The sequence below is a fragment of the Planobispora rosea genome (genome assembly GCF_014648175.1).
Lineage (GTDB): Bacteria > Actinomycetota > Actinomycetes > Streptosporangiales > Streptosporangiaceae > Planobispora > Planobispora rosea.
Genome location: NZ_BMQP01000001.1, coordinates 1 through 56,972 on the forward strand (window position 1 = coordinate 1; position 56,972 = coordinate 56,972).

At 73.0% G+C, this 56,972-nt stretch carries 48 protein-coding genes (1 of these 48 running past the window's edge); 22 read left to right on the forward strand and 26 right to left on the reverse strand.

Features of this window, described 5'->3' with window-relative positions; translation table 11 throughout:
• Positions 1-55: 55 nt before the first annotated feature.
• Entirely contained in the window at positions 56-268 is a 213-nt protein-coding gene (locus tag IEZ08_RS00005) for a hypothetical protein (RefSeq protein ID WP_068928466.1), read from the reverse strand.
• Between the two features lie 212 nt (positions 269-480).
• Positions 481-1,833 (reverse strand): 4-aminobutyrate--2-oxoglutarate transaminase, encoded by a 1,353-nt coding sequence (gene gabT / locus IEZ08_RS00010; RefSeq protein WP_068921851.1) that lies wholly within the window; start codon positions 1,831-1,833, stop codon positions 481-483.
• Between the two features lie 91 nt (positions 1,834-1,924).
• Here gabT and IEZ08_RS00015 point away from each other — a divergent pair, with 91 nt between their 5' ends.
• On the forward strand, positions 1,925-3,397 hold the full coding sequence (locus tag IEZ08_RS00015; protein ID WP_307815293.1) for a PucR family transcriptional regulator: 1,473 nt from the start codon (positions 1,925-1,927) through the stop codon (positions 3,395-3,397).
• 13 nt (positions 3,398-3,410) lie between these two features.
• Here IEZ08_RS00015 and IEZ08_RS00020 read toward each other — a convergent pair whose 3' ends face one another.
• Positions 3,411-4,082: a TetR/AcrR family transcriptional regulator gene (locus tag IEZ08_RS00020; protein WP_068921853.1), complete on the reverse strand. Its 672-nt coding sequence runs from the start codon at positions 4,080-4,082 to the stop codon at positions 3,411-3,413.
• Between the two features lie 216 nt (positions 4,083-4,298).
• Here IEZ08_RS00020 and IEZ08_RS00025 point away from each other — a divergent pair, with 216 nt between their 5' ends.
• A complete protein-coding gene (locus IEZ08_RS00025) occupies positions 4,299-5,726 on the forward strand; it encodes an aldehyde dehydrogenase family protein (protein ID WP_068921854.1) in 1,428 nt (475 codons plus the stop codon).
• 123 nt (positions 5,727-5,849) lie between these two features.
• Here IEZ08_RS00025 and IEZ08_RS00030 read toward each other — a convergent pair whose 3' ends face one another.
• Both IEZ08_RS00030 and IEZ08_RS00035 read right to left on the reverse strand, forming a co-directional pair.
• Positions 5,850-6,164: a hypothetical protein gene (locus IEZ08_RS00030; RefSeq protein ID WP_068921855.1), complete on the reverse strand. Its 315-nt coding sequence runs from the start codon at positions 6,162-6,164 to the stop codon at positions 5,850-5,852.
• Between the two features lie 103 nt (positions 6,165-6,267).
• Entirely contained in the window at positions 6,268-7,731 is a 1,464-nt protein-coding gene (locus IEZ08_RS00035; RefSeq protein WP_203863217.1) for a SulP family inorganic anion transporter, read from the reverse strand.
• Between the two features lie 384 nt (positions 7,732-8,115).
• On the opposite strand from IEZ08_RS00035, the gene IEZ08_RS00040 reads away from it, so the two are divergent.
• Positions 8,116-8,517: a MerR family transcriptional regulator gene (locus tag IEZ08_RS00040; protein WP_068928467.1), complete on the forward strand. Its 402-nt coding sequence runs from the start codon at positions 8,116-8,118 to the stop codon at positions 8,515-8,517.
• A gap of 152 nt (positions 8,518-8,669) precedes the next feature.
• On the opposite strand, the gene IEZ08_RS00045 is transcribed toward IEZ08_RS00040, so the two are convergent.
• Both IEZ08_RS00045 and IEZ08_RS00050 read right to left on the reverse strand, forming a co-directional pair.
• Positions 8,670-9,716, reverse strand: coding sequence for a trypsin-like serine peptidase (locus IEZ08_RS00045; protein WP_068921857.1), 1,047 nt, complete (start codon positions 9,714-9,716; stop codon positions 8,670-8,672).
• Between the two features lie 53 nt (positions 9,717-9,769).
• A complete protein-coding gene (locus tag IEZ08_RS00050; RefSeq protein ID WP_068921858.1) occupies positions 9,770-10,810 on the reverse strand; it encodes a trypsin-like serine peptidase in 1,041 nt (346 codons plus the stop codon).
• Between the two features lie 142 nt (positions 10,811-10,952).
• Between IEZ08_RS00050 and dxr the strand changes: the two genes are divergently transcribed.
• The 4 genes from dxr (at position 10,953) to IEZ08_RS00070 (ending at position 16,090) form a co-directional block, all read left to right on the forward strand.
• Complete coding sequence (dxr, locus tag IEZ08_RS00055) at positions 10,953-12,179, forward strand: 1-deoxy-D-xylulose-5-phosphate reductoisomerase (protein ID WP_068921859.1); 1,227 nt, start codon at positions 10,953-10,955, stop codon at positions 12,177-12,179.
• A 36-nt stretch (positions 12,180-12,215) separates the two neighbouring features.
• Positions 12,216-13,382 carry a flavodoxin-dependent (E)-4-hydroxy-3-methylbut-2-enyl-diphosphate synthase gene (gene ispG / locus IEZ08_RS00060; RefSeq protein ID WP_068921860.1) on the forward strand — a complete coding sequence of 389 codons (1,167 nt, stop codon included), beginning with the start codon at positions 12,216-12,218 and terminating at the stop codon, positions 13,380-13,382.
• A 157-nt stretch (positions 13,383-13,539) separates the two neighbouring features.
• Positions 13,540-15,141, forward strand: a complete 1,602-nt coding sequence (locus tag IEZ08_RS00065) for an alpha/beta hydrolase (RefSeq protein WP_068921861.1) — start codon at positions 13,540-13,542, stop codon at positions 15,139-15,141.
• Between the two features lie 106 nt (positions 15,142-15,247).
• On the forward strand, positions 15,248-16,090 hold the full coding sequence (locus IEZ08_RS00070; protein WP_068921862.1) for a GNAT family N-acetyltransferase: 843 nt from the start codon (positions 15,248-15,250) through the stop codon (positions 16,088-16,090).
• A 61-nt stretch (positions 16,091-16,151) separates the two neighbouring features.
• Here IEZ08_RS00070 and IEZ08_RS00075 read toward each other — a convergent pair whose 3' ends face one another.
• Genes IEZ08_RS00075 through IEZ08_RS00090 form a run of 4 tightly spaced genes read right to left on the reverse strand, consistent with a single transcriptional unit; the run spans position 16,152 to position 18,359 of the window.
• The gene (locus IEZ08_RS00075) at positions 16,152-16,529 is read right to left on the reverse strand and encodes a DUF3037 domain-containing protein (protein WP_084779649.1); all 378 of its coding nucleotides are present in this window, start codon (positions 16,527-16,529) and stop codon (positions 16,152-16,154) included.
• Positions 16,526-17,335, reverse strand: coding sequence for a HipA family kinase (locus tag IEZ08_RS00080; protein ID WP_189241408.1), 810 nt, complete (start codon positions 17,333-17,335; stop codon positions 16,526-16,528). Before IEZ08_RS00080 ends, IEZ08_RS00075 begins: the two co-directional genes overlap by 4 nt.
• 9 nt (positions 17,336-17,344) lie before the next feature.
• Positions 17,345-17,959: a hypothetical protein gene (locus tag IEZ08_RS00085; RefSeq protein ID WP_189241409.1), complete on the reverse strand. Its 615-nt coding sequence runs from the start codon at positions 17,957-17,959 to the stop codon at positions 17,345-17,347.
• A complete protein-coding gene (locus IEZ08_RS00090; RefSeq protein ID WP_189241410.1) occupies positions 17,943-18,359 on the reverse strand; it encodes an SRPBCC family protein in 417 nt (138 codons plus the stop codon). Before IEZ08_RS00090 ends, IEZ08_RS00085 begins: the two co-directional genes overlap by 17 nt.
• A gap of 274 nt (positions 18,360-18,633) precedes the next feature.
• On the opposite strand from IEZ08_RS00090, the gene IEZ08_RS00095 reads away from it, so the two are divergent.
• Complete coding sequence (locus IEZ08_RS00095) at positions 18,634-19,518, forward strand: alpha/beta fold hydrolase (protein ID WP_068921866.1); 885 nt, start codon at positions 18,634-18,636, stop codon at positions 19,516-19,518.
• Between the two features lie 81 nt (positions 19,519-19,599).
• Positions 19,600-20,145 (forward strand): TetR/AcrR family transcriptional regulator, encoded by a 546-nt coding sequence (locus tag IEZ08_RS00100; RefSeq protein WP_068921867.1) that lies wholly within the window; start codon positions 19,600-19,602, stop codon positions 20,143-20,145.
• Positions 20,146-20,209: 64 nt separating this feature from the next.
• On the opposite strand, the gene IEZ08_RS00105 is transcribed toward IEZ08_RS00100, so the two are convergent.
• The 3 genes from IEZ08_RS00105 to IEZ08_RS00115 are packed head-to-tail and all read right to left on the reverse strand — an operon-like array spanning position 20,210 to position 23,149.
• Complete coding sequence (locus IEZ08_RS00105) at positions 20,210-21,094, reverse strand: TIGR03619 family F420-dependent LLM class oxidoreductase (RefSeq protein WP_068921868.1); 885 nt, start codon at positions 21,092-21,094, stop codon at positions 20,210-20,212.
• Positions 21,095-21,107: 13 nt separating this feature from the next.
• A complete protein-coding gene (locus IEZ08_RS00110; RefSeq protein ID WP_068921869.1) occupies positions 21,108-22,358 on the reverse strand; it encodes an LLM class flavin-dependent oxidoreductase in 1,251 nt (416 codons plus the stop codon).
• Positions 22,355-23,149: an alpha/beta fold hydrolase gene (locus IEZ08_RS00115; RefSeq protein ID WP_189241411.1), complete on the reverse strand. Its 795-nt coding sequence runs from the start codon at positions 23,147-23,149 to the stop codon at positions 22,355-22,357. The genes IEZ08_RS00110 and IEZ08_RS00115 overlap by 4 nt, the downstream gene beginning before the upstream one ends.
• Positions 23,150-23,343: 194 nt before the next feature.
• Between IEZ08_RS00115 and IEZ08_RS00120 the strand changes: the two genes are divergently transcribed.
• From IEZ08_RS00120 to IEZ08_RS40140, 3 genes are all read left to right on the forward strand, one after another.
• The gene (locus IEZ08_RS00120) at positions 23,344-24,201 is read left to right on the forward strand and encodes an LLM class F420-dependent oxidoreductase (protein WP_229802816.1); all 858 of its coding nucleotides are present in this window, start codon (positions 23,344-23,346) and stop codon (positions 24,199-24,201) included.
• Between the two features lie 9 nt (positions 24,202-24,210).
• Complete coding sequence (locus IEZ08_RS00125; protein WP_189241412.1) at positions 24,211-25,668, forward strand: serine/threonine-protein kinase; 1,458 nt, start codon at positions 24,211-24,213, stop codon at positions 25,666-25,668.
• 107 nt (positions 25,669-25,775) lie between these two features.
• On the forward strand, positions 25,776-27,926 hold the full coding sequence (locus tag IEZ08_RS40140) for a serine/threonine-protein kinase (protein ID WP_189241413.1): 2,151 nt from the start codon (positions 25,776-25,778) through the stop codon (positions 27,924-27,926).
• 116 nt (positions 27,927-28,042) lie between these two features.
• On the opposite strand, the gene IEZ08_RS00135 is transcribed toward IEZ08_RS40140, so the two are convergent.
• Positions 28,043-28,597: a TetR/AcrR family transcriptional regulator gene (locus IEZ08_RS00135; RefSeq protein ID WP_068921873.1), complete on the reverse strand. Its 555-nt coding sequence runs from the start codon at positions 28,595-28,597 to the stop codon at positions 28,043-28,045.
• Positions 28,598-28,777: 180 nt separating this feature from the next.
• Between IEZ08_RS00135 and IEZ08_RS00140 the strand changes: the two genes are divergently transcribed.
• The gene (locus IEZ08_RS00140) at positions 28,778-30,961 is read left to right on the forward strand and encodes an MMPL family transporter (RefSeq protein WP_229802817.1); all 2,184 of its coding nucleotides are present in this window, start codon (positions 28,778-28,780) and stop codon (positions 30,959-30,961) included.
• A 42-nt stretch (positions 30,962-31,003) separates the two neighbouring features.
• On the opposite strand, the gene IEZ08_RS00145 is transcribed toward IEZ08_RS00140, so the two are convergent.
• Positions 31,004-32,107, reverse strand: coding sequence for an alcohol dehydrogenase catalytic domain-containing protein (locus tag IEZ08_RS00145; RefSeq protein ID WP_189241415.1), 1,104 nt, complete (start codon positions 32,105-32,107; stop codon positions 31,004-31,006).
• A 278-nt stretch (positions 32,108-32,385) separates the two neighbouring features.
• Here IEZ08_RS00145 and IEZ08_RS00150 point away from each other — a divergent pair, with 278 nt between their 5' ends.
• From IEZ08_RS00150 to IEZ08_RS00160, 3 genes are all read left to right on the forward strand, one after another.
• A complete protein-coding gene (locus tag IEZ08_RS00150) occupies positions 32,386-33,663 on the forward strand; it encodes an ABC transporter substrate-binding protein (RefSeq protein ID WP_068921876.1) in 1,278 nt (425 codons plus the stop codon).
• Between the two features lie 130 nt (positions 33,664-33,793).
• Positions 33,794-36,559: an ABC transporter permease subunit gene (locus IEZ08_RS00155; RefSeq protein ID WP_189241416.1), complete on the forward strand. Its 2,766-nt coding sequence runs from the start codon at positions 33,794-33,796 to the stop codon at positions 36,557-36,559.
• A gap of 2 nt (positions 36,560-36,561) precedes the next feature.
• Positions 36,562-37,401, forward strand: coding sequence for an ABC transporter ATP-binding protein (locus IEZ08_RS00160; protein ID WP_084779652.1), 840 nt, complete (start codon positions 36,562-36,564; stop codon positions 37,399-37,401).
• On the opposite strand, the gene IEZ08_RS00165 is transcribed toward IEZ08_RS00160, so the two are convergent.
• Complete coding sequence (locus tag IEZ08_RS00165) at positions 37,402-38,175, reverse strand: SDR family oxidoreductase (protein WP_068921878.1); 774 nt, start codon at positions 38,173-38,175, stop codon at positions 37,402-37,404.
• Positions 38,176-38,273: 98 nt separating this feature from the next.
• Between IEZ08_RS00165 and IEZ08_RS00170 the strand changes: the two genes are divergently transcribed.
• A complete protein-coding gene (locus tag IEZ08_RS00170; protein WP_068921879.1) occupies positions 38,274-39,098 on the forward strand; it encodes a TIGR03619 family F420-dependent LLM class oxidoreductase in 825 nt (274 codons plus the stop codon).
• A 23-nt stretch (positions 39,099-39,121) separates the two neighbouring features.
• On the opposite strand, the gene IEZ08_RS39230 is transcribed toward IEZ08_RS00170, so the two are convergent.
• On the reverse strand, positions 39,122-40,921 hold the full coding sequence (locus IEZ08_RS39230) for a CHAP domain-containing protein (protein ID WP_229802818.1): 1,800 nt from the start codon (positions 40,919-40,921) through the stop codon (positions 39,122-39,124).
• 392 nt (positions 40,922-41,313) lie between these two features.
• Here IEZ08_RS39230 and IEZ08_RS00180 point away from each other — a divergent pair, with 392 nt between their 5' ends.
• Positions 41,314-41,946, forward strand: coding sequence for a PaaI family thioesterase (locus IEZ08_RS00180; RefSeq protein WP_068928471.1), 633 nt, complete (start codon positions 41,314-41,316; stop codon positions 41,944-41,946).
• Positions 41,947-41,980: 34 nt separating this feature from the next.
• Here IEZ08_RS00180 and IEZ08_RS00185 read toward each other — a convergent pair whose 3' ends face one another.
• From IEZ08_RS00185 to IEZ08_RS00215, 7 genes are all read right to left on the reverse strand, one after another.
• Positions 41,981-43,750, reverse strand: coding sequence for an alpha/beta fold hydrolase (locus IEZ08_RS00185; protein WP_189241417.1), 1,770 nt, complete (start codon positions 43,748-43,750; stop codon positions 41,981-41,983).
• Positions 43,751-43,822: 72 nt separating this feature from the next.
• Positions 43,823-44,572 carry a glucose 1-dehydrogenase gene (locus IEZ08_RS00190; RefSeq protein ID WP_068921882.1) on the reverse strand — a complete coding sequence of 250 codons (750 nt, stop codon included), beginning with the start codon at positions 44,570-44,572 and terminating at the stop codon, positions 43,823-43,825.
• Positions 44,573-44,600: 28 nt separating this feature from the next.
• Positions 44,601-46,901, reverse strand: coding sequence for an acetate--CoA ligase family protein (locus tag IEZ08_RS00195; protein ID WP_229802819.1), 2,301 nt, complete (start codon positions 46,899-46,901; stop codon positions 44,601-44,603).
• A 9-nt stretch (positions 46,902-46,910) separates the two neighbouring features.
• On the reverse strand, positions 46,911-48,479 hold the full coding sequence (locus IEZ08_RS00200) for a class I adenylate-forming enzyme family protein (protein WP_068921883.1): 1,569 nt from the start codon (positions 48,477-48,479) through the stop codon (positions 46,911-46,913).
• Between the two features lie 91 nt (positions 48,480-48,570).
• Positions 48,571-48,918, reverse strand: a complete 348-nt coding sequence (locus IEZ08_RS00205; protein WP_189241418.1) for a VOC family protein — start codon at positions 48,916-48,918, stop codon at positions 48,571-48,573.
• Positions 48,915-49,277, reverse strand: coding sequence for a Zn-ribbon domain-containing OB-fold protein (locus IEZ08_RS00210; protein WP_068921885.1), 363 nt, complete (start codon positions 49,275-49,277; stop codon positions 48,915-48,917). The genes IEZ08_RS00205 and IEZ08_RS00210 overlap by 4 nt, the downstream gene beginning before the upstream one ends.
• A 103-nt stretch (positions 49,278-49,380) precedes the next feature.
• Positions 49,381-51,231, reverse strand: coding sequence for a serine/threonine-protein kinase (locus tag IEZ08_RS00215; protein WP_189241419.1), 1,851 nt, complete (start codon positions 51,229-51,231; stop codon positions 49,381-49,383).
• Between the two features lie 285 nt (positions 51,232-51,516).
• Between IEZ08_RS00215 and IEZ08_RS00220 the strand changes: the two genes are divergently transcribed.
• On the forward strand, positions 51,517-52,149 hold the full coding sequence (locus tag IEZ08_RS00220; protein WP_068921887.1) for an isochorismatase family protein: 633 nt from the start codon (positions 51,517-51,519) through the stop codon (positions 52,147-52,149).
• Positions 52,137-52,874, forward strand: coding sequence for an SDR family NAD(P)-dependent oxidoreductase (locus IEZ08_RS00225; protein WP_189241420.1), 738 nt, complete (start codon positions 52,137-52,139; stop codon positions 52,872-52,874). The genes IEZ08_RS00220 and IEZ08_RS00225 overlap by 13 nt, the downstream gene beginning before the upstream one ends.
• A 119-nt stretch (positions 52,875-52,993) precedes the next feature.
• On the opposite strand, the gene IEZ08_RS00230 is transcribed toward IEZ08_RS00225, so the two are convergent.
• A complete protein-coding gene (locus IEZ08_RS00230) occupies positions 52,994-54,397 on the reverse strand; it encodes a serine hydrolase domain-containing protein (protein WP_189241421.1) in 1,404 nt (467 codons plus the stop codon).
• 28 nt (positions 54,398-54,425) lie between these two features.
• On the opposite strand from IEZ08_RS00230, the gene IEZ08_RS00235 reads away from it, so the two are divergent.
• Both IEZ08_RS00235 and IEZ08_RS00240 read left to right on the forward strand, forming a co-directional pair.
• Entirely contained in the window at positions 54,426-55,349 is a 924-nt protein-coding gene (locus tag IEZ08_RS00235) for a cyclase family protein (RefSeq protein ID WP_068921889.1), read from the forward strand.
• Positions 55,350-55,757: 408 nt separating this feature from the next.
• A protein-coding gene (locus tag IEZ08_RS00240; RefSeq protein ID WP_176728411.1) for an EAL domain-containing protein crosses the window boundary here: on the forward strand, positions 55,758-56,972 show its 5' portion. 90 nt of this gene lie beyond the right edge of the window; the window shows 1,215 of its 1,305 coding nt (coding positions 1-1,215); it begins with the start codon at positions 55,758-55,760; its stop codon lies off the right edge, out of view.

A 56,972-nucleotide genomic window follows, 5' to 3' on the forward strand; every position in this document is an offset into this window, starting at 1 on the left:
CCGCGGTCACGCTGGCGGCGTTGTTGATGTGGTTATGACACTTTGACGACACGCCCTAGGAGAAGGCGACCCCGCCCAGGAGCGGATAGACGTTCCCCACCGGCTCCGGAGCCAGCGCGTCGGCGCACTCCGGGCAGGCGAACAGGAGGGCGCCGCTGGGCAGGCGGCCGATCCTGGCCCGCGGACGGGGCCATTTCTTGTGGCAGGCCACGCAGGCGTCACCGTCGCATTGGGCGGGGGTCAGGCCTTCGGGATCGAACGTCATCATGGTCCGTACCGTTCTGGTCGGCCTCCAGTCCACCACGCCTCCTGCCCTTACTGCTCGGCCACCCGTCGCAACCGTTATAACGCCATCACCTTCGGTGATCGCTTTGCTGGGTGCCAAGCGAGGGTTAAATCGCCCCCAGAGTGCGATTCGCGCAACGACAAAAGGGGCACCAGGCATCAAGCCGGGTGCCCCCTGTCATGGGGATCAAACCATCAGATCTCGCTGATGACCTTCTCCAGGATCGCCAAGCCCTCCTCCAGGAGGTGGTCAGGCATGACCAGCGGCGGCAGGAAGCGCAGGACGTTGCCGTAGGTGCCGGCGGTCAGCACCAGCAGGCCCTCGGCGTGGCACCGCTTCGCGATCTCACCCGCGGCCGTGGGGTGCGGCTCCTTGGTCCCGGGAACGACCAGCTCGATGGCGATCATCGCGCCGCGGCCGCGCACGTCGCCCACGATCGGGGTCTTCTCCGCGATGGCGCGCAGGCGCGGGAGCATGACCTCGCCGATGCGGCGCGCCCTGCCGACCAGGTCGTCGGCCTCGATGGTCTCCAGCACGCCGAGCGCGGCCTCGCAGGCGAGCGGGTTGCCGCCGTAGGTGCCGCCCAGGCCGCCGACGTGGACCCTGTCGAGGATCTCGGCGCGGCCGGTGACGGCCGCCAGCGGCAGGCCGCCGGCGATGCCCTTGGCGGTGACGATGATGTCGGGGACGACGCCCTCGTCCTCGCAGGCGAACAGGTGACCGGTGCGGGCGAAGCCGGTCTGCACCTCGTCGGCGATGAAGACGATGCCGTTGGTCTTGCAGAACTCGGCGATCCTCGGCAGGAAGCCCTTGGCCGGCTCGATGAAGCCGCCCTCACCGGCGATCGGCTCGATCAGGACCGCCGCCACGTTCTCGGCGCCGATCTGCTTGTTGATCTGGTCGATCGCCTGGGCGGCGGCCTCCTCGGCGCAGTTCTCCGGACCCGACGGCCAGCGGAACGGGTAGGCCAGCGGCACCCGGTAGACCTCGGGGGCGAACGGGCCGAACCCCTGCTTGTACGGCATGTTCTTGGCCGTCAGCGACATCGTCAGCAGGGTGCGGCCGTGGTAGCCGTGGTCGAACACGACGACGGCCTGGCGGCCGGTGGCGTGCCGGGCGACCTTGACCGCGTTCTCCACGGCCTCGGCGCCGCTGTTGAGCAGGAAGGTGCGCTTGTCGTGGTCGCCGGGGGTGAGCTCGTTGAGCTTCTCGGCGACCCGCACGTACGACTCGTACGGCGTGATCATGAAGCAGGTGTGCGTGAAGTTCGCCACCTGCCGCTGGACCCGCTCGACCACGCGCGGCGCGGCGTTGCCCGCGTTGGTCACCGCGATGCCCGAACCGAAGTCGATCAGGGAGTTGCCGTCGGCGTCGACGACGACACCGCCACCGGCGTGCGTCACGAAGACCGGCAGCGTGGTGCCGATGCCCGGCGGGACGGCGGCCTGCTTGCGGGCGAACATCTCGCGGGACTTCGGGCCGGGGATCTCGGTGACGACGCGGCGCTCCTGCGGGAGGGACGGGCCGCCCTGGGTGACGGTGCTCATGCTGCGACGGTATGTCGGGTATGCCGTGATGCCGATGATGCACTATGGCAAAATCACAGGGAGCGCTCTGGCCGTAACGTACAAACCGGGGGTGGTTGTGGCGCCCACGCTCCGCACGGTCGTACGGCGGCTGCCGCTCGGGCTCACCGTCCTGGCCGGACAGGAGGCGCTCGACCGGCCGGTGCGCTGGGTCGCGGTCAGCGAGCTGGAGGACCCCACCCCGTTCCTGGAGGGCGGCGAGCTGGTCCTCACCACGGGCATGCGCCTGGACGGCGCGAACGCCGCGCCGTACGTCGAACGCCTGGTCGCCCGCGAGGTCACCGGTCTGGGGTTCGGCGTCGGCCTGGGCCACGAGGCGATCCCCGGCGAACTGCTGGCCGCCGCCGCCCAGGCCGGGCTCCCGCTCCTGGAGGTGCCGCGCGAGACCCCGTTCGTGGCGATCGGCAAGGCGGTCAGCGACCTGCTCGCCGCCGAGCAGTACGAGGAGATCACCCGGGCCTTCGCCGCGCAGGGCCGTCTCACCCGCGCGGCGCTCCTCCCCGAGGGGGCACGGGCGGTGATCGACCGCCTCGCCCGGGAGCTCGGCGGCTGGGCGGCCCTGCTCGACGAGGCGGGAGCCGTACGGCACGCGGCGGGCCGGGGAGCGGGCGCCGTCGCCGGCGTCCTGCCCGAACTCGACCGGCTCCGCGGCCGTTCCCCGGGCGGTACCCCCGCCAGTCTCGCCCTCTCCACTCCCGGGGAGCACGTCGTCGTCCAGCCCCTCGGCGCCGCCAGGGTCAGGGGCTTCTTCGCGGTCGGGCTCGGCAAGGCCTTCACCCCGGTCGAGCACACCGTGGTCAACGCGGCGGGGTCCCTGCTCACCCTGGTCCTGGAGCACGGCCGGGAGAACCTCGCCGCCGAGCGCAGGGTGCGTTCGGCGGTGCTGCGGCTGCTGCTCGCCGGGGAGGCGGAGGCGGGGCGGCAGGTGCTGGAGCGGCTGGGGGAGCGGCTCGCGGACGGCCCGCTGACGGTGCTCGCCGCCGGTGGCGAGCCCGAGGCGGTGCTGGAGGCCGCGGGGGAGGAGTTCGCCGCGGTGTCCGACGGCCGGGTGGTCGCCGTCGTGCCCGCGGCGCGGGCGGAGGCCGTCGCGGCGGCGCTCGCCGGGCACGGCCCGGTCGGCGTCGGCGCCCCGGTGGCCCCGGAGAACCTGGGGACGGGGCTCGACCAGGCCGACCGCGCGCTCGCCGCGGCCCGCCGCGGAGCCGAGCCGGTCATGCGCTTCACCGACCTCGCGGGTCAGAGCCTGCTCTCCCTGCTGGACCCCGAGGCGGCCGGCGCGTTCTCGGCGGCGCTGCTCGCCCCCCTGAGGGAGTACGGCTCCCGCGCGGACCTGCTGGAGTCGCTCCGCGCCTACCTGGAGTGCAACGGGCACTGGGACGCCGCGGCCCAGCGGCTCGGGGTGCACCGGCACACCCTGCGGTACCGCATGCGCCGCGTCGCCGAGATCCTCGGCCGCGACCTCGACGATCCGGCGGCCCGCGCCGAACTGTGGGTGGCGCTGAACGTGGCGGACGGGCCCGGATAGGGCGCGCCGCGGCTCACCGCCGGGGGGCGGGCAGCAGCCCGAGGCGGGAGGACGCGAGCACGCCCTCTTCCGTCAGGTAGGGATAGACGACGGAGTGGGTGACGCTGTCGTAGGTGCGCCCGTCACGCAGGTGCCCGGCACGTTCCAGGCTGATCGCCCCCTGGGCCGCGGCCCACAGGGCATCGGCGATCTTCCTGGGCTGTGTCGGGATGAGGTATCCCGCCGAGATGCAGTCGGAGATCACCCGGTCGAAGATGTTGAGCGCCGCCCGGGCCAGCGTCCTGGCCCGCTCGCTGGGCAGGAAGCCGGGCATCGCCTTCTCGAACATCAGCGCGTAGTAACCGGGCTCGGCCAGCGCGGCCTCCCGGTAGGCGGGACCGAGGGCGATGAGGTGCTCCAGGGCGTTCTTCCGCGGGGGCACGGCGTTCAGCCTGCGCCGGAACCGCTCGAAACCCTCCAGGTAGAGCGCCTCGGCCAGGCCTTCCTTGCTGCCGAACATGGTGTAGATGACGGTCGTCGAGCATCCCGCCTCGGTCGCGATGCGCCGCATGGACAGGCTCTCCGGCCCGACGGTGATCAGGAGCTGGCTGGCCACGTCGAGAAGCCTGGCACGGAGCTCGTCGTGACCGGCCCGATCGCTGAGCAGGTGGGAGCCCTGCAGCCCGAGCGGCACCGAGGAGGTCAAGGGGACACTCCTTTCCGCTGGGGGGACGGCCACCCGGGAGACGTAGCCAGGGTGAAGATCCTTCAAACCGTCATACGCATAAATATCCTTAAAAGACCCTTCTTTCGTTACATAAGCATGTCGAAGCATCTTTTATGCGTATCGGCGAGTGCGAGACGCGGTCTTGTGCGGACTGGAGTAAGGCCGGGTCCGGACGGGTGACATACGGTCGGAGGTATGGACGTGCGCCCCTTCTGGCTCGCCGGCCGTCCCGCGACCGGGGATGCCGAGCTCACCGTGACCAACTCCCATGACGGCCGTGTCGTCGGCGTCTGCTCCGTTCCCACTCCCGGCCAGGTCGAGGAGGCCGTGGCCGCGGCGGAGGCCGTACGGAAGGAAGCCGCCGCGCTCCCGATCCACGTGCGGGCCGAGGCCCTCGCCCACGTCTCGCGCAGGCTGGCCGAGCGCGCCGACGAGATCGCCCGCCTCATCATGGAGGAGAACGGCAAGCCCCTCTTCTGGGCCCGCGGCGAGGTCGGCCGCGCGATCTCCACCTTCCGGTTCGCCGCCGAGGAGACCCGCCGCCTCAGCGGCGAGGCGCTGCGCCTGGACACCGAACCCGCCGCGACCGGCCGCCTCGCCTACGTCTCGCGGGTCCCGTACGGCCCGATCCTGGCGATCACGCCGTTCAACTTCCCGCTCAACCTGGTCGCCCACAAGGTCGCCCCGGCCATCGCCGTCGGCGCGCCGGTCATCGTCAAGCCCGCCCCCGCGACCCCGATCTCCGCCCTGGTCCTGGGCGAGATCCTCGCCGAGACGGACCTGCCCGCCGGCATGTTCTCCGTCCTCCCGGTGCCCAACGACCGCGCCGCCACGCTCGTCACCGACCCCCGCCTGCCGGTGGTCTCCTTCACCGGCTCCGGCCCGGTCGGCTACGCCATCATGGACCAGGTGCCGCGCAAGCACGTCACCCTGGAACTCGGCGGCAACGCCGCCGCCGTCGTCCTCGCCGACGCCGACCTCGACTGGGCCGCCTCCCGGGTGGCGCTGTTCTCCAACTACCAGGCGGGCCAGAGCTGCATCGCGGTCCAGCGGGTCATCGTCGAGGAGTCCGTGCGCGAGGACTTCCTGGCCAGGCTCGTCCCGGCCGTCGAGGCCCTGGTGACCGGCGACCCCGCCGACGAGAAGACCCAGGTCGGCCCGCTCGTCTCGGTCGAGGCCGCCGAGCGCGTCGAGCAGTGGGTCGACGAGGCCGTCACGGCCGGCGCCCGCGTCCTGACCGGAGGCACCCGCGACGGCGCCACCATCACCCCGACCGTCCTGACCGACGTGCCCGCCGACGCCAAGGTCTCCTGCGAGGAGGTCTTCGGTCCCGTGATGATCGTCCAGACCGTCTCCGGCCCGGACGAGGCCTTCGCCGCGGTCAACGCCTCGAAGTACGGCCTGCAGGCCGGCGTGTTCACCCGCAGCCTCGACCTCGCCTTCCGTGCCAACCGCGAGCTCGAGGTCGGCGGTGTGATCATCGGCGACGTCCCGTCCTACCGCGCCGACCAGATGCCCTACGGCGGCGTGAAGGACTCCGGCGTCGGCCGCGAGGGCATCCGCTCCGCGATCGCCGACTACACCTACGAGAAGGTGATGGTCCTCACCGGCCTGTCCCTGTAGGAACCGGGTGCCGGCCCGGTGCCGGTACGGCGAGACGCGGCACCGCCGTAACCGGCGCCCCGCCCTGGGGCGGGTGCATGATGCTGAGCCCGGAGCCGGGCACCGCAGGGGTTCCCGGGTGGATCAGGCAGGGCCGGACCCCGGATCTGGGCCGGGAAGACAGAGGCGGCGGAGCCGGTCCTCGGCACCCAGCATTCGGAGTGCTCTCACCAGGGGCTCCCGGTGGATCTCCGTCTCGGCCCTGTCGTACATCAAGGTGAGCGCTTCGCGCAGCTTGGCCGCCTCCGACACCAGTGCCTGCGCGGCGTTGACGCTGCCGTAGGTGCGTTCGGCGGAGGCGGGGTTGATCCGCCCCAGGAGTTCGAGAATCCGCAGGTAGTGGTGGAGGAAGTCCTGCTCGGCCCGGGTCAGGGCGGGAAGCTGGTGCTCGGGTGGCATACGGTGTCATCCCCGGCTCGGTTCGTAACCTGTGTTCCAGGCTAACGCGTTCCGGCCGATAAGTTGATCACGAATGATGGTGCTGTCGGGCGGCCAGTCGATGTCAGTGGCCGGACAATCGCCCGGCCAGGCTGCCGTGCAGGCGGGCACTGGGCTCGTTGAGACCGACCACGGTGACCGTCTTGCCGCGGGCGGCGTACTTGGTCTGCACCGCGTCCAGCGCGGCCACCGAGGAGGCGTCCCAGATGTGCGCGTCGGACAGGTCGATGACCACGTGGTCGGGGTCGCCGGCGTAGTCGAACCGGTAGACCAGGTCGTTGCTGGAGGCGAAGAACAGCTCACCGGTGACGGCGTAGACGGCCTGCCTGCCGTCGGGGTCGACCACGGCGGTGACGTCGGCCAGGTGGGCGACCCGGCGGGCGAAGACGACCATGGCGGTGATGGAGCCGACGACGACGCCGACGGCCAGGTTGTGGGTGACCACCACGACCGCGACCGTGGCGGTCATGACGATGGTCTCGCCGTACGGCATGCGCTTGAGGGTGGCCGGGGCGACCGAGTGCCAGTCGAAGGTGGCGAAGGAGACCAGGATCATGACGGCGACCAGGGCGGCCATCGGGATCTGGGAGACCCGGGGTCCGAAGGCGATGCACAGGATCATCAGGAAGAGCCCGGCGGTGAAGGTCGACAGCCGGGTGCGGGCGCCGTTCTTGACGTTGATCATCGTCTGACCGATCATGGCGCAGCCGCCCATGCCGCCGAACAGGCCGGTGACGATGTTGGCGACGCCCTGGCCGATGGACTCGCGGGTCTTGTTGGAGCGGGTGTCGGTCAGATCGTCGACGAGCTTGGCCGTCATCAGTGATTCCATCAGCCCGACCAGCGCCAGGGCGAGGGCGTACGGCGCGATCAGGGTCAGGGTGTCCATGGTGAACGGCACGTCGGGCAGGCCGAAGGCCGGCAGCGCCGAGGGCAGGGCGCCGCGGTCTCCCACCGTCGGTACGGCCAGGCCGGCGCCGAGGGTGATGGCGGTCAGGATCGCGATGGAGACCAGCGGGGCGGGCACCACCGTGGTGATGCGGGGGAAGAACACCATCAGGGCCAGGCCTCCGGCCACCAGCGGATAAACCGCCCAGGGCACGTCGACGAGTTCGGGCACCTGCGCCATGAAGATCAGAATGGCGAGGGCGTTGACGAAGCCGACCATCACGCTGCGCGGCACGAACCGCATCAGTTTCGCCACGCCCAGCGCGCCCAGGGCGATCTGGACGAGGCCGCCGAGGATGACCGCGGCGATCAGGTAGGCCAGGCCGTGCTCGCGGACCAGCGGTGCGACCACCAGGGCGACCGCGCCGGTGGCGGCGGAGATCATCGCTGGCCGGCCTCCGGCGACGGCGATGACCACGGCCATGGTGAAGGAGGCGAACAACCCGACACTGGGATCGACCCCGGCGATGATGGAGAAAGAGATCGCCTCGGGGATCAGCGCGAGTGCGACCACCAGGCCGGACAGGATCTCGGTGCGGGCGACCTTCGGTGACAGCCAGGCCGGCCGGGACGCGGGCAGGAGGCGGGCAGGCGAAAACGAGCGGGGCAACAGGCGTCCTTGACGGTAGGGGGCCGCGAGGAGGGCCACCCGGTGGCATGCAGCCGCAGGCGGGCACGCGCGGGCCGGAGTCCTCTGCGTCGGAAGGGTCGCACGGTGCGCCGGTGCGCCGTGCTCCAGGGCAGACCGCGGCGCGATGCCTGCGGCCAGCGGGCAGACCAGCAGGAATCTCCCCGTCACCGGTAACTCTACTCTAACGTTAGAGTAGAGATCGATGAGGGGTCCCCATCGTGCATCCGCACTTCAGTCCCCCGAGCAGTGAGGTCACCGGAAATCATGGACGCCGCAGGCGATACCGCGACCGAGGCCGGCGCCGAGCAGAGCCCGCACGGTGGCGGAGATCACATGCACATCGGTGAGGTGGCCGAGCTCACCGGATTGTCGCTCCGTACCATCCGGCACTACGAGGAGGTCGGCCTGGTGCCGGCCTCGGCCCGCAGTCAGGGTGGCTTTCGTCTCTACACCGCCGCCGACGTGGCGCGGCTGATGGTGATCCGCCGGATGAAGCCGCTCGGGTTCACCCTGGAGCAGATGGGCGAGCTGCTGGCGATCACCGACCGGTTGGACGGGCACGCCGGTGCCGGGCCGCTGTCCGAGGCCGAGAGCCAGGCGCTCCAGCGCCGGCTGGAGGTCTTCGAGCGCGCCGCCCGTGAGCGGTGCGAGACGTTGCGCACCCAGCTGCAGTGGGCCGAGGAGTTCGCCGCCGACCTGCACCGGCGCGGAGGGCAGGTCGCCCGCGGTGACTGATGGGGACAGACGCCCCCATCGAGGCATCCGCCCGCTCCGGGGCGCCGGTTACGGCGGTGCCGCATCTCGCCGTACCGGCGTCAGGCCTTCGCCCGGGTGCGTGCCGTACCGGCACAACCCGCCGGACCGCACAACCCCGCCGGACCGACAACCTAGGAGTTCTGGGCGGTGGCGTAGAGGTCCTTGGCGATGTCGCCGAAGTAGGGGCCGTACATCGTGCGCTGGTCGTTGCTGTACTTGAAGCTGCTCACCGAGGTGACGGTGCCGCGGCCGGTGGAGGGGTCGAAGCCGGTGAACCAGGGGCCGCCGCTGGAGCCGGCGGTCATGCCGCAGGGCAGGCCCTGGTTGCGGGTCTGGTCGTGGGGGTCCTGGCGGACCGGGCCGGCGCAGTAGATCAGGTGCTCGCCGTTGTACGGAGGGTCGACGGGGAAGCCGAAGCCGTAGGTGTGGCGGCCCCGGGCCGAGCCGAAGGCGATCTCCTGGAAGCCGACGGCGTCCGCCAGGTGCGCGCCGTTGCGCTGGTTGAGGGCGACCATGCCGATGTCGTGGCTGTCGTCCGCGCTGCGTGACCACGGGCCCGCGACGAACATGCGGCGGGCGGTGAACTGCCCGTACGGCTGGCGGCCCTGGTCGTAGCCGGGAACGAAGGTCCAGTTGTCCGCCCAGGCCCCGGTGCCGTCCTTGACGCAGTGCCCGGCGGTGACCACGAGGTCCCGGTTGGCGCTCCTGACCGAACTCGCCGAGCACACGAAGTCGACCCCGCTCAGGGTGAGGAACACCCGGCCGGTGGTCCTGCTCACCAGGCCGCCCGTGGTCCAGCGGGATCCGCTGGTGGACGTGCCGGGCCCGGCGGCCGCCGGGCGGCGCGCCGGGGCGCCCGGGGCGCGGGATCCGGTCGGGGCGTTCGGCTTCCGGAGCACCTTCGTCACCGTTCCGAACAGGTTGATCGGGAGAGCTCGGGCCATCCGGGCGGGGGTCCAGTAGTCGAGCACGCGGCGTTGCTCAGCCGCGCTGCGGGCGGCCGCGTGCTCGACGACGGCGGTCCCGCCGGACCCCGGCGCGGACGCGAGGGGCTGGACCGCCCGGACGGCGGTGGCGGCCCGGCCCGGATGCTCCGTGGCCGCCGTGCCGGTCGGGGAGACACTCATCAGCCCGGTGGCGAGTGAGGCGGCCGCAAGCAGGACGAGGCTCGAAGTCATAGGAGCCGAGTGTGCACTACCAGATGTGTTCTTGCTGCTACTTTCGGTGAATTCTATGGCGTGTCGGTGCTCTGCGCCGCCTGGTACACGGCGCGGGCCTCGGGTCCGAAGTAGGGGCCGAACATCCAGTTGGGGGCGAAGTTGTACTTGAAGCTGTTCACCGAGTTCTGGGTGCCCAGCCCGGTGCTCTCGTCGAAGCTGAGGAACCAGGGGCCGCCGCTGGATCCGCCGGTCATGTTGCAGCTCAGGCCGAGGTCGCGGCTGAGCAGGAAGTCGTCGAAGGCCCGCCCGCTGCAGTAGATCAGCCTGGACCCGTCGTACGGACTGGCCGCCGGGTAGCCGAAGGCGTGCATCTGCTGGCGCCGGGCCTGGTTGAAGGCGACGCCCTGGCCGCCGACCACGTCGGTCAGCCGCTGGCCGTTCAGCGGGGCCACCACGGCGGCGGCCACGTCGTAGTTGATGTCCTCGGAGTTGTTCCACTGGGGGGTCGTGTAGAGAGTGGTGGCCACCCAGGTGCCGTGGGGCCGGTTGCCGTTGTCGTAGCCGGGCACGAAGACCCAGTTTCCGTGGAAGGCGCCGCCCATCTTCACGCAGTGTCCGGCGGTGATCACGGTGCTCTTGTTCTCGCTGGTCACCGCGTTGGCGGAGCAGGAGGCGTTTCTCCCCTGGTAGGTGAAGAACACCCGGCCTGCGGTCTTGGTGATCGCTCCGCCGCGGGTCCAGGGGGAGCCGGAGGAGGCGCGGGCCGCGGCGTCGGCGCGCAGGGGGGCGGCGGTGTCGCCGTCCGGGGTGGTCGGGGGGATCGAGACGGGCTGGGCCTTGCTCTGGGCGGCGAGCGTCTCGGCGGTGAGGCGGATGCCCTCCTTCTTCGGGGCGAGGCTGTCGAGCGGCTGGGCGGCCTCCATTTTGGCCTCGGTCCAGTAGCGCTGGACGAGGCGCTGCTCTTTTACGGTGTCGGCGGCCTCCTTCTCGGCGGGCTGCGGAGTGGCGGGCGCCAGGGTGGCGCCGGTGGCGCCGTGCGCGGCCGCCGCGGGCAGCAGGGCGCTTCCCGCGGCGAGGGTGAGAACGGGGACCAGGCGTGCCTTGCGGCGCATGTATACCTCCCGAGACCTGATGCTGACTCGGGAAGCTAGTGCGCCGGATATCCGTATTTCTCAAGATTTGCAGCTATTGATATAGCGGGATTTGGACGTAAATAACATTTTTTATCGCCTGTTTCGTAAGTAACGGATTCCCATGCCGGTTCGACATGCCCACGGCGCCCGGGAGAATGGGACGGTGCAGCCAGACATCACTCGCTCCGTCGTCCTGCTCGGCTCGACCGGCTCCATCGGCACCCAGTCCCTCGACGTCATCGCCCGCGGCTCCGGGGGCTTCCGGGTGGCGGCGCTGGCCGCCGGAGGCGGCCGGATCGACCTGCTGGCCCGGCAGGCGGCCGAGTTCCGGCCCGAGGCCGTGGCCGTGGCCGATCCGGCGGCCGTGCCGGAGCTCAAGGAGGCCCTGGCCGCGCGCGGTGTGACGGCGAAGGTCCTCGCGGGCCCCGAGGGGGTCGCCGAGGCGGCGGCCTGGCCGTGCGACATCGTGCTCAACGGCGTCACCGGCGCCCTCGGGCTGACCTCGACGCTGGCCGCGCTGGAGGCGGGGCGCACGCTCGCCCTCGCCAACAAGGAGTCCCTGATCGTCGGCGGGCCGCTGGTCAAGCGCCTGGCCAGGCCGGGCCGGCTGATCCCGGTGGACTCCGAGCACTCCGCGCTCGCCCAGTGCCTGTGGGCCGCCGGACCGGCCGGCCCGGACGCGTCGGCCGTACGGAAACTGGTCGTCACGGCCAGCGGCGGCCCGTTCCGCGGCCGCTCCCGCGCGGAGCTGGAGGACGTGACGCCCGAGCAGGCCCTGGCTCATCCGACCTGGTCGATGGGCCCGGTCATCACGGTGAATTCCGCCACACTCGTCAACAAGGGGCTGGAGGTCATCGAGGCCCACCTGCTCTTCGACATCGGCTTCGACCGGATCGACGTCGTGGTCCACCCGCAGTCGATCATCCACTCGATGGTCGAGTTCACCGACGGCTCGACCATCGCTCAGGCCAGCCCGCCCGACATGCGGCTGCCGATCGCGCTCGCCCTCGGCTGGCCGGACCGGATCCCCGGCGCCGCCGCCGCCGTCGACTGGACCAGGGCCCACACCTGGACGTTCGAGCCGCTCGACGACGAGGCGTTCCCCTCCGTCGCGCTCGCCCGCCACGTCGGCTCCGCGGGGGGTACGGCCCCGGCCGTCTACAACGCCGCCAACGAGGTGTGCGTGGACGCGTTCCTGGCCGGGCGCTTGCCGTTCCTCGGCATCGTGGACACCGTGGCCGCGGTCGTCGCCGAGCACGACGTCACCGAGGCGGGCTCGGTGGAGGAGGTCCTGGCGGCCGACGAGTGGGCGCGGATACGGGCACGTGAGCTCACCGCGAGTACCTAGACTGGAACGCGTCGTCGACTCTTCAAAGGGCTGAAAATGACTTCTGTTGCTCTCGGTATCCCCTCGGTCAGGACCAAGCCGATCGCCGAGCGACGCCGTTCCCGCCAGATCATGGTCGGCTCCGTCCCGGTGGGCGGCGACGCGCCGGTCTCGGTGCAGTCCATGACCACCACGGTCACCGCCGACATCAACGCCACGCTCCAGCAGATCGCCGCGCTGACCGCGTCGGGCTGCCAGATCGTCCGGGTGGCGGTGCCGTCCCAGGACGACGCCGAGGCGCTGCCGATCATCGCGAAGAAGTCGCAGATCCCGGTGATCGCCGACATCCACTTCCAGCCGAAGTACGTCTTCGCCGCGATCGAGGCGGGCTGCGCGGCGGTCCGGGTCAACCCGGGCAACATCAAGAAGTTCGACGACAAGGTCGGTGAGATCGCCAAGGCCGCCGCCGACCACGGGGTGCCGATCCGCATCGGTGTCAACGCCGGCTCGCTCGACCCGCGCCTGCTGCAGAAGTACGGCAAGGCCACCCCCGAGGCGCTGGTGGAGTCCGCGCTGTGGGAGTGCTCGCTGTTCGAGGAGCACGGCTTCCGGGACATCAAGATCTCGGTCAAGCACAACGACCCGGTCGTGATGATCCAGGCGTACCGGCTGCTCGCGCAGAAGTGCGACTACCCGCTGCACCTGGGCGTCACCGAGGCCGGCCCGGCCTTCCAGGGCACCATCAAGTCCGCCGTGGCCTTCGGCGCGCTGCTGGCCGAGGGCATCGGTGACACCATCCGCGTCTCGTTGTCGGCCCCGCCGGTGGAGGAGATCAAGGTCGGCATCGGCATCCTGGAGTCGCTGGGCCTGCGCGAGCGCGGCCTGGAGATCGTCTCCTGCCCGTCGTGCGGCCGGGCGCAGGTGGACGTCTACACCCTGGCCGAGCAGGTGCAGGCCGGGCTGGAGGGACTGAAGGTCCCGCTGCGGGTGGCGGTCATGGGCTGCGTGGTCAACGGTCCGGGCGAGGCCCGCGAGGCCGACCTCGGCGTCGCCTCCGGCAACGGCAAGGGCCAGATCTTCGTCAAGGGCGAGGTCATCAAGACCGTGCCCGAGTCGCAGATCGTGGAGACCCTGATCGAGGAGGCCATGCGCCTGGCCGAGGAGATGGGCGTCGAGATCGACCTGGACGACGACGCCCCGGGCCCCGAGGTCGTCGTCGGCTGAGCCCCCGCCCGCGGGCGTGCCGGCGGGCGGCGGGCGGCCCTGTCGTTACATTCAGCAATCAGTTGACTACACATTGGTAAGTGTCCGGCCGGGCGGCCGTGGTCGCGAGGCCGCCCGGGGGACCATCTCCTCTGCCGGATGAGGAGAGGAAGTCCCAGTGAAGAGGGTCATCGGGGTTGCCGTGGGCGCCGTGCTGCTCGCCGTCACCGCCGGAACGCCGCCGCAGGCGGCTGCCCGGACCCACCGTGACGGTCTGGTGTGGGGATCGTGCCAGACGGGAGACGGCAGGGCCGGTGACACCACGCTCGTGCCCTCGGACCGGGTGGTGGAGTGCGCCACGCTCCGGGTCCCGCTCGACTACCGCGAGCCGTACCAGACCATCTCCATCGCGCTGAACCGGATCAGAGGGACGGCCTCCCGCGACCGTGACCACCTGGGCGCGCTGCTGGTCAACCCCGGGGGGCCGGGCGCCTCCGGACTGGTCATGGCCCAGTACGTCGCGGCGAAGCTCCCCGCCGGGCTGGCCGACCGCTTCGACGTGATCGGCTTCGACCCGCGCGGGGTGGGCCGCAGCGACCCGGCGCTGCGCTGCATGGACCCGCAGAAGCACTACGCGGCCCCGCGTCCCGACAACGTGCCGAGGAACACCCGGGAGGAGACCGTCCTGCTCGGCCGGGCCCGCCAGTACGCCGACGCGTGCGCGATGCGGTGGAGCTGGCTGCTGCCCCACCTGACCACCGAGAACTCCGCCCGGGACATGGACCGGATCCGGCAGGCCCTGGGCGAGGAGAAGATCAGCTACCTGGGCTACTCCTACGGCACCTACCTCGGCGCCGTCTACGCGACGCTCTTCCCGGGCCGGGTCAGGCGGCTCGTCCTGGACAGCGTGGTCGACCCCCGCCGCGTCTGGTACGAGTCCAACCTCCGCCAGAACACCGCCTTCGACCGGCGGCACAACGACTTCCTGCGGTGGGCGGCCCGGCACAACGACGTCTACCGGCTGGGCCGGACCGGCCGGGAGGTCTCCTTCGCGTGGTACTCCACCCGGGAGCGCCTGCGCACCCGCCCGGCCGGGGGCGTGGTCGGCCCCAGCGAGTTCGACGACGTCTACACCGTCGGCGGATATTCCGACCTGGTCTGGCCGCAGCTGGCCCACGCGCTCTCGGCGTACGTGCGCAGAGGCGACGCGGCGCCCCTGCAGGCCGTCTACCGCCGCTACGCCGCGGGCGACGCCGAGGACGAGAACGGCTACGCCGTCTACCTCGCGGTGCAGTGCGGTGACGCCCCCTGGCCGCGCGACTGGAGGAAGTGGCGGGCGGACACGACCGCGATCCACGCCCACAGCCCGTTCATGGCCTGGTCGAACACCTGGTTCAACGCGCCGTGCGGCTTCTGGTCCGGCAGGAGCGGCACCCCGGTGCGCATCCTGAACGACCGCAGGCTCCCGCCCGCCCTGATCATCCAGTCCCGGCGGGACGCCGCCACCCCCTACCCGGGGGCGCTGGAGCTGCGCCGGATCTTCACCCGGTCCCGGCTGGTGACCGAGCCCGGCGGCAACCACGGTGTCGCCCTCGCCGGGAACGCGTGCGTGGACCGGCACCTGGCCGCCTATCTCCGGGATGGCGTCCTGCCCGGCCCGGCCCGCCGCGCCCAGCAGGGGCCCGACGCGCGCTGCGCCACGACGCCCGCGCCCCAGCCCGCCGAGCCCGTACGGCAGGCCGCGCGGGTGCCGTACGGGCTCGGCGGGTGGAGCAGGTGACGATCGCTTCGCACCGATCACCACACGGTGCCCCGTGTGACTCCGTGTGTCGGTCTCTGCGCCGGTTCCTGCCAAAATCGAGGAGGTCGCGTAGGCTGGGCCCGTGATGCTGCGCACAACGGCGTCGCGCGTGCTCGACGACAACGACCGTGACGAGGTCCTGGCGCTTCTCGACGCCGATCCCGTCGTCAATGTCTTCGTCGCCTCCAGGGTCCGGTCCGTCGGGCTCAATCCGGCTCGGCTCGGCGGCCAGATGTGGGGATTCGGGGCACGCGGGGCCCTGACGTCTCTCTGTTACTCCGGGGCCAACCTGGTCCCGGTGAACGCCGGTCCCGAGGCGGTGCACGCCTTCGCCGACCGCGCCCGTCGGCAGGGCCGCCGCTGCTCCTCGATCGTCGGTCCCGCCGACGCGGTCGAACTGCTCTGGGAGCGGCTGGAGCCGCACTGGGGGCCGGCCCGCGCCATCCGCTGGGCCCAGCCCGTCATGGCCACCTCGACGCCCTCCCCGGTCCCCTGTGACCCGCTGGTGCGGCGGGTGCGGATGGAGGACTTCGAGACCGTGCTCCCGGCCTGCGTGGCGATGTTCACCGAGGAGGTGGGTGTCTCGCCGGAGGCGGGCGACGGCGGCGCGCTCTACAGGTCCCGGGTCGCCGAGCTGATCAGGATCGGCCGCTCCTACGCCAGGATCGACGACGGCACCGTGGTCTTCAAGGCCGAGATCGGCGCGGTCACCCCGCTGGCCTGCCAGATCCAGGGTGTCTGGGTCCACCCGGACCTGCGCGGCCGGGGCCACGCGGTGGCCGGGATGGCCGCGGTGGTCAGGCAGGCGCTCGACTGCTTCGCGCCGGTGGTCTCGCTGTACGTCAACGACTACAACGCCCCGGCCAGGGCCGCCTACCGCAAGGCGGGTTTCAAGGAGATCGACACTTTCATGTCGGTGCTCTTCTGACCCGGTCCCCGGCCTGACCTGCGGCCCGGCTCCCCGCGGACGCCGGGACCGGCCGGATGCCTCAGGAGGGCCGGACCAGCCGGTCCATCAGGTGCTCCAGCTCGGCCTCGGGGGCGTCGGTCAGTCCGGCGTGGACCGGGCCGGCCTGCACGATCGTGCTGCGCGGCGCGGTGAGCCAGCGGAACCGGCTGCCGAGCGACTCCCCGGCCAGCGGGCCCGTCTCGCCGTCGCAGGAGATCCGGTAGGCGTCGAGCGCGTGCCGTACCCCGTCGACGTCGGCGCGGGCGTCGAGCGCGCGCAGCCGCGCCTCGTCCAGCTCCACCCGCGCGCACAGGTAGTCGCGCGGCTGGCAGTAGAGCAGGATGCCCGCGTTGATCAGCTCGCCGCGCTCGACGCGGGGGACGACCCGGATGACGGCGTACTCGTAGACGTCTCTCAACGGATGCCCTTCCAGAACGCGCCGACCGAGCCGGACTTCTTCTCCTGGCGGGGAGCCGCGGAGGGCTCGGGCAACCAGGTCCGCGGCCCGTGCGCGCGGGCGAGCAGGTGCTCGGTGTAGGCCTGCCGTACGGCCTGCGCGTCGTCGAACCCCGGCTCGTCCGCCAGCCACTCGTCCGGGACCTCGGCCACCACCGCGCCGAGGAGCTCGGCGGTGATCCGCTCGCTCAGCTCCGCGTCGGCCTCGGCCATCGCGGTGGCGAAGGGGGCCAGGACGTGGTCGCTCGCGTCGAAGCCGCGCTGCGGGTCGGCGGTGCGCCAGTTGTGGTGGAACCAGAGGGCGGCGCCGTGGTCGATCAGCCAGGGGTCGCCGTGCCAGAACAGCAGGTTGGGGTTGCGCCAGCTCCGGTCGACATTGTGGATCAGCGCGTCGAACCAGAGCAGCCGGGAGGCGAAGGCGGGATCCGGCGGCCAGGTGAGCGGCTCGAAACCGAGCGCGCCGGGCAGGAAGTCGACCGCGAGGTTCCGTCCGGCGCTGGCCTTGAGCAGGTCCTGGATCTCCTCGTCGGGCTCGCGGACGCCGAGCTGCGGATCGACGTCGATCACCTTCAGCTCCGGGGTGCGGAAACCGAGCCGCCGGGCCAGCTCGGCGCAGACGACCTCCGCGACGAGCACCCGGGGGCCCTGTCCGGCGCCCCGGAACTTCACGGCGTAGGTGCCGAGGTCGTCGGCCTCCATCACCCCGGGAAGCGACCCGCCCTCGCGCAGCGGCGTGACGTAGCGGGTCGCCGTGATCTCTTCCAGCACCGGGCCAGGCTATCGGGTGGCCCGGTCCCGGATGGCACGCAACATGACCAGCCGGACCAGGCCGCTGCCCAGCCGGATGATCCGCCAGTAGCGGCCCATGGCCCGCCGGGCGTCCGGGCTGGTGGCCAGGATCCTCGTCTCGGTCACCAGCCGGATCCGGCCCGGCCGGGCGTCGTCGAGCAGCAGGAAGTTGAACGTCGCCCTGGCGTAGCCGGGCGTGTCGAAGGCCAGGAAGTCGTCGAGGCCGTCGAAGGACGGGTCGTGGGAGCCGCCCAGCCGCCACCACTGGCCGATCAGCCCCTGGACCAGCTCGCGGCCGGGGTCCACGGCCAGCTGAGTGAAGGGGAAGGACGGCCCGTCCTGCTGTCCGCGGTCGCCCTGCTGTCCGCGGTCGCCCTGCTGTCCGCGGTCGTCCCGCTGCCCGCGGTCGTCCCGCTGCCCGTTGCCGCCGCGGAGGCGGGAGGCCAGCTCGCGGACGGCGAACAGGGGCCGGGCCGCCCGCAGGTCCGACAGGCTCAGCGTGGTCACCGCGTCCCAGACCCGCTCGCGCGGGGCGGTGATGACGATCTCGTGCCGTTCGGCGAAGTCGGGGCGGGCGATGATCTGGTCAGTCAACGTCCGCACGGCTGGCCTCCCGTTCCAGGTTGTCGAGGAGCCGCTCCAGGACGGCGTCGTGCTGCCAGCGGATCAGCACCGGCCACAGCAGCCGGAACAGTCCCGTGGTGCGTCCCTTGATCTCGTGTCGGACGAGGGTGCCGCCTTCGGCGGGGTGGAGCGTGAAGCCGTGCCCGCCGGTCATCTCCTTGGTGTCGAACCAGATCCGGCGGAAGGGCTCGACGGCGCCGACGCGGTAGCGCATCGGGTCGTGCTCGACGGGGGCGCCGGGCTTGACGCCCTCGGGGAGGTGGAACCGGCCCTTCTCCTGCGGCCAGAGCCGGTCCCCCTCGCCGCCGAGGCCCATGAGCAGGTCCCAGACCCGCTCGGGGGACGCGGGGACGACGCGTTCATGCATGTTGTAGACCACGAGCCACCTCCATACGGTTGCGTATGGTTGGACTATACGCCCGCGTATGGAAGGGCGGTGAAGCGCCCCCCGGGCCCGGCGGCGTGCGCCGCCGGGAGTGCGGAGGGCGGGCGGCGATCGGGCGGCGATCGGGCGGCGATCGGGGGAGCGGTTCTGGCGGCCGATTCTGGCGGAGATGGAGGGGGTGCGTTTTTCTAACGGAAAAACATGTCTTGACCCGTTAGATCCTCATCCACTAGAACTGACGCGTCAGCCCCTCCGAAAGGCATGTGAGATGACACTCCTGGACGTCCCCCGCACGGTCCACCGCCACCTCGACGTCGACGGCGTGCGGGTCTTCTACCGCGACTCGGCGCCGGACCGGACCGACGCCCCGGTCATGCTGCTGCTGCACGGTTTCCCGTCGGCGTCGCACCAGTTCCGCAGGCTCATCGACGTCCTGGGCGGCCGGTACCGCCTGATCGCCCCGGACTATCCCGGGTTCGGGCACACCGAGGTCCCGGACGGGTTCGCCTACGGCTTCGACCGGCTGGCCGACGTCATGGAGGGTTTCGCCGACCGGCTCGGCCTGACCCGGTTCGTGATGTACGTCTTCGACTTCGGCGCCCCCGTCGGCTTCCGGCTGGCGACCCGGCGCCCCGAGTGGATCGCGGGCCTGGTCGTCCAGAACGGCAACGCCTACGAGGAGGGGCTGTCGCCGCAGGCCCGCGACTTCATCGCGCTGCGTCCGGACGTCGCCGGCGCCGAGGAGACCGTCCGCGGCCTGCTGACGCTCCCGGCGACCCGGGGCCAGTACGAGGGCGGCACCGGCGACGCCGAGCTCGTCGCCCCCGACGGCTGGACCCTCGACCAGCACTTCCTCGACCTGCCGGGACGGAAGGAGGCGCAGGTCGCCCTCGCCTTCGACTACCACGCCAACGTCGAGCGGTACCCGGCCTGGCAGGCCTGGCTGCGCGAGCACACCCCGCCGACGCTCATCACGTGGGGCCGGGGCGACCCGTTCTTCACCGAGGCGGGCGCCCGCGCCTACCTGCGCGACCTGCCGGAGGCCGAGCTCCACATCCTGGACACCGGCCACTTCGCGCTGGAGGAGAAGCTGCCCGAGATCGCCCCGCTGATCGCGGACTTCCTCGACCGCGTCGGGAAGCCCGGGAAGTGACACCCCGGCGCGGGGCCGCGGGCGGTGTCCGGGCGGTCGCGTGCGATCCGGCCATACGCCCGCGTATGGAAGACTGTCCGGATGGGGCGGCTGAGTGCGGAGGACTGGGCGGTGGCGGCGCTGGAGGCGCTGGCCGAGGGCGGACTGGCGGCCGTCGCGGTGGAGCCGGTGGCCGTACGGCTCGGCGCCACCAAGGGCAGCTTCTACTGGCACTTCGCCAACCGCCGGGCGCTGGTCGAGGCCGCGCTCGCCCGCTGGGAGGCCGGGACCGAGGAGGTCATCGCCGGGCTGCAGAAGATCCCCGACCCGGTCCTGCGCATGCGCACGCTGCTGGAGTTCGCCTTCGGTGACCCGGTCGACGCCAAGGTCGCCTTCCAGCTGATCAGCGCGGCCGACGATCCGCTCGTCGCCGAGACGGCCCGCCGGGTGAGCGCGCGGCGGCTGGAGTTCATGCAGGCGGTCCTGGAAGAGGCCGGTCAGCCGCCCGGGCTCGCCCGGGGACGCGCCGTCGTGGGCTACAGCGTCTACCTCGGCATGGCCTCGCTGCACCGCGTCGGCGCCGTGGACGAGCCCATCGGCGCCTTCATGGACCTGGCCCTGTCCGAGATGGGACTCATAGACCGTTAGACGGGAGGGGCGGGTGATTCCGGCCCGCCGCCGGGGGAGCGGTCACGGCGCGGTCATATCGCGGTCACATCTTCGCGATGACCTCCTCGGCGAAGCGTTCCAGGGTGGCGGTCTTGAGGGCGATGCCGTCCCCGCCGTACCGCTCCTTCTCCTCCGGGGTGGCCAGCCACCAGGGGGCGGCCATCGTGCCGGTGACGCCCTTGTCGGCGAAGCGGCGGTAGGTTCCGGCGTCGGGCATGACGGCCAGCGGGGCGATGATCTCCAGGGCGTCCCGCGGCCTGCCGTACTCCTCCAGATAGCGCCGCAGGTCGGCGAGGACCGCGTCGAGCCGCTCCTCCGTGTAGATGCGGTTGCCGATCCAGCCGTCGCCCAGCCGGGCCGCCCGGCGCAGCGCCGCCTCGCTGTCGCCGCCGACGAAGAACGGCACGGGCGCGGCGGGCACGGGGCAGATCGACAGCGGGCCGAAGTCGAAGTGCCTGCCGTGGTGCTCGACCGTGCCCCCGGCCCAGAGCGCCCGCAGCGCCGGGATCATCTCGTCCAGTCTCCGGCCCCGGGTGTGGAAGTCCTGGCCGGTCTGGACGAACTCCTCCTTGCACCAGCCGACCCCGACCCCGAAGGAGACCCTGTCGCCGGACAGGACGGCGGCCGTCGAGACCTGCTTGGCGACGGTGAACAGGTCGCGGGCCGGGGCGACGTAGACGTTGGGCGCGAAGCGCAGGGCCGAGGTGACCGCCGCCATCGCGCCGATCGTCACCCACACGTCCGGCCAGTGCGTGCCGGCGTCCCAGCGGGGGGCGCCGGTGTCGGAGTAGGGGTAGGGGGAGTCGAAGTCGGCGTAGAAGATGTGGTCGGACAGCGTGAGCGTGTGGATGCCGCAGCGCTCCGCCACCCGGGCCAGCTCCAGGAACTGGTCGGTCGGAACGAATGACGCCCCCAGCCAGAACTGCACGGATCCTCCCGGATCAGTCGGCGAACTCGGGGATGACCTTGGTGGCGAAGAGTTCGAGGTTGCGCTTGACGGTGTCGAGCGGGAGCACGCCCTGCTGGCCCTGCATGAACAGGCCGAACCACTCCAGGTCGGGCATGCGGTCGAGCATGCGCTGGATGCCGCGCTTGACGTCGTCGGGGCCGCCCAGCAGGGCCATCTCGACCTCGTTCATGCGCTTGAAGTCACCCTTCTCCGGGCTGATCGGCTTGTGCTTGTCGTCCTCCTGCTTGCGCAGGACCTCCAGGTAGCCGAAGGGCCCGAAGAAGGCCGCGAAGTCCTTCTGCATGCCCTTGCCGTAGGTGGCGATGGCCTCCTCGCGGGTGTCGGCCATACCGACGATCTTGAGGATGCCGGTGTGCTCGCCCAGCTTGTAGTCCCGGCCGCACCTGGCCGACTCCTCCTGGTAGAGCCGGGCCTTGGCGGCGTGCTCGTCCGGGTTCGGGGTGAACATCCACGGCAGGATGTCCTCCTGGGCGGCGCGGATCACCGAGCGGTCGGAGATGGTGAACGGCTGCCACAGCTCCGGGTAGGGGTTCTGGTACGGCTTGGGACCGACCGAGACGGCGTGGATGCGGCCCTGCTCGTCCACCTCGCCGGGGGCGCCGAACGTGCGCGTCCACTCCAGCGCCGGCCAGCCCTCGATCCCCTCGTACGGCGAGGGCACCTCGTAGTCCAGCACGTCCGACTTGTAGCGCAGGGTGTCCTGGGTCCACGCCATCTTCATGATCTTCAGCACCTCGCCGAAGACGTCGAAGTTGCGGGTGTCGGAGGCCGAGCCGTCGGAGCGGGCGGCGGCGGCGTGCCAGCGCTGGCCGAGCACGTTCATCCACCGGTTCTGGTAGCCGCGGGCCACGCCCAGGCGGAGCCGCCCCCTGCTGAAGTGGTCCAGCAGCGCCACGTCCTCGGCGGCGCGGATCGGGTCCCAGGCCGGCAGCACGATGCCCAGCGGGGCCAGCAGGATGCGCTCGGTCCGGGCGGCCAGGTCGGTGAGGAACATCAGCGGGTTGACCGAGAACTCGAAGCCCTCGGAGTGGAAGTGGTGCTCGGTCATCATGAGCGCGTCGAAGCCGATCTGGTCGGCGTGGACCGCGATCTCGCGCACCTCGTGCAGCAGCGCCTGGTAGGACTCGACGTCGCGGCCGATCGGCCGCTTGGCGACGGCGTTCGCCTCCTGGGAGTAGCCCGAGCCGGGAATCTGCGGGTTGAGGAATATCGAGAACTTCACGACGACAGACTCCTTAGCCAGTTGGTGACGACGAGCAGGAACTCCGCTGGGCGTTCCTCGTGCAGCCGGTGGCTGCTGCCCTCCCAGGTGACGACCTTGGAGCGCGGGTCCTTCAGCAGCCCCGCCTCCCAGGCGGCCTGGTCCGGGTCGAACCAGAAACTCAGCACCGGGCACTCCCGGCGCGCCAGGTAGGCGTCGGAGTTGTGACGGACCCCGAGCGCGTCCGGGCCGCCGAACATCGCCTCGAACGCCTGGAGCAGCACGTGCGGGGCGGTGCCGAGGATCCGGCGCCGGTGCCACTCGCGCAGCCACGCGGGGGTCGCCCGGTTGGCCGTCCACCGGTCGTTGGCCAGGGACACGCCCACGGCGTCCTCGCGCATCCGCTGGATCATCGCGGGGAAGGCGTCGGCCACCGGGCCCGCGAAGCCGTACCCGGGATCGACCGCGACCACCGCGCTGACCAGCGAGGGGTGCTCCACCGCCAGGTGGGAGACGATCTGCCCGCCCATCGAGTGGCCGATCGCGACGCACGACCCGACCCCCAGCTCCGCGCAGAGCCGGGCCATGTCGCCGGCCATCGCGCGGGGGGTGTTCCCGGTCTCCGGGGCGGAGGAGTAGCCGTGCCCGCGCATGTCGGCGGCGATCACCCGGTGGTGCTCGGCCAGCGCCGGGATGTGGTGGACCCACTCGTGGGAGTCCGATCCCAGGCCGTGGACGAGCAGCAGCGTCGTGTCCCCCGTACCGTCGTCGGTGTGGAACAGCCGTACGCCGTCCAATTCCGTGAACGCCATGAGCCCCCTTCCGTGAGGACCGCCGGGCCCGCCGGGTCGCCCCTCCCGAGTGCCGCGGACGGCCCGGCCGCCGGCCTCGTCATCCGCGACGTGAGCACGCTACCCTAGGAATGGTAACCGAGCAATCGCTTGGTTCGCCAAGCGGGTACGCTTGGTCGGCGTGCCGGGCCGGGCGGATCCGCCCGGTCACGCGGATGGAGCGGGAACCGGAGGTCGTCATGCGGCTGGGTGTCACGATGTTCGCCACCGACACGGCGATGCCGGTCGCCGAGCTGGCCCGGGCCGCCGAGGAGCGCGGGTTCGTCTCCCTCTATCTGCCCGAGCACACGCACATCCCGGTCTCGCGCCGCACGCCCCCCGCCGGCGGGCAGGAGACGCTCCCGGAGGAGTACCGTCGCACGCTCGACCCGCTGGTGGCCCTCTCCCACGCCGCCGCCGTGACCGAGCGGCTCGCCCTGGGCACCGGGATCATGCTCGTCGCCCAGCGGGAGCCCCTCGTGACCGCCAAGGCCGTCGCCACCCTCGACCACCTCTCCGGCGGCCGGGTGGTGCTCGGTGTCGGGTTCGGCTGGAACGTGGAGGAGGTCGAAAATCACTGCGGACCGGACGGCTTCGGCTCCCGCAGGGACGTCGCCCGCGAGCACGTGCTCGCGATGAAGGAGCTGTGGAGCCGGGAGGAGGCGGGCTTCGAGGGGCGCCACGTGCGCTTCGAGCCCTCGTGGTCCTGGCCCAAGCCGATCTCCGGGCCGCCCGTCTACCTCGGCGGCGCGGCGGGCCCGAAGCTGTTCGCGCACGTCGCCGAGTACGGCGACGGCTGGATGCCGATCGGCGGCAGGGGGGTGCGGGCCGCCCTTCCGGCGCTGCGCGAGGCCTGCGAGAAGGCCGGGCGGCCGATGGCCAAGGTGATCCCGTTCGGCACCCTCCCGAACCAGGAGAAGCTCGGCTACTACGCGGACATGGGCATCGAGGAGGTCGTGCTCAGCCTGCCCAGCGCGCCCGCGGACCGGGTGCTGCCCGTGCTCGATGACTACGCCAGATTCATCACGTTATAGTCGGGTCTCATGTCGCGAGTGGCCCCCCTTTTGCCGGAGGACCCCCGGAGGCTCGGCGCCTACCGGCTGACCGGACGGCTCGGAGCGGGCGGCCAGGGCATCGTGTTCCTCGCCGAGCCCGCCGACGGGCCACTCGTCGCGATCAAGCTGCTGCACGCCCGGCTGCTGGACGAGGAGAGGGTCCGGCGTAGGTTCATGGGGGAGGTCGAGGCCGTCCGGCGGGTCGCCCCGTTCTGCACCGCCCGGGTGCTCGACGCGGACCTGGACGGCGACCATCCCTACATCGTCAGCGAGTACGTCGACGGGGTGTCGCTCCAGGAGCACATCGCCGCCGAGGGCCCGCGGTCGGACGGCTCGCTGGACCGGATCGCGGTCGGCACCGCCACCGCGCTGGCGGCCATCCACCGGGCCGGGGTGGTCCACCGCGACTTCAAACCGGGCAACGTGCTGCTCGGCATGGACGGCCCGCGAGTGATCGATTTCGGGATCTCCCGCATGATGGACACCGCCACCACCACCGGGAAGATCCCCTTCGGCACCCCGGCCTACATGTCGCCCGAGCAGATCAAGGGCGAGTCCGCCGGACCCCCGGCCGACATGTTCAGCTGGGCGCTGACAGTCGCCTTCGCCGCCACCGGCCGCCACGCCTTCTCCGCCGACTCCTACCACGCCGTGCTCGCCAGGATCCTGTACGGCACGCCCGACCTGGGGCCGCTCACCGGCCCGCTCCGGGAGATCGTGGTCGCCTGCCTGGCCGCGGATCCGCAGGAGCGGCCGGGGGCCGAGGAGGTGCTGGGCCGGCTGTACGGCCACGGCGATCGGGCCACCGTGTCCCGGCCGGTCCCCGTGCGGGCCGGAGAGAACGGCGGGAGGACCGCGACCGCGGAGATGCCCCCGGTGTGCGCCTCCACGGCGGAGATGCTCGCGGTGCGCGCCTCCACGGCGGAGATGCCCCCGGTGCGCGCCTCCACGGCGGAGATGCCCCCGGTGGAGCCTGCCGAGGAGCTCCCGACGCTCGCCTCCGTGCCGCGACGGCGGCGGCGGTGGTGGTGGGCGGCGGCCGCCGCGGGGATCGTGGCCGCGGCCGCGGCGGTGTGGGGGTTCCTCTCGTCGTCCGCAGGCCCCTCGCAGGACGACGGCTTCTCCCTGGCGGGAATCTGGACCGGAGTCGCCGACCACGCCAGCGCCGAGCGCGTCTTCCCCGTCGAGATCCGCCTGGCGGAGGGAGAGACGGCGGTCCTGCGCTGGGGCGCCGACCTGCACTGCGCGGGGCGGCTCACGCCGGATGGGGACGTCCCGCCGCCTGCGGGGGCGAGCGTCTACCGCCTCGATCGGGTCACCGGGGAGGGGTGCCACCCGGGGACGTTGGTGCTGTCTCCCCGAGGTGAGAACCAGGTGGCGTTCGAGGTGGTCAGGAAGGGTGAGAAGAAGGCGCGGTACAGCGGCAGGGCCGTACGGTCCCGTTGATCGGGACATAACGCAAGCATCACGGTCTGGGATATAAGCAGGCGGTTCCCGTTGACTGGTCGCCACGGCTCTTCTTGAGTGGAGGATGGCGGCGAGGGGAGGCCCACGTGCCGTATGCGCAGCCGCTCAAGCCGGGGGATCCCGAACGGCTGGGGGAATATGAGGTCGTCGGCCGCCTGGGCGAGGGAGGCCAGGGGGCGGTGTATCTCGGCATGCACCCCGCCACCGGCCCTGATCCGTACGCGGTCAAGCTGCTCCACGGCTCCGTCGGCGAGGAGCGGGAGGCGTTCCTGCGCGAGGTGGAGCTGGCCAAGCAGGTGGCCCGGTTCTGCACCGCGCAGGTGATCGACGCGGGGCTGGAAGGCGACCGGCCCTACATCGTCAGCGAATACGTCAACGGCCCCTCCCTGCACCGGGAGGTCGCCGTCGGCGGTCCCAAGACGGGCGGGGCGCTGGAGCGGCTGGCCATCGGCACCGCCACCGCGCTCACCGCGATCCACCGGGCCGGGATCGTCCATCGCGACCTCAAGCCGCAGAATGTCCTGCTCGGCCCCGACGGTCCCCGGGTGATCGACTTCGGGCTGGCCAGGGCGCTGGACGCGGCGGCCACCCAGACCGGACGGGGCGCGGGGACCCCCGCCTACATGGCGCCCGAGCAGGTGGAGGGCGTCCGGATCAGACCGGCCGCCGACGTCTTCGCCTGGGGCGCGACCATGTGCTTCGCGGCCAACGCCCAGGCGCCCTTCGGGCAGGACTCGATCGCGGCCGTGCTCCACCGCATCCTCACCGCCCCGCCGGAACTGGGCGACCTGGACGGGTGGCTCGGCGCACTGGTCGCCGAGTGCCTGCGCAAGGACCCGCGCGACCGGCCCACGAGCCGGGAACTGCTGCTCGCGCTGCTCGGGGACGACGCCCGCCGGGAGGCGCTCGACGACGGCGTCCCGGAGGAGTTCGACGGCGGTGCCCAGGGCACGCTCGACGGCGGTGTCCAAGAGGCGCCGGGGGACGGCGCCCGGCGGGAGGCGCTCAGCCCCGTGCCGGTCTCCGTCCACGCGGCCCCGGCCCCGCGGGCGGCCGCCTCGCGCGCCTCCGGCGCGGGCGGGGAGGGCGGGGCGGGAAGCCGGTGGGGTGCCGGGACCCGGGCGCCGGAGACCTCCGGTCCCGGAGCCCGCGGGTGGCCGGAACCCGGGCCGGCCGGACCGGCGGAGCGGGCCGTTCCCCCGCCGGACGTCCCCGGTGAGCCGGCCGGGATCAGGACCCGCCCGGGACGGGCGGCCACCAGGGCGTCGGTCGCCGTGTCCGGGTCGCTCATGGTCAGCGCGGTCGTGCTGGTGGCGGGGGTGCTGCTCCCGGCTCTGGGCCGGGAGGACAGCGCTGCGGACGGGCGGCGGGCCGCGCCTCCGGCGGCGACGCAGGCGCAGCCCTGGACGGGGGACGCCGCGACGCGGCCCGCCCCCTCGTCCGGTGCGGGCGAGGCCGCCCAGCCCGGTGAGGGCACCCGTCCCGCCGAGAGCACCGGCACCGGGGGGACCGACGGCCGAGGCGGGAACACCGGGGGTCCGGGGACGGCGGAACCGTCGCTCACGCCCCCCGCCGAGGTCACGGTGCCGTCGCTGGTCGGAATGGAACGTGCCGCGGCGCTGAGCGCGATCAGGCGGGCCGGGCTGACCGTCGGTTCCGTCACCCGGGCCGACTCCCGCGAGCCGGTCGGACAGGTGCTGCGGACCTGGCCGGAGGGGGGGAGCAGGGTGGCCGAGGGCAGCGAGGTCGTGCTGGAGGTCTCGGCCGGGGTGGCGGTGCCCCAGCTGACCGGGCTCCGCAGGAAGGCGGCCGAGGGGCTGATCGCGCAGGCGGGGCTGACCCCGGGCGGGGTGACCGCCCGCTGCTCGGACCGGCCCCGGGGAGAGGTGCTCGCCAGCTCTCCCGGCGCGGGCAGGCGTGTCTCCGCGGGCACCGCGGTCACGCTGACCGTGTCCCGGAACGGGACCGAGATGCCCTCGGTCACCGGCCGGGGCGAGGCCGGGGCGCGCGACGCGCTGGCCGCGGCGGGCCTGGCCGTACAGGTACGGCCGAAACTGGTCACCGACCCGTCCAAGGACGGTGTGGTGCTGGCGCAGCACCCCGCGCCCGGCGGGTGCGTCCGCCGGGGAGGCGAGGCTGTCATCACGGTCGGCGTCGCGGGGCAGACCGGGCCCGGCCCGGGACCCACCGACCCGCCGGATCCGAGCGGTTCCCCGCCGGCCGACGGGAGTCCGTGAGGGGAGCGGGCGTCCCCGCTCACCGGCGGTCCGCGACGGCCCCGGGCCGGTTCTGAGGCCGTGCCGACGGGCAGGGCCAGGAGTGGCGGGCGGCCAGGGCGGCCAGGGCGGCGGGGTCAGGAGCGGTAGGCGGCCAGGGCGGCGGCCAGCAGGGCCTCCCGGACGGTCTCCTCGGGCAGGTCGGTCGTCTTGACCACGGCGTACTGGAGCGAGCCCACCACCGCCCAGGCGCGCACCCGGGCGGCCGGATCGGGGTCCGGCCCGGCGAGCCGGGCGTAGATGCAGTCGCGGAAGGCGCGGATGGCCTCGCCGGGGGAGCCGGGCGGGGCGTCGTCGGCGCCGCCGATGTCCTCCATGAGCAGGCGGATGATCGTCCGGTGGCGGGTGACGAAGATCACCAGCGCCTCGATGAACGCGTGCTCGTCGCCGAACTCGGTCTCGATCAGGGTGACGATCTCCTGGGCGGCGGGGGCGATCAGCTCGGCGGCCAGGCGGTCCTTAGGATGGAAGTGATAGGCCACGGCCGTCTTCGTGACCCCGACCGCCGAGGCGATGTCGGCCAGGGAGGTCGCGGCGTAGCCGCGCTCGGCGAACAGCTGGCGGGCGGCGTCGAGGATCCGGTCGCGGGTGTCGTGGCCGGGAGTGCCGTAACGCGGATCAAGTGTGGTCATCGTCTCATTTCCAGGGGGGCGGGAGCACTCCCCGATATCGGGTATTAGGCTTTTGACGGCAATACTGTACGGCTGTACAGAACGGTGTTACAGACCTATTTCCTCGAGCTTAATAGGGCGGTCCCGATGTCTGGCCTCCTCGGACGGGTAGGCGGTTGGTGCGCGAGGCACGGTGCGATCGTGCTGACGGTGTGGATCCTGCTGGCGGCGGGGCTGACCGCGGGCTCGGTGCTGTTCCCCGGCCCGGTCAGCAACAACGTCGCGATCCCGGGCACGGACGCGCAACGTGCCCACGACCTGATGGCCGAGGGGTTCGGTCCCGGTTACGACCCGGGCGGAACGATCCAGCTCGTCCTGTACTCCGAGAACGGGCCCCTCACCTCCCAGCGCCGGGTGCGCGCCGTGAACCGGGCCATGGATCGGATCCGCGAGCTCCCGCACGTGGTGGAGGTGATGACGCCGTACCGGATGGGCGGCCTGGCCCCCAACATGGAGATCGGCCTCATCACGGTCAAGCTTGAGGGACACGACAACGCCAAACTGGTCGAGACGACCAAGACGATCTCCGCGGCCGCCGAGCCGGTCCGCGACCTGGGCATCGAGGCGGTGCCCGCCAACGCCGGGACCCCCGCCGACAAGGAGATCAAGACGGGCGCCAGTGAGATCATCGGCGTCGTCTGCGCGCTGCTGGTGCTGCTGTTCGCCTTCGGCACGCTGGTGGCCGCGATGGTGCCGATCTTCGCGGCGCTGGTCAGCATCGCGACCGGCCTGGGCGTGATCGGCCTGCTCGGCCACCTCGTGGACGTGCCCAAGCAGGCGTCGATCATGGCGACGATGATCGGTCTCGGTGTCGGCATCGACTACGCGCTCTTCCTGCTCAGCAGGCACCGCAAGCTGCTCGGCGACGGCGTGCCCGTGCGCGAGGCGGTCCGCAGGGTGTCGGCGAGCTCGGGCGGGGCCGTGGTGTTCGCCGGAGGCACGGTCGTCATCGCGCTCAGCGCGCTGATGCTCGCCGGGTTCCCGATGTTGCGCACGCTCGGCTGGATCACCGGCATCTCGGTCATCTGCGCGGTGCTCACCTCGGTCACCCTCGTGCCCGCGCTGCTCGGCCTGCTCGGGCACCGGGTGAACGCGCTGCGCCTGCCGTTCATGGGCAGGCGGCGCGGCGACGGCTCCTCGGGCTGGGCCGGTCTGGGCAACTGGGTCGCCCGGCGTCCCTGGGGCGTGCTCGCCCTGAGCGTCGCGGTCCTCGTCGCGCTGGCCGCGCCCGCCCTCGCGCTGAAGCTCGGCCCGATCGACGACGGGTACGGAGACCGGGGCACCGACTCCCGCCGCGCCTACGAGCTCATCCAGGCCGGGTTCGGGCCGGGCATGAACGGCCCGATGATCGTGGTGGCCGAGCTGGAGGAGAGGGTCGTCGACCGCGAGCCCGAACCCGCCGTGCTCCAGGCGCTGAAGGACCGGGTCGAGGACGTCGACGGCGTGCGCTTCGTCGGTGACCCGGTGCTCAACGCCGGTGGTACCGCGGTGCTGCTGCAGGCCGTCCCCGAGTACGCGCCCAGCGACCCCCGGGCCCTGGACGTGGTCGAGGACGTGCGCGCGCTCCGGATCGACGGGGCGAGCGTGCACGTGGGCGGCAAGGTGGCGGGCATGGCCGACGCCGGCGACACGATCGCCGAGCGCACCCCGCTGGTGGTCGGGGTCGTGGTGCTGCTCAGCGCGCTGCTGCTGCTCCTGGCGTTCCGCTCGCCGGTCGTGGCGATCAAGGCCGCGCTGATGAACCTGATCTCGCTGGGCGCCGCCTTCGGGGCCCTGTCCCTGGTCTTCTCCCTCGGCCTGGGCAGCGGCCTGGTCGGCATGGACCCGCCGGTCGGCGCGGACGACTCCTACCTGACCACGCTGTTCTTCTCGGTGCCGATCGACAGCTACATCCCGCTGATGTTGTTCGCGGTGCTGTTCGGCCTCTCGATGGACTACGAGGTGTTCCTGCTCACGGCCGTACGGCAGGCGTACCTCAGGCACGGGGACAACAGCCGGGCGGTGGCCGAGGGGCTGGGAACGACCGGCCGGGTCATCACCTCCGCCGCGCTGATCATGGTGTCCGTCTTCGTGGCCTTCATCGCCTACCCGGACCCCATGGTCAAGATCTTCGGTGTCGGCCTGGCCGTGGCCATCGCGGTGGACGCCACGATCATCCGGGGCTTCCTGGTCCCGGCCACCATGGTCCTGCTCGGCCGCTACAACTGGTGGTGCCCCCGGTGGCTGGACCGGATCCTGCCCGACCTGTCCGTCGAGGGCCACGACGAGGAGTCCATGGCCGAGCAGGAGCCCCGCAAGGAGCTCGTCGGCGCCGGCCGGTCCTGACCCGGTCATCCCCGGCCTCCCGCCCACGCGTCCGGCGGGAGGTCAGTCGAAGACGATGACGCTGCGGGCCACCGCGCCCTCGCGGACGTGGCGGACGGCCTCGTTGACCTCCTCCAGCGGGACCCGCTCGCTGACCAGGCGGTCGAGGTCGAGGCGGCCCCGCAGATACTGTCCGGCGAGCATGGGCAGGTCCCGCAGCGGAGCGGCGTCGCCGCCCTGGGTGCCCATCAGGCGGCGGGAGGCGAACAGCAGACCGGGCTCGATGGAGAGCGGCTGCCCCTGGGGCGGGCTGCCCACCATCACGGTCGTGCCGCCGGGCCGGGTCGCGGCGAACGCCGCGCCCAGCACGCCGGGTACGCCGGTGACGTCGAAGGCATAGTCCACCCCGCCCCGGACGATCTCGCCGACCTGCCGGGGCAGGTCGGCGGAGAGGACCGCGTGGGTGGCGCCGAACTCCCGGGCCAGCTTCAGTTTGGGCTCGGCCACGTCGGCCGCGATGATCGTGGTGGCCCCGGCCAGCGCGGCGCCCTGGACCACGTTCAGCCCGACGCCTCCGCAGCCGGCCACCAGGACGCTGGAGCCCGGCACCACCTCCGCCACGTTCAGCACCGCGCCGACACCGGTGACCACGCCGCAGGCCAGCAGGCACATGGTGTCGAAGGGGGCGTTCTTGTCGATCTTCACGCACATGGGCTCGTTGACGACGGCGTACTCGGCGAAGGAGCCGATGCCGATCATCGTCCGGGCGGGGACGCCGTCCACCGTGACGCGGGTGGTGCCGTCGTGCATGGTGCCCATGATGGCCGCCATCCGGGCCTTGCCCGAGCACAGGTGGAAACGCCCGGCCCCGCAGTCGCGGCACCGGCCGCAGGCGCCGTTCATCGCGATGATCACGTGGTCGCCGGGCCGGACGCCCGTCACGCCCGCGCCGACGCTCTCCACGATTCCGGCGCTCTCGTGGCCGAGGACGAAGGGGAGCTCCCGGACGACGGGGCTCTTGCCGTCGAGGGCCTTGATGTCGGAGCCGCACACGCCCGAGGCCTTGATCCTGACGCGGACCTCGCCGGGGCCGGGGCCGGCGATCTCCACCTGGCGGACCTCCATCGGCCTGCCGAATCCGGTGAGTACGGCCGCCCGCATCAACATCAGTCCGCTCCCGTCGCGCCGAGGCCAGTCCGCTGCGCACGCTAGCCTCCGCGGCGACCGAAAGCAAGCAATCGCTTGGTATGCGGGATCGGTGCGACCGGCATGGGGGTCGGTGCGGCCGGCGTGGGGCCGGTGCAACGCTCCGGTAACGCCGCATTGACACCCCTGAGCGGGCAAACCTACGCTGACCGAAAACCAAGCGAGCGCTAGGCCAAATAAGGGAGCGGGCGGGAGACCGTACGGCACGGCAGGGAGTGACCTGTGGGACGGAGCGACCGATGGGACGGCAGGCAGTGAGACGGCGATCGGCGCGACTCGCCGGCCTGGTGGCCGCGGCGGCACTGGCCGCCGCGGGCTGTGCCGCGGAGCAGAAGGCGGCGGGCGGGGGCGGCTCGGGCTCCGGCGGGACGGCCGGGGTGACCGCCACCACGATCAAGGTGGGCGGCGTGCTCACCAAGACCAGCGCGAGCGGCTACTCCACCAAGGATGCCGAGATCGGCGCCAGGGCGCGGTTCCAGCGGGCCAACGACGCCGGCGGCGTGCACGGGCGCAAGATCGAGTTCATCGGGGCCGAGGACGACAACCAGGACGCGGCCAAGGGCGACGCCGCGGCCAAGAAGCTGGTGCAGAAGGACGGGGTCTTCGCGCTGGTCCCGGTGCACGGGCCCAACTTCGGCGGGGCGGTCTTCCTGGAGCAGCAGGGCGTGCCGTGGTTCGGCTGGGCGACCGGCCCGCAGTGGTGCGGCACCAGGACGGGATTCGGCTACAACGGCTGCCTGGCCCCCAAGCCGGGCGCGGGCTCGCAGACCTGGTGGGGCAACCAGATGGCCGAGCTGCTCGGCGGCTCCGAGGGGAAGACGGTCTACGTCCAGACCACCGACTCCAGCGGCAGCAAGTACGGCGGCAGGACCATCTCGCAGTCCTTCGAGGCCGCGGGCTTCGAGATCGTCGGTATCAACTCCGGCCTGCCCGCCGCCGCACCGCCGCCCGACTGGCTGCCCTACGTCAACAAGATCATGACCTCGGACGACGGGAAGGCCCCGGACGTCGTGGTCTCCATCATCGCGGGGACCAAGTTCAACGTCGGCCTCTACTCGGCGCTGAAGAAGGCGGGATACGAGGGCGTGCTCTCCGACGCCACCAGCTACGACGCGGCGATCCTGAAGGACCGGGCGACGGCCCAGGCGCTGGAGGGCGTGATCGCGGCCCCGATGTTCGAGCCGTTCGAGTCCGAGGCGCCGGAGATCACCCAGCTCAGGGCCGATGTGGAGAAGGTCGCCCCGGGCACCGTGCTGACCCAGCACCTTGCCATCGGCTACTGGTCCGCGGACATCTTCCTGAAGGTCCTGGAGCAGACCGGCAAGGACCTGACCCGGGAGAGGTTCCTGGCCACCGCCAACGGCTCGTTCTCCTACGAGAACGCCGGCTTCGGCCGGATCCAGTACCCCAGGGACCACAACGAGCCCAACGGCTGCGGGGCCCTGGTCAAGCTGGAGGGCGGCGTCTTCAAGGTCGCCAAGAACATGAAGTGCTTCGAGAACGTGCCGCTGAAGTAGGGGCGGCGCCGGGCGTGCCGTCCGCGAGCCGGCGGGCCGCGCGGACGGCATGACGCGGGTGGCCGGGACCGTCGTGGAGGCGGTCCCGGCCCGGCGACACATCAGGCGCGAGAGTTCGGGGTGGAGACCCTTGTCGGAGCTTGCCGGCTACATCGTCAGCGGCCTGGTCACCGGGGCCGTCTTCGCGGTCATGGCCTCGGGCCTGACCCTCTCCTACGCGGCGACGGGCGTGTTCAACTTCGCCCACGGCGCCATCGGCTTCCTGGCCGCGCTGCTGTTCTTCGAGCTCACCGTCGGTCTCGGCGTGCCCGCCTGGCCGGCCGGGGTGATCGCGGTGCTGGTGTTCTCACCCCTGCTCGGATACGTGCTGCACCGCGCGATGTTCCGGGGACTGGCCCAGGCGGGGGAGACCGCGCAGATCGTCGGGACGATCGGCCTGACGATCGCGCTGCCCGCGCTCGGGCTCTGGATCGTCGACCTGGTCGCCGAGCCGTTCGGCCTGCCGCGCGCCGACGCGACCTCGCTCCCGCGCGGCCTGGGGCCGTACCCGCCGGTCAACGTCGCCGTCGGGGGCGTCCGCCTCGACTCCGACCAGATCATCACGTTCGTCTTCGCGCTCCTGGCCGCCGCCGGGCTCTGGGCCTTCATGCGGCACACCCCGTACGGCCTGCGGATGCGGGCCTCGGTCGACCGGCGCAGGCTGGCGACCCTGCGGGGGATCGACGCCGACGCCTCCTCGGCGCTGGCCTGGACGCTCAGCTCCACCCTCGCCGGGCTGGCCGGGGTCCTGGCCGTGCCCACCCTGGGGCTGGACTCCACCGCGTTCACCGTGATGCTGTTCGTCTCGGCGACCGCCGCGGTGTTCGGGCGGCTCCGCTCGATCCCGGTGACCTTCGCCGCCGGGCTCGGCCTCGGCGTGGTGCAGAACCTGGTCGCCGGGTACGCCGACTTCGCCGAGGACATCACCGGCCTGCGCACCGCCGTCCCGGTGATCCTGCTGTTCGCCGGGCTGATCGTGCTCAACCGGTCCAGGGACCGGGTCGCCGGCTCCGCCGCCGAGGACGCGCCGCCCCCCGACTACCTGGCGGACCTGCCGCCCTGGCGGCGGCGCCTGCCCTGGGCGGCGGGCCTGGTCGTCCTGCTCGGCTGGACGTTCACCCGGTCCGCGGACGACTTCTACGTGGGCGTGGTGGCGCAGGGGCTGGTCCTCGCGCTGATCTTCTGCTCGTTCGTGGTGGTCACCGGCATCGGCGGCATGGTCAACCTCGCGCAGGCCTCCTTCGCCTCGATGGCCGCGCTGACCTGCGGGTGGGCGTTCTCCTCCGGGCTCCCCTTCCCGGTGGCGATCGGCCTGGGCGTCCTGGGCGCCACGGCGGTGGGCGTGCTCGTCGCGCTGCCCGCGCTCCGGCTGGGCGGGCGGATCCTGACCCTGGCCACGCTGGCCATGGCCCTCCTCGCCGACCAGGTGCTCTTCCAGATCGACGCGTTCAGCAACGGCACCATCGGCTGGCCGCTGCCCGCGCTCGGCCTCGGGTTCGCCGACACCACCGACCCGCGCGTGCGGGTCGTGCTGCTGCTCGTCCTGATCGGGCTCGTCGGCCTGCTGGTACGCAACCTGGAACGCTCGGCCTCGGGCCGGGCCATCCTGGCCGTGCGCTCGGCCCCGGCCGCCGCGACGACCTCGGGCATCTCCGGACCCCGTACCAAGATCCTGCTGTTCGCCCTGGCGTCGGGGATCGCGGGCCTGGGCGGCGTGCTGTTCGCGATCTCCAAGGGCTCGGTGACGGCCACCGACCTGCCCGCCTTCGCGGGGTTCGTCTGGCTGGCGGTCGTCGTCCTGCAGGGCGTCCGGCGGATCGGCGGGGCCGTGCTCGGCGGCCTGATCGCCGCGATCTTCCCCGAACTGCTGGCAGGCTGGCACGTCTCGGCGCACGTCGGCGCCATCCTGTTCGGCACCGGCGGCATGATTCTGGCCCGGCACCCCGACGGGGTGCTCGCCCAGATGGCCGAGGGCCGCCACCGCCGCCGGCGGCGCAGGCTCGAACGCGCCGAGGCCGCCGCGATCCAGGCGGAGGCGGCGGCCACCGCCGGGACGGGCACGCCGGTGAACGGAACCCGGCCGTCCGCGGCCGCCCGGGACGGGGCCGCACCGGAGACGGCGTCCTCCGCGCGGGCCGGGGAGGCGCCGGGCGACGGGACCGCCGCGTCCGAGCCGGACGCGCTGTTCCGGCTGGAGAACGTGGTCGCGGGATACGGCGACGTGACGGTGCTGCGCGGAGTGGACCTGTCGGTACGGCCCGGCGAGGTGGTGGCGCTGCTCGGGGCCAACGGCGCGGGCAAGTCCACGACCTGCGCGGTCGCCGCGGGAGACCTCCCGGTGACGGCCGGGCGGGTACTCCTGGACGGGGCGGACGTCACCGCCCGGCCCGCGTACCGCCGCGCCCGGGAGGGCGTGCTGCTCGCCCCCGAGGGGCGCGGCGTGTTCCCGGGGCTGACCGTCGAGGAGAACCTGCGGACCTGGCTGGCGGATCCCGATCCTGTCTACGAACGCCTTCCCCAGCTCGCCCGGCGCCGCGGGATCGCCGCGGGCGCCCTGTCCGGAGGGGAGCAGCAGCTGCTCACCCTCGCCCCGGCGCTGGTCCGGCCGCCCCGGGTGCTGATCGCCGACGAGCCGTCGCTGGGCCTGGCCCCGATGGTCGTGACGGAGATCTTCGAGGTCTTCGCCGAACTGCGGGAGCGCGGTGTCGCGCTGCTGCTGGTGGAGGAGAAGGCCACCGCGGCGCTGGAACTGGCGGACCGGGTCGCCTTCATGCGCCTGGGCCGGATCACCTGGACCGGCCCGCGCGCCGAGGTGGACGACACCCGGCTGACCGCCGCCTACCTGGGGGTGTCATGACGATGAGCGGCGAGACCGGTGTGGAGAGGGACGGCGGGACGGGCGTGAACGGTGGGACGGGGGTGAGCGGCGGAGAGGGTGTGAGCGGAGGGACGGGTACGGCGCTGACGGTGGAGGCGGTCTCGGTGTCCTTCGGTGGTGTCCGCGCGCTCAGCGACGTCTCGTTCGAGGTGCCGCCGGGGCAGGTGTGCGGGGTGATCGGGCCCAACGGCGCGGGCAAGACCACGCTGTTCGACGTCATCTCCGGGCTGCGCCGGCCGGTCTCCGGCTCCGTCTCGGTGGCGGGCCGCGACACCACGGCCGTCCCGGCGGTACGGCGCGCCCGCGGCGGGTTGCGCCGTACCTTCCAGCGGACCCAGGTGTTCGGCCGGCTGACCGTGGCCGACAACGTGCTGGCCGCGATGGAGTGGCGCGGGGGCGGCGGCGGTCTCCTGGCCGACCTGGCCGGCTGGCCCGCCCGGCGGAGGCTGGAGCGCGAACGCAGGCGGCGGGTGGAGGAGGTGCTCGCCCTGTGCGGGCTGACCGAGCTGCGCGACGCCTACGCGGCCTCCCTGCCCGTCGGCCAGCGCCGCCTGGTCGAGCTGGCCCGCGCCCTGGCCGACGATCCCGCGCTGCTCCTGCTCGACGAGCCGACCTCCGGCCTCGACGCCGACCAGACCGCCCGCCTCGGCGAGGTCGTCCGGTCGCTGGACACCACGACGCTGCTGGTCGAGCACGACATGGGCTTCGTCATGGAGGTCTGCGACCGCCTCGTCGTCCTCGACCTCGGCAGGGTCATCGCCGTCGGGACCCCCGCCGAGATCCGCGACGACCCCGCCGTCCGCGCCGCCTATCTCGGCTGATCAGGTGAACAGCTGACCGGCGTTGACGTCGAGGGTGGCGCCGGTGATGGAGCGGGCCCGGTCCGAGGCGAGGAAGACGATCGCGCGGGCGACGTCCTCCTCGGTGGCGATCCGGCGCAGCGCCGTCGCGCTCAGGTCGCGGGCCAGGACGTCCTGGTAACCGACGCCCTCGGCTGCGGCCCGGACGCGCATCCAGTCGTCCAGGACCTCGCTGGCGATCCAGCCGGGGGCGACGCAGTTGACCCGCACGCCGTACGGGCCGAGCTCGTCGGCCAGGCAGTGGGAGAGCAGGTGCGCGGCGGCCTTCCCGGCGGCGAAGTCGCTGCGGCCCGCGTAACCCTTCCGGGACGACATGGAGGTCACGTTCACGATCGCGCCCTCGCCCCGCTCGACCATCAGGGGGGCGAGGAAGCGGCAGGCGAGCAGGGTGCCGTACGCTCCGATGTCGACCGCCGCGCGCCAGGAGGCCAGGTCGGCGGGGGACATCTCCAGCACGTTCTTGCGGTGGGTGCCCGGGAACGCCGCGTTGACCAGGACGTCCAGGCGGCCGAAGCGCCCGGTGACGGCGGCGGCGAGGGCCTCGACGTCCGCGGGGCTGGTGACGTCGGCGGGCACGGCCATAGCGCCGGGGACCTCGGCGGCGATTTTCTCGACGGTGGCGGCGGTGCGGGCGGCGACCACGACGGAGGCGCCCTCGGCGGCCATCAGCCGGGCCAGCGTCCGGCCCAGGCCGGGCCCCGCCCCGGTGATGACCGCGACCTTTCCGTGCAGCATCCGGCCTGCCTCCGGTGGTGGGTGGGCTCACTGTGCTGTACGAGGATACCAAGCGTGCGATAGGTTGGTTAAGAGGCCGGACGCGAGGCGGAGGCGGGATGAGATTCGGAGTGCCGCTCGGACTGCTCCACCCCGACGCGTGGAAGGACGTCGCGGTCGCGGCGGACGAGCTCGGGTTCGAGTCGGTATGGCTCCCCGAGCACCTCGTCTTCACCACCGACCTGTCGCTCGCGGTCTACCCGGGGACCGACAAGCCCGGGATCTCACCGGGCACGCCGCTGTTCGACGCCCCGGCCTACCTCTGCTGGCTGGCCGGGCTCACCTCGCGCGTCCGGCTGGGCACCGCCGTCCACCTCTACGCCCTGCGGCATCCGTTCGTCTCGGCACGGGCGTTCGCCACCCTCGACCGGGTCTCCGGAGGCCGGGCGATCTGCGGGGTCGGCGCGGGATGGTACGAGGGGGAGTGGCGGGCGACCGGGGTGGACTTCGCCACCCGCGGCGCCCGGCTGGACGAGGCGATCGAGGTGACCCGGCGGCTCTGGTCGGAGCCGGTCGTCGCGCACTCGGGCCGCTTCTACGCCTTCCCCGAGGTGGCCTTCGAGCCCAAGCCGGTCCAGGACCGGCTGCCGATCCTGGCCGGAGGGGAGTCGGGGGCCGCGCTGCGCCGCGCGGCGAGGCTGTGCGACGGCTGGATCAGCATGCCCCATTCACTCGGTACGGTGCGCCCCCAGCTCGACAGGCTCTCCGCCCTCCTCGGAGACCGCCCGTTCTCGGTCACCGTCCACGCCTACGAGCTCACCGGTCCCGCCGAGATCCCCGAGTGGGAGAAGCTCGGCGTCGACCGGATGATCGTCCGCCCCTGGCGGCGCAGCCGCGACGCGGTCGCCGCCCTGGCCGCCTTCGCCGCCGACTACGGGGTCTGACCCCCGGCGGCGCCAGGGCGCGGTCAGGCGCCCACCGGCAGCTCCGCGCGGTGCTCCGCCCGGCGACGACCCCGGTAGCCGCCGGGAGCGGGGAGGGCGTCGTACCGGGGAGCGGCAACCTCGTGTGGGGGGCCGGGAACGTCGTTCCGGGTGCTGAGGACGTCGTGCTCCGGAGCGAGGACGTCGTGCCCGGCGGGAACACCGCTGTGCCCGGCGGAGGCGCCGCCGCGCTCTGCCGGGGCGCCGCTGTGCTCTGTCAGGGCGCCGCTGTGCCCGGCGAGCAGCGGGACGGCCGGGACGGTCGTGCTGACGGCGGGTTCGGCGCGGCGGTGGCGCCGGCCCCGCAGCGGGGCGTCCTGCACGAAGGTCGAGGTCTCGGCGCGCCGGTGACGCCGCCCGCGCAGCGGGGCGTCCTGTGTGAACGTCGAGGACTCCATGACCGGACGCTCATGGGCGACCGGGCGCTCCTGGAGGCGGCGCCTGCCCTGATAGGGGAGCCGGGGCCGCTCGGCGGGCGTCTCCCCGGCGGGGGGGAGCACCTGGGCGGTGAGGGATTCCCCGGTGCGGACGGTGCCCCGGAAGACGAGGGTCCCCTGGACGGCGGGCGTCTCCGCGACGGCGGGCGTCTCCGCGACGGCGGAACCGGTGCTCACCGGCTCGGGAGCGGTCAGAGCGGTGAGGACGACGGAGGTGTCCCGGACGGCGCGGCGGCGGCCGGGGGCGCGGCGCCGGCCGCCGGAGCGGTGCGAACCGGCCCGGCGGGACAGGCGTCCGGCGGGTTCCGCGCTCCTCGGGCCTCCCGCGAAGGACAGGCGCAGGCCGGACTGCCTGGCCTTGGCGTGGGCGATGATCGCGGCGGCGAGCAGGACCGGGCCGATCACGGCGGGGGTGCCCAGGTCGGCGGTGGTCGTGGCCAGGTCGCCGCTCGACGCGGTGGGGGTCACGGCGAGAGCGCTGGTGTCGGCCGCGGCGGGTTTGGCGTGCTTGCCCGCCGCGGGGCGTCCGGCGGAGGCCTTCGGCTGGGCGGCGGCCGTGGCGGTGCCCTCGGAGGATCCCCCGGCCTCCGACGATTTCGACGACCCTGAGGACTTCGAGGATCCGGAGGAGGAGGCGGCCTCACCGGTCCCGGCCGTCCCGGTGGCGGGTCCGGAGGCCTTCGCAGAAGTGGTCTTCTCGGCGGTCGCGGCCGTCGCCGGGGCGGGTTCCTGCGCCGTCTCGGCTTCCCCGTCCACGAGGGTCGGCGTGGTGAGGATGGAGACCAGGTCGGGCCGGGGCAGCAGGGACACGAAGTTGTCCGGCGCGGTGCCGGTGGCGGCGGTGGTGGTGGAGGCGGTGGTGACCTCCTGCTTCTCGGCCGCCTGCGCGTCCAGCCGGGCCTTGATCTTCTCCGGGTAGCCGTATCCCACGACCTTGCTCGTGTCGCGCTCCTTGCGCTTGGCGACACCGCCGTCGATGTTGCCCTCGATGGTGTGGATGGTCCCGCCGTCCACCTTGGTGACGATCCCGACGTGGTCGATGTTGTCGATCGAGCGAGAGCCGCCCCAGTCGAAGAACACGATGGCTCCGGGCTTGGGGGTGGTGCCCCAGGCGCCCTGCTCCCGGAACCACTCGGCGTGGTAGACGGTGTAGGCGAACTGGCCGATCCAGTCCTCGTAGCCGAGCTTCTTGGCCGCCCAGGACAGGTACATGTCGCACCAGGGGGCCGCGGAGTAGTCCGCGTCGAACTCGACGGTCCTGCCGTACCAGTCGCCGAACTTGGTGTAGCCGCCGCTCTTCTCGGCGTATCCGAGCTCGCTCTCCAGCAGCTCGATGAACTTCTGCATCTCAGGGATCATGGGAAGTGGGGAACCTCGGAACCTCTCCGAGCCCGCAAGGCATGGTCGCGCCGCCCCGCGACCGGGCTGTAAAGAGGTTGGGTCGAACGATGGCGCGTTCACGCGGACCGGCCCACAGGGGCGATCGGGGTGCGTGTGGCGGCACCATTGGCCTGTTGTCTTCCGTGGGCAGGGAGGCTACCTGGACAAAAGAACTGGTCAAGACGGACCAAAGCCATCGCCAAGACGCCCTGGGATCGGAAGAAGCGCGCAAAACCCCACGTCAGCGGTCTTTAGTGGATTTTTACACAGATGCCGCTATAAGCAAAAAGATCTACCGATGTCCGCTCCTGAGTGGCCTGCCGAATGGGATTCTATAGAACGTGTTCTACTATGGCGGCATGACGCCCGACCTCGCCTCCGCCGGAAACGCCGAGGCCCGTCAGGCCGCGCTGGCCACGCTCGGCGGGCAGACCCGCGAGCTGATCGACGCGGTCGTGCTGACCGACGTCCCCGAGGACGAGATCACCGCCGTCACCGCGGAACTGGCCGCCCTGACCGGACGCCTCCGCACGCTTCAGCGCACCGCGCCGCAGTCGTTCGAGGCCGGGCCGGACGGCGTCCCCCGGCACCCGGGCAACGCGGTGATCGGCTCGGCCAACCCGCACGCGCTCCCCCTCATCGTCGAGAGCACCCCCGAGCGCACGGTCCGCGCCGAGCTGGCCTTCCGCCCCTCCCACGAGGGCCCGCCCGGCTGGGTCCACGGCGGTGTCAGCGCGATGATCCTGGACCACCTGCTGGGCCACGCCGCCGCGGTGGCCGGGTCCCCCGGCATGACGGGCACGCTGAGCGTGCGCTACCGCAGGCCGGTGCCGTACGGCGAGCCGCTGCTGGCCACCGCCGAGCACACCCGCTCGGAGGGGCGGAAGACCTGGGTCGAGGGCCGCATCGCCCTGCCGGACGGGACCGTGCTCGTCGAGGCGACCGGCCTGTTCATCACTCCGTCCGGCTGGGGCCGGTCCGGCCCGGAGTGAGCCCCTCCCGCCGGGGATCCGTCGGAGGGACCCGCTAGACGGGAATCCGCGCGGTGAAGGGCCGCCCGCCGAAGGTTCCGGAGACCGGGACGGGGTCCAGCGGGCGGAAGGCGGGCCAGGAGAGGGTCACCTCGTCGCCGCCGGCCGTCAGCCGGGCCGTCGCGGTCCCGTCCGGAGCCAGGACGATCTGGCCGCTCACCGCCACGTCACGGACGAAGGAGACCTCTTCCAGGCGGATGGTCGCCGCCTTGTCGTCGAAGACCAGCTTCCCGCCGCGCAGGCCGGCCTCCTCCTTCAGCGCCCGGTAGGACCCCGAGCCGGGGTCACGCCTGATCACGGCATCGGCCGCCGTGGCGAACGCGGCGACGACGCGGCGGTCGAGGCCGCCGGCCGCCGGCAGATCTCCCGCGGTCCGGGGGAAGGCCGCGATCGGGCGGTATGTCCGCGCGTCGCAGGACCGGGGCAGCTCACCGGGGTCGGCGAGGAAGGCGCGCAACGCCTCGCGGGCGCAGGGCACGCTGAGCGTCGTGCTGTGACCGCCGCCGGCGACGCGCAGCAGGGAGCCGTGCGGGAAGTACCGGGCGACCTCGGCGGGGGTGTGGGTGTCGTAGTCCCCGGCCACCGTCGCGGTCGGCACGTCGGGGTGGTCGGCGCGGGGCGGGACCGGGGGGTTCTTGCGGGGGGTCGGCCAGTGGACGCACCAGTCGGCCCACCCGGTCATGCCGCCGACCTCCGCCACGGTGAACGGCCGCAGCGGCCGCTTCGCGGCGTAGAAGCGGTCGAGCCGGCGCCGCCGCTCGGCGGCCGAGGCGTCCCGGCCGAACGGGAACTTCGCGTCACCGCACTTGTAGGCGAGCATGCCGGCGAACTGGGGTCCGCGCAGCGGCGGGACCGGCGCGGCGGCGGCGACCCCGGCCAGCCGGCGCAGCGGCAGCGGGTCGCCGCGCAGGTAGGCGGTGGCCGCCGCGTTGAGCTCGCGGCCGAACACCGGCTCGACGAGGCGGGGCAGCAGGCTCCACAGCACCTTCAGTGAGATCGCGGGATCGGGCCGGTCACGCAGCCGCCGGACGAGGGCCGACCAGGTCGCCTCGCAGTCGCGGGACGACCGGCAGGTCAGGTCGAGCAGGTCGGTACGGGCCCGGATCGGCTCGACCGCGTAGCCGCCCCTCCCCACCGGGACGAGGCTGTCGAGGAACACCCCGGCGGTGCTCTCCGGGAACCGGGCGGCGTAGGCCTGGGCGAACAGCGTCCCGTAGGAGATGCCGTAGAACGTCACCTCGGGCACGCCCAGCGCCTTGCGGACGGCGTCCATGTCGGCGACGGCCTGGTCCGTGGTGAAGAACCGGCCGCGGGCGCCCACGTGCTCGGCGCAGGCGGCGATGGTCTCCGTACGGTTCAGATCCAGCTCCGGGCAGCTCAGCGGACTGGACTTACCCAGGCCGCGGGGCTCGACGACCAGCAGGTTCTGCCGGTCCACCGTCTTCTCCAGCATGGGCAGCAGCGGCAGGGCGGGCAGCGGCCCGCCGGGGTTGGCCAGGACGGTGGACGTCGCGCCCTTCCTGGGGACCCAGGCGAAGGCCACGTCGATCCGTTCGGATCCCGGGTCGCCCCAGTCGAGCGGGACCGAGATCTGGCCCTCGCACCGCTGCGTGGCCGCGGCGCAGGCGTGGGTGGAGGGCGGGATCGCGGGGGAGGCCGACGGCGGGGGCGGAGGAGGGGGAGCGGAGGAGGGGGATGAGAGGGATGCGGCGGAGGATGCGGATGGTACGGCGAGCAACCCGGCGAGCAGAGCTGCGGCCGTCACAGTCGTCCGTAACATCCGGAGCGGCTTCCCCGGAGCCCTCCGGGGTAAACACTCCGCCGCGCATCACCGGGCTCAGTATCCGGCGCCGGTGAGCATCCCCCCGTCCACCAGGAACTCGCCGCCCGTGCAGTAGCTCGCCCGGTCCGAGGCCAGGAACGCCACCACGTGGGAGACCTCGACCGGCTTGGCGAAGCGCTTGATGACCATGGACTTGAAGAACGCCTCGGCGTCCACTTCGGCGGCGATCTCCGGGTCCGCGACCATGGCGGTGTCGATGGCCCCGGGGTGCACGGAGTTCACCCGGATCCCGAACCGGGCGAGCTCGCGGGCGGCGGCCTTGGTCACGCCGCGCACCCCGAACTTGGAGGCGGCGTAGGCGGACATGCCCTCGGCGCCGATGAAGCCCTCGACCGAGGAGATGTTCACGATCGCGCCGCCCCCGGCCGCCTTCATCGGCTCGATCACCGACTTGATCCCGAGCCAGGTGCCCTTGAGGTTCACATCGAGGATGCGGTCGTACTCCTCCAACGTCATGTCCGCGATGCGGCGAAATTTCAGGATCCCGGCGTTGTTGACCAGCACATCGAGTCTGCCGTACGCCTCGATCGTGGCGGCCACGGCCCGCTCCCAGTCCCCGGGCCGTGTCACGTCCTGGTGGACGAAGAGCGCCCCGGTCTCCTCGGCGACCGCCTTGCCCTCCTCGTCCAGCACGTCGCCGAAGGCGACCCGCGCCCCCTCCTCGGTGAACAACCGCACGTGGGACGCGCCCATCCCCCGGGCACCCCCCGTGACCAGCGCGACCTTCCCATCCAGCAGACCCATCTCAAGCTCCTCGGCTGACTCGGGCGACTCAATCGGTCCGGATGACCCGGGTGAAACGCCGCGCGGCGGCGACCGCCACCGCGGCGGCCTCCATCGAACGGTAGACGGGGATCCCGGCCTCCGCCGCGATCGCGCGGACCTCGTCCTCGACCCCGTACGGCGCGCACTCGCCGTTCCTGGTGACCAGGGTGATCCGCACCCCGGGCAGCTCCTCCTGCGTCCGGGCCAGGGCGCGGGTGTAGGCGTAGAGAGGCTCGGCGGAGGTTCCGTAGGTGAAGAAGCTCTGCACGTTGACGTGCGCCACGACGTCCGGGTACGGCCGCCGCGCCACGATCGTCCCGACGGCCTCACGCACGAGATCCGCCCGCCCGCGGGGGCCGACCGGGATCTCCAGGGGATTGGCGAGGGAACTGCCCACCCCGACCCCCAGGGCCTTCAGCCCGTCCAGAGCCTCCTGCGGCAACGCGCCGAGCGAGAGCCCGGCCCCGTCGAACACGTCCGCGGCCAGCACGCTCGCCCCGCCGCTCGGCCCGATCACCAGCACCCCGCCGTCGTCCTCGCCCGGGGCTCCGCCCCGCAGCCCCGGGGAGTCCCCGCCGGCGGCGTGACCGGTGGCCGTCCGGGAGGCGGGCCCCGCGGCGGGGCCGGAAAGGCGGGCGGCGTGGGACTGGAAGAAGGACAGGACGCCGATCAGATCGTCCTGGCCGGTCACAAGAGTGACGCCGGTCTGGTCGGCCAGGGAGCGCCAGATCCGGGCGTCGCCGACCATGCCGCCGGTGTGGGAGGCGGCGGCGCGACGGCCCTGGGCGCTCCGGCCGCCGACCAGCAACACCGCCGGCAGGCGTCCCCGTACGGACATCAGCGCCTCGAACAGGGCACGCCCGCCCCGGGGATCCTCCAGGTACATGCCGACGGCCGAGGTGTGCTCGTCGGCGGCCAGCCAGCGCAGCAGCTCGGCCGGGGCCACGTCGGCGGCGTTGCCCACCGTCGCGACCCGGCTGAACGCCAGCCCGCGCCGTTCACCGACCTTGATGACCTCTCCGGCCAGCCCGCCGCTCTGCGAGATGAGGGCGACACGGCCGGGCGGCCCCGGCTCTCCGCCGACGAAGGTCTGCCGGCCGCGCGGGCTGTAGACGCCCATGCAGTTCGGCCCGAGCAGCCGGACCCCGGCCTCGGCGGCGGCCTCGACCAGCCCGGCCTCCAGCTCGGGACGGCCCGCCTCGCCGAACCCGCCGCTCATCACCTGGACGAACGGGATGCCGCGGGCCTGCCGTACGACCTCGGCGCACCTGCCGGCGGGCACGGCGACCAGCGCGTAGTCGGCCTCCACCCCGGCCAGCGACGGCACCGCCGGCACCCCGTCGATCGCGTCCGCCTCCGGATGCACCGCCACCAGCGGCACCCCGGTCGCCTTGTAGAACTCCAGGAACATGTTGCCGAAGTTCGGCCTGCTCGTGGACGCGCCCACCACGGCCACCGCCCGGGGCTCGAACAACGCCGTGAAGTCCGTCTCCCGGGATCCGGGTGATGCCGCGGCGTCCGCCTCCGGCCGGGGGCGCGGGCGTGACGGGTCCGCCGGGAGGTAGCGGGCGTCGACCGCGATGACGCCCTTCTCCGTGGCGATCACGGGGTTCAGCTCGAACTCGCCGAGCTCCAGCCGTTCCCAGAGGCCGCCGGCCCCGCCGACCGTGACGAGCAGCTCGACCAGCGCGTCCACGTCCACCGCCGGGCGGCCCCGGTAGCCGTGCAGCAGGGCGGCGCCGCGCAGGGAGGCGAGCATCTCCCGGGCGTCGGACTCGGACACCGGGCACAGCCGCAGGGCCGTGTCGCGCATCGCCTCGGTCCAGACGCCGCCGAGCCCGGTCAGCAGCACCGGCCCGAACCCGGGGTCGTCCACGACGCCCACGATGAGCTCGACCCCGGGCGCGGCCTGCTCCTCGACCAGGAACCCGCCGGGCGTGACGCCCCGGCGGAGGAGCGACCGGAGCATCTCGGTCGCCGCCGCGCCGGCCTCGGCCGCGTCGCCGAGCCCCAGCCGTACCGCGCCGGCGTCCGACTTGTGCACCAGTCCGGGCCCGTACGCCTTGACCACCAGCGGGGGGACCAGCTCCGCGGCCGTCTCGGCGACCGCGGCGGCCAGGGCGATCGCGGCTCCCGAGGGGACGACCGCCCCGTCCCGGGACCCGGCCGCGTCCCGGGACGCCGTCTCCCGGGACAGGGACGCCGTCTCCCGGGACGCCGTCTCCCGGGACAGGGACACCGCGACGCCGCGCGGCACCGCCACCCCGCTCTCGCGCAGCAGTGCCTTGACCTCGTGCTCGGGGATCATGCGTCCCTCTCAGTCGACCAGGTGCCGGTACTTCTCGCGGATCTCGCGGCGCAGCAGTTTGCCGGGACCGCCGGAGGCGTCCTGGAAGTGGGGCAGCTCGTCGGTGATCACGATGCGGTCCGGCCGCTGGTGTCCGGGCAGGGCGTCGTCCAGCGCGAGCGCGATCTTCGAGGCGTCGAGCGAGTGGCCGGAGCGGGGGACCACCGCGAGCAGGATCTTCTGCTCGACCGCCCCGGCTCCCTCGACGTGCGCGGGCACGCCCACGACCCCGGCCTCGGCGACGTCGTCGAGCGCCACCGCGGCCTCCTCGATCGCCGAGGGCTGCGACCAGAGACCGCCCTTGAGGATGGCGTCCTCGCGGCGGCCGAGCACGGTCAGATTGCCGTCCTCGGAGAGCACGCCCAGGTCCCCGCCGACGTACCAGCCGTCGCGCAGGACCTCGGCGGTCTTGTCGGGCAGCCCGTCGTAGCCGGCCATCCGGTGCGGCCCGGCCAGGTTGATCTCACCGGTCTCGCCGACCAGCCGGGCGCCGTCCGGCCCGGTGATCCGTACCGCGTTGCCGGTGCGGGCCCGGCCGGACGAGCCGAGCGGGGTGCTGCCGTCGTCGACCCTGCCGAAACAGGTGTAGGGGGCCTCGGTCTGGCCGTAGTAGCAGTAGACGCCCGCGTCCGGCAGCCGCTCCTTCATCCGGGCCAGCAGGGCGGCCGGGAGCGGTTCGCCGCCGAGCATGATGACCCGGAGCGAGGACAGGTCGGCGGAGGCGTGGTCGTCGGAGCCGAGCAGGGCGGCGTAGAACGACGGGATCTGCGAGACGTGCGTGACCTTCTCGCGGGGGACGACCTTCAGGAAGTTCGCCGGTCCCCAGTCCTGCTCCAGCACCAGCCGCATCCCGGCGTAGAGGGCGGGCCCGACCAGGGCGGGGAAGCCGATCCCCCAGATGATCGCGCCGGTGCCGAGCACCGAGTCCTCCGTACGCGGCACGTCCAGCCAGATCTGCGCGGTGGCCAGCGACGAGGCGTGGGTGTGGACCACGGCCTTGGGCAGGCCGGTGGTCCCGGAGGTGTAGTACAGCGCCAGCGGGTCGTCCCCGGCCGCGCCCGGCTCCGGCTCCTCCTCGGAGGCCGCCGCGCTCAGCGCGTCCAGATCCACGGCGTCCTCGCCCGGCCCGCCGACCTTGATCCAGGTGGTCACTCCGGGCAGCTCCGGCCTGATCCGCGCCACGGTCTGCTCGACCGTCGAGTCGTAGACGAACGCGGTGGCGCCGGAGGCGGCGACGACCGCCTGGAGGGTCTCCACCGGCCAGTAGGGGTTGAGCGCCGCGGTGACCGCGCCGAGCTTGGCCGTCGCGAGATAGACCTCCGCCACGTGCAGCGTCTCGTTGAGCAGCGCCGCCACCCGCCGTCCCGGCTCGACCCCGGCCTCCGCCAGCGCGTGGACGCGCCGGTTGACGACCCGGTTGAGCTGCTCGTAGGTGAAGCTCTGCGTGCCGCAGTAGGTCAGCGCCACCCGGTCCGGGGTGCGCAGGGCGTTGGCGGTGAGGATGGCGTAGGCGTAGTTGCCGTAGGGGGATCGCGCCATGGTGTGACCTCCGGTTGGCTCCGGCTGGGGGACGGGAGAGGGGCGGCTGCGGCGGGAGGGGGAGGGGCGGGACCGGCCGGGGCGGGAACCGTCACGGCCGGAGGGGCGAGTAGAGGACGAAGACGTTGCCCGACGGATCGCGCAGCACGGCCCGGGTCTCGTGCGGCCCGGCCTCGGCGTCGCGCACCACCTCGGCGCCCGCCCCGGCCAGCTCCCGTACGGCCCGTGCCACGTCGCCGACCTTGTAGGACGGCGCGGTGGCCGTCCCGGCGACCTGCTCGGCGGAGGCGACGAGCGCCACCGTGGCCCCTCCGCCGTCCAGGGCCGCGAAACGGTCGCCGTCGCGGAACTTGACCGGCAGCCCGAGTGTGCCCGCGTAGAACGCGATCGCCGCCTCCAGGTCGTCGACGGGGACGAGGACGTTGCCGAGCTTGCTCACGCTGGTCTCCACTGGGGTAGGTCGTCGATGAACGTCACGCGCACCGGCATGCCGATCCGCACCCGCTCGGGCGGGCAGTCCACGACCTGCCCGAACGCGCGCACCCCTTCGGGCAGGTCGATCCAGGCCAGCACGTACGGCTCCCGCCCCCGGAACCCGGGTACGAACGAACGGTGCACCACGGTGAAGGTGTGCACGAGGCCCTCGCCCGACACGGGCTCGCAGGGGAGGTCGGCGCCGCCGCAGTGGGGGCACTCGGGGGCGGGCAGGTGCACCCGCCGGCCGCAGGCCGTGCAGCGCTGGACGAGCAACTCGCCGCGGCGGCAGGCATCCCAGTAGGAGAGCGTGTCACTGGCCATCGATCGCCAAGCTAGCGCACGCTTGGTTTACCCACAAGGTGCCGGTTCCGGCGGGATCGGGGTACTGGGTGCGGCGGGGTCGCGGCGCCGGGCTCGGCGGGGTCTAGAGTGCTGCGTCCGGCGGGACCACGGTGCCGCGCCCGATGGGTCCGTCCGGCTCCACCGGGTCGCCGGGGGGTTCCTCCACCGGGGCCCGCTCGTCGTCGCCGATCGGGTCCTCCGCCGGGTCCCCTCCCCCTTGCGGGGCGTCCGGCGTCCCGCCGGTGGGACCGGGACTGCGGCAGGGGGCGCCGGCGGCCTCCACCGTGAGCTCCTGCGCGCCGTCCGGGGCCTGCGGAGAGGTGGACACCGTGACCCGGCGCACGAGGACCTGCTCGCAGGGCGGGTCGGTGAAGCGGTGCGGGACCACCTGGACGTAGGTCTCGGAGCCGGAGAGCGTGAGGGTGCGCGGGGGCGCCTCGGTCAGCCGGTCCGGGTCCGGGCCCTCGGCGAACCGGACGGTCACGGCGACCTCCGCCGTGGTGGACGCGCGCAGGGCGATCGTGGCGCCCTGCCCGTCGATCCCGGCCACGGCCAGGCCGCTGACCGTGTGGCGGGGTCCGGACGGTTTGGGGGAGCCGGAAACGCGTGTGCCGGTCGGGGAGGGGGGAGGGGGCGAGGAGGGTCCGCCGGTCGGGGTCGGGAACGCGCTCGGGCGGGTGGTGGGGGCGGGGGGGCCCGCCGGAGTCGCCGGTGAGCGGTCCTGCGCCGCGACGGAGGACCGGGCCGGGACGGGGGCCGGCGCGGAGGTCCCTCCCGAGGGCACGGGGCTGCCGGCGGCGACGTCCCGGGACCGCCGCGGCCCCGGCGGGGAGTCCGCCGTCCCCCGGGGCGCGCCGCCCCTGCCCGCCTCGGGAGCGCCCGGCCCGGGGGTGAAGACCGTGTCCGAGGCGATCGGGTCGTTGGGCCGCCCGGCGGAGATCAGCGCGGTGGCGACCGCGACGGTCATCACGCTCGCCGCGGCCACCAGCCGGGTCCCGGGCCGCCGCGTGGGGCGCAGCCTGCCCATCCGGCCCAGCACGCTCCGCGCGACCGCGGCGCCCGCCCGCGGCGCGGCCCTGGCCAGCGGGAAGGCCAGCGCGAGCAGGGTGGCCAGCTCGGCGAGGTGCCGCCGGCCGCGCTGCTCCCACTGCGGACCGTAGCCCGCCAGCGCGGCTGCCTCCACCTCGGCGAGGAAGGCCCGGGCCGTCGGCGGACGGTCCACCGGATCCTTGGCCAGGCCGCGTGCCACCACCCGCCGTACCGGTTCGGGGACGGCCTCCACCGGGATCGGTGCGGTCCGGTGCCGCTCCGACAGCGCGGCGGGGTGGTCGGCCCGGTACGGCGTGCGTCCGGTGAGGCACTCGAAGAACACGCAGGCGGCGGCGTAGACGTCGGCCGCCGGGCCCGCCGGATGCCCGGACCACCGTTCGGGCGCCAGGTAGGGCGGCGCGCCCGCGGGCCCGCCCGGCTCCCCGGCCGGTACGGCGATGCCGACGTCCGAGAGCTTGCTGGTCCCGTCCGCCTGGACCAGCACGTTCTCCGGCCTGCAGTCGCGGTGCGCGATGCCCAGCGCGTGGGCCTTGGACAGGCCCAGCAGCACGCTCCTGAGGACGGCCAGGGCCGCCTCCGGGCTCGTCGTGCGGCGTTCGGCGAGGAGCTTGCGGAGCGGCACGCCGTCGACCAGTTCCATCACGATCGCGGCGTCGAGCACGTCTTCGTAGTACTCGTACAGCCTGACCACGTTCGGATCGTCGATCTCGACCAGGGCCCGCGCCTCCCGGCGGAGCCGCCGCAGGAAGCCGGGGTCGTCCTTCATGGTGGCGTTGAGATACTTGATGGCCACGTAGGCGCCGGTCTCGATGTAGGTGGCGAGCACGACGCGGCCGCCGCTCCCCGTGCCGAGTTCCCGAACCTCACGGTATCCCGGAACCATTCAGTCCCCTTCCGAGTGCCCTCTCCGAGCGCCCTCGCCTCAGGGATGCCGGGTGGATCCCCGCCGTGGCGGAGATTCACCATGGCGAAGATTCACCACGGCGGAGATTCATCTGACATCCCTTGTTCGACGGTCTCACCCCGGGAGTCGGTTGTCATGCTTCGCGAACTTTGGCGGAATGCGATTCGGGGGTAACGATGAGTAGAAGACCGTTCGGTCGCCGGCGTGCTACCCTCTACCGGTAACCAAGCAAGCGCTCGTGTCAGATTCGGGTGTGGAGGCTGGATGCCGGTCGATCTGGGGTCCATGGCCGCGCCGGGCCGTACCGCGGTGCTGGTCATGGAGATGCAACGCGGGGTCGTCGGCGACCTGACGAGGTTCCCGGAACTGGCGGAGGTGTGCGAGCGCCGCGGCGTGGTCGCCGGGGCCGCCGCGGTCCTGGCCGCCGCGCGCGCCGCGGGGATCCCGGTGATCCACTGCACCGCCGCCTTCCGCGCCGACCGCGCCGGGTCGCACACGGACAACTGCCCCTTCATCACCGCCCTGCTGAAGGACCCCGCCCACATGCTGGAGGGCACCGGGGCCGTCGAGGTGCTGCCCGCCCTGCTCGGCCCCGGGGACCTGGAGTCGCGCCGCCACCACGGCTTCTCCCCGTTCACCGGGACGTCGCTGGACATGACCCTGCGCTCCCTCGGCGTCTCGACCGTCGTCGCCGTCGGGCTCTCACTGAACCTCGGCATCCCCGGCCTCGCCCTGGAGGCGGTCAACCTGGGCTACCGGGTGGCGGTGGTGACCGACGCGGTGGCCGGGGTGCCGGACGACTACGCGCAGGCCGTACTGAGGAACACCGTCAGCCTGCTGGCCGCGCGGGTGACCTCCGCCGAGCTCGCGGAGGTGTGGGAACGGTGCGCGGCCTGAACCTGGACGGCCGGACGGCCGTCGTCACCGGCGGGGCCGGGGCCATCGGCGCCGCGATCTGCGGCGACCTCGCCTCGCTCGGCGCCCGCGTCGTCGTCGCCGACATCGACGAGCCCGCCGCCGCCCGGATCGCGGCCTCCCTCGACGGCGCCGCGCACCTGGCGGTCGACCTCGCCGACCCGGCGTCCATCGAGGCGTTCTGCGCCTGGACCGGGCCGGTGGACATCCTGGTCCACAACGCCGGGGTGTCGATCGTGGAGCCCTTCGTCACCAGCGACCCGGAGAACTGGGACCTGATGTGGCGGGTCAACCTGCGGGCCCCGATGCTGCTGACCAAGCTCCTGCTGCCCGGCATGGTCGAGCGGGGGTGGGGGCGGCTGGTCTTCATCTCCTCCGACGGGGCCAGGGCGGGATCGGGGGGCGAGGGGGCCTACGCGGCGACCAAGGCGGGACTGTTCGGCCTGGCCAAGACCCTCGCCCGGGAGGCGGCCCGGGGGAGCGTGACCTCGAACGTGGTCTGCCCCGGGCCGACCGACACCCCGATGCTGCGCCGGGTCGACGCCGAGAAGCCGGGACTGGTCGACAAGATCGCCAGGGGCATCCCGCTGCGCCGCCTGGGCACTCCCGAGGACGTCGCCGGGCTCGTCGCCTACCTCTGCACCGACAGGGCGGCCTACGTCACGGGCCAGGTCCTGTCGGTCAGCGGCGGCGTCACGATGCATTGAACCGGCGCGTGGCGGGCCGGGAGGCGGCGTGGCCGTACGCGCCGGCGACCGCCGGCGCGCAGGCGCGCGTCCGGACGGCGCCGCAGGCGTGCGCCTGCGCGCCGGAGCGCGCCCCCGTGTCAGCGGGCCGCCTGCCCGAGCGCGTCGTAGACGGCCTCGGCGAGGTGGTAGGCGCGCATGCTGCCGGAGACGGCGTTGGCCATCTTGTTCATCGTGTACCCCATGGCCAGCCCGTGCTCCACGTCGCCCAGGCCGAGGAACCCGCCCATGCCGGTGTGGCCGAAGGCGGTCCCGGCGCCCCGGGGAGGCGTGAGGAAGGTCAGGGCCGGGCGCATGTACCCCAGGCCGAAGGAGCTGTCGACGAACAGCACCCGGTCCGGCCCGTGGACCCGGCGCCGCACGGCGTCGCGGAGCGTCTCGGGGCGCAGGATCCGCCCGGCGACCAGTTCCCGGTAGAACCCGGCCAGGCCCCGCGCCGTGGTGACGACGCCCATCGCGGGCCAGCCCGCCCGCAGGATGACCGGGTGGTTGGCGCCGCCGGGCAGCCTGTGGACCGCGGGGTTGCCCAGGGCCCTGTTCATCAGGCTGTCCTTGTCCAGGGAGGCCCTGGCCATCTCGTAGATCGGGTCGCCCGGCCCCCGGCCCGGAAGCTCGGCCACGGAGGGGGACGCGGGCGCTCCGGCGTCGGTCTCCGCCGGGGCGGGCGGTTCTCCGACCCCGGACGCTCCGACCCCGGACGCTCCGACCCCGGACGCTCCGACCCCGGACGCTCCGGCCCCCGAGTCTCCGGCCCCCGAGTCTCCGGCCGGGCCGGACGCTCCGGGTCCCCCGGCGCCGCCCGGCCGTACCCGGTCCCCGGCGGACAGGCGAGCCGCCCGCGCCGCCACGTCGTCCGGAGCCCCGAGCCACAACTCCAGTCCCAGCGGCCCGGCGATCTCGGTGGCCACGATCTCGCCCACGCTCTTGCCCGACACCCGGCGGACCACCTCGCCGAGGAGGAACCCGTAGGTCAGCGCGTGATAGCCGTGCGCGGTGCCCGGCTCCCAGATCGGCTCCTGACGGGCCAGGCGATCGGCGATGGCCGCGTGGTCCTCGAACTCCTCCACCGGGACCGGGTCCTCGACCGTCGGCAGCCCGGCCTGGTGGGTGAACAGGTGCTCGACGGTGATCCGCTCCTTGCCGCGCCGCCCGAACTCCGGCCAGACGTCGGCGACCGGCGCCGTCACGTCGAGCAGCCCGCGCTCGGCCAGCAGCAGCGCGGCCGTCGCGGTCACCGCCTTGGTGCAGGAGTAGGCCAGCGCGGGGGTGTGGTGCTCCCAGGCGCGTCCGGTGCGCCGGTCGGCGACCCCGCCCCACAGGTCCACCACCGCCGCGCCGTCCAGGTAGACCGCGAACGCCGCGCCCAGTTCCGACCCGTCGGCGAAGTGCCTGTCGAACACCTCGCGGACCCGGGCGAAGCGGGGATCGCACCGCCCGCTCGTCGTCGTGCCGGGGTGCTCCCGGACCTCGTCATCCGCTGTCATTACCGTCCTCAGGGAAGTGAGCAATCGCTTGGTTAACGAGCCTAACAACTGGGGCCGCTTCGGCCCAGACGATCAGCGTGGCACCCTCAACCTCCTGACGCCCGCCACGGTCCTGGCCGCCCTCGCCTCGGCCGTCACCGGACAGGTGCTCAGCCTGGCGATGCCGATCAGGGGCGCCACCTCCTCCGCCGCCCCGGCGACGGTCCCGCACCTGCGGGGCCGCCCGCTCCCGCAGCACTTCATGTCGATCGACGGCGGCGACTACGCGGCGGGCACCCGCCCGGCCGGGGCCGGGCTCCGCATGGCCGACGACGCCGTCGTCGTCACCCCGCACGGCACGACCACCCACATGGACGCGCTGTGCCACATGTGGGCGGGGGAGGAGCTCTACAACGGTCACCCCGCCGCCCGGGTCAGATCGTACGGCGCGACCCGCTGCGGCATCGAACACGCCGGGGGCGTCGTGGCCCGGGGGGTCCTCTTCGACGTCCCCCGGCATCTGGGACTCGACCACCTCCCGGCGGACTTCCGCGTCTCCGCCGAGCTGCTGGCCGAGATCTGCGACGACGTACGGCCCGGCGACGCGGTGGTGATCCGCACCGGCTGGCCGCTGACCTGGCAGGAGTCCCCGCAGGAGTACTGGTCGGGCCAGCCCGGCCTGTCCGCCGGCGCGGGCCGCTGGCTCGCCGCCCGCGACGTCTCCGTGGTCGCCTCCGACAACGCGGCCATCGGCGGCCTCAACGACCGGCAGCTCGCCGACGAGGGGCTGGAGGACGACCTGCACCTGATCCTGCTCTGGCGGCACGGCGTCCACCTGGCGGAGATGCTCTGGCTGGAGGAACTGGGCGCGGCGTGCGCGGGCCGTACGGGGAGGGACTTCGTCTTCGTCGCGGCCCCGTTGAAGATCGAGGGGGGTACGGGCAGCCCCATCACCCCCCTGGCGATCCTCTGAGGGCCCCGGCGCCGCGGGCCGGTGATGGTCCATGAGATTTCGGGTCAAGTGGGGACGGGCGCGGCCGATGGGACGACGCAGGCAGAACCTGCCCTGCCGTCGCCGGGAACGTGCCACCGGCCGGCGTGCGGAGCCGACCGTTTCCCCGGCACCCATGTCCCCGAGGAGGGGGGCCCGACCATGTCAGAAGATCGTTCTACTCGGTGGATTCTCTGGGAGCGTCCGGAGGGTCCTCCTGGCTCGGGTCCGGCCCGCTCGGAGCCCACGTTGTGGGGGAGGGCGCGGCAGGCCATCGGCGCGGGCGGGGGGGCCGCGCACCCCGCGCCGGGTCACGGGGCGGGCCCCGGGTCCCCGCCCGTCTCCGGCGCCCTGGTCGTGCCGCCGAGGGACTCCGCGCCGGGACGGGACGTGATCCCTTCGGCACGGGTGCCGCACGAGCACGCGCTGGGGATCACCCAGCACACCGACCTGATCAACTGGATCATCGACAACCGCCAGGTGGAGGTGGAGTTCCAGCCGGTGCTGGACGTGGTCCACAACCAGGTGGTGGGCTTCGAGGCGCTCAGCCGCGGCCCGCAGAACTCGCCGCTGCGGGCCCCGGACCGGCTGTTCTCCGCGGCGCGGGCGGTGGGCCGCGCCGGTGAGCTGGACTGGATCTGCCGTGCCGAGGCGTTCCGGCAGATGCTGGCCCGCCGGTTCCCGGGGGCGGTGTCGCTGTTCGTCAACGTCGCCTCCGACTCGCTCATCGTGGAGTGCCCGGAGGACCTGCTCCCGACGGTGTGGGAGGCGACCCGCGAACTCCGGGTGCTCGTCGAGCTCTCCGGTGACGCGATGGGCCGCTACCCCCGGCAGGTGCTGGAGACGGTACGGCGCGCCCGCGCCGCCCGCTGGGGCGTGTCGATCGGCGACATCGAGTTCAGCGAGGCGGGCATGGCGATGCTGCCGGTGCTGGAGCCCGACGTGGTCAAGCTCGACCACCACCTGCTCACCTACGGGCGGGCGTACGCCGGCCAGGCGGTGGCGGCGGCGCTGGGCGAGGTCCAGCACACCGGGGCGACGCTGCTGGTGGAGAACGTCGAGGACCAGTCGGGCTTCATGATGGGCCGCAGCCTGGGCGGCAACTACCAGCGCGGATACTTCCACGGCCGTCCCGGCGCGCTGCCCGACGGCCTGTCCATGCCCAAGGCGCCCATCCGCCTGCGCGAGGTCTCCGGCGGCGACGACGTGTCCTTCTGGGACCGGGCCGTCGAGTCCGGCGCGCACGTTTCCAGCGGGCTGGCCTGGGACGAGGTCAACACCATCACCCTGACCATGGCCGGTCCCCTCGCCCAGTCGCCGGTGCCCCCGGTCGTCGGGTTCCTGATGCCCGAGAACCACAGCTGGAACACCGAGCTGGCCGTCGTCTACCGCATCCTGCTGGCCCGCTGCCCGCTGACGCTGGTGCTGGGCTCGGACGTGGCGCAGCACAGCAACTGGCGGGTCCGGGGGGCGAACCTTCCCGATCACCATCCGCTGCTGACCCACGGCTTCCTGATCGCCCTGTCGTCCACCTCCGCGCTGGTGGTGATGGCCCGCAGCCAGGACGCCGTCAGGGACACGTGGGAGGTGGCCATCAGCGAGAGC

Bases quoted from the DNA above. Each gene is read 5' to 3' on its own strand.
- IEZ08_RS00005 (WP_068928466.1), bottom strand. From the start codon at position 268: ATGATGACGTTCGATCCCGAAGGCCTGACCCCCGCCCAATGCGACGGT.
- gabT (WP_068921851.1), bottom strand. From the start codon at position 1,833: ATGAGCACCGTCACCCAGGGCGGCCCGTCCCTCCCGCAGGAGCGCCGC.
- IEZ08_RS00025 (WP_068921854.1), top strand. From the start codon at position 4,299: ATGGACGTGCGCCCCTTCTGGCTCGCCGGCCGTCCCGCGACCGGGGAT.
- IEZ08_RS00030 (WP_068921855.1), bottom strand. From the start codon at position 6,164: ATGCCACCCGAGCACCAGCTTCCCGCCCTGACCCGGGCCGAGCAGGAC.
- IEZ08_RS00040 (WP_068928467.1), top strand. From the start codon at position 8,116: ATGCACATCGGTGAGGTGGCCGAGCTCACCGGATTGTCGCTCCGTACC.
- IEZ08_RS00045 (WP_068921857.1), bottom strand. From the start codon at position 9,716: ATGACTTCGAGCCTCGTCCTGCTTGCGGCCGCCTCACTCGCCACCGGG.
- IEZ08_RS00050 (WP_068921858.1), bottom strand. From the start codon at position 10,810: ATGCGCCGCAAGGCACGCCTGGTCCCCGTTCTCACCCTCGCCGCGGGA.
- dxr (WP_068921859.1), top strand. From the start codon at position 10,953: ATGCCGGTTCGACATGCCCACGGCGCCCGGGAGAATGGGACGGTGCAG.
- ispG (WP_068921860.1), top strand. From the start codon at position 12,216: ATGACTTCTGTTGCTCTCGGTATCCCCTCGGTCAGGACCAAGCCGATC.
- IEZ08_RS00070 (WP_068921862.1), top strand. From the start codon at position 15,248: ATGCTGCGCACAACGGCGTCGCGCGTGCTCGACGACAACGACCGTGAC.
- IEZ08_RS00095 (WP_068921866.1), top strand. From the start codon at position 18,634: ATGACACTCCTGGACGTCCCCCGCACGGTCCACCGCCACCTCGACGTC.
- IEZ08_RS00100 (WP_068921867.1), top strand. From the start codon at position 19,600: ATGGGGCGGCTGAGTGCGGAGGACTGGGCGGTGGCGGCGCTGGAGGCG.
- IEZ08_RS00115 (WP_189241411.1), bottom strand. From the start codon at position 23,149: ATGGCGTTCACGGAATTGGACGGCGTACGGCTGTTCCACACCGACGAC.
- IEZ08_RS00120 (WP_229802816.1), top strand. From the start codon at position 23,344: ATGGAGCGGGAACCGGAGGTCGTCATGCGGCTGGGTGTCACGATGTTC.
- IEZ08_RS00125 (WP_189241412.1), top strand. From the start codon at position 24,211: ATGTCGCGAGTGGCCCCCCTTTTGCCGGAGGACCCCCGGAGGCTCGGC.
- IEZ08_RS00135 (WP_068921873.1), bottom strand. From the start codon at position 28,597: ATGACCACACTTGATCCGCGTTACGGCACTCCCGGCCACGACACCCGC.
- IEZ08_RS00145 (WP_189241415.1), bottom strand. From the start codon at position 32,107: ATGTTGATGCGGGCGGCCGTACTCACCGGATTCGGCAGGCCGATGGAG.
- IEZ08_RS00150 (WP_068921876.1), top strand. From the start codon at position 32,386: ATGGGACGGCAGGCAGTGAGACGGCGATCGGCGCGACTCGCCGGCCTG.
- IEZ08_RS00160 (WP_084779652.1), top strand. From the start codon at position 36,562: ATGAGCGGCGAGACCGGTGTGGAGAGGGACGGCGGGACGGGCGTGAAC.
- IEZ08_RS00165 (WP_068921878.1), bottom strand. From the start codon at position 38,175: ATGCTGCACGGAAAGGTCGCGGTCATCACCGGGGCGGGGCCCGGCCTG.
- IEZ08_RS00170 (WP_068921879.1), top strand. From the start codon at position 38,274: ATGAGATTCGGAGTGCCGCTCGGACTGCTCCACCCCGACGCGTGGAAG.
- IEZ08_RS39230 (WP_229802818.1), bottom strand. From the start codon at position 40,921: ATGCAGAAGTTCATCGAGCTGCTGGAGAGCGAGCTCGGATACGCCGAG.
- IEZ08_RS00180 (WP_068928471.1), top strand. From the start codon at position 41,314: ATGACGCCCGACCTCGCCTCCGCCGGAAACGCCGAGGCCCGTCAGGCC.
- IEZ08_RS00190 (WP_068921882.1), bottom strand. From the start codon at position 44,572: ATGGGTCTGCTGGATGGGAAGGTCGCGCTGGTCACGGGGGGTGCCCGG.
- IEZ08_RS00195 (WP_229802819.1), bottom strand. From the start codon at position 46,901: ATGATCCCCGAGCACGAGGTCAAGGCACTGCTGCGCGAGAGCGGGGTG.
- IEZ08_RS00200 (WP_068921883.1), bottom strand. From the start codon at position 48,479: ATGGCGCGATCCCCCTACGGCAACTACGCCTACGCCATCCTCACCGCC.
- IEZ08_RS00210 (WP_068921885.1), bottom strand. From the start codon at position 49,277: ATGGCCAGTGACACGCTCTCCTACTGGGATGCCTGCCGCCGCGGCGAG.
- IEZ08_RS00215 (WP_189241419.1), bottom strand. From the start codon at position 51,231: ATGGTTCCGGGATACCGTGAGGTTCGGGAACTCGGCACGGGGAGCGGC.
- IEZ08_RS00220 (WP_068921887.1), top strand. From the start codon at position 51,517: ATGCCGGTCGATCTGGGGTCCATGGCCGCGCCGGGCCGTACCGCGGTG.
- IEZ08_RS00230 (WP_189241421.1), bottom strand. From the start codon at position 54,397: ATGACAGCGGATGACGAGGTCCGGGAGCACCCCGGCACGACGACGAGC.